The sequence below is a fragment of the Streptomyces sp. NPDC056169 genome (genome assembly GCF_042268445.1).
In the GTDB taxonomy this organism is placed as follows: domain Bacteria; phylum Actinomycetota; class Actinomycetes; order Streptomycetales; family Streptomycetaceae; genus Streptomyces.
The window spans coordinates 113172-170842 of sequence record NZ_JBHJUO010000022.1 but is presented as its reverse complement, the minus strand read 5'-3'; the positions used below and the strand labels follow the sequence as shown (position 1 = coordinate 170842).

General features: G+C 72.3%; 44 protein-coding genes and 1 pseudogene (2 of these 45 cut by a window edge). 24 read left to right on the top strand and 21 right to left on the bottom strand.

The genetic code is table 11. The features are described 5' to 3' along the window. A protein-coding gene (locus ACFC0G_RS32360) for an ABC transporter substrate-binding protein (RefSeq protein ID WP_376410198.1) crosses the window boundary here: on the bottom strand, positions 1–260 show its 5' end (the start). Its footprint begins 1087 nt before the window's first position; 260 of the gene's 1347 nt are visible here — the first part of the coding sequence; the start codon lies at positions 258–260; its stop codon lies beyond the left edge, outside the window. 358 nt (positions 261–618) lie between these two features. Here ACFC0G_RS32360 and ACFC0G_RS32355 point away from each other — a divergent pair, with 358 nt between their 5' ends. Further along, the gene (locus tag ACFC0G_RS32355) at positions 619–1677 is read left to right on the top strand and encodes a LacI family DNA-binding transcriptional regulator (RefSeq protein WP_376410227.1); all 1059 of its coding nucleotides are present in this window, start codon (positions 619–621) and stop codon (positions 1675–1677) included. 135 nt (positions 1678–1812) lie between these two features. Here ACFC0G_RS32355 and ACFC0G_RS32350 read toward each other — a convergent pair whose 3' ends face one another. Together ACFC0G_RS32350 and ACFC0G_RS32345 are read right to left on the bottom strand one after the other, a co-directional pair. Continuing rightward, positions 1813–3591 (bottom strand): glycoside hydrolase family 6 protein, encoded by a 1779-nt coding sequence (locus ACFC0G_RS32350; protein ID WP_376410195.1) that lies wholly within the window; start codon positions 3589–3591, stop codon positions 1813–1815. Between the two features lie 81 nt (positions 3592–3672). Next, positions 3673–5268 carry a cellulase family glycosylhydrolase gene (locus ACFC0G_RS32345; RefSeq protein ID WP_376410191.1) on the bottom strand — a complete coding sequence of 532 codons (1596 nt, stop codon included), beginning with the start codon at positions 5266–5268 and terminating at the stop codon, positions 3673–3675. Between the two features lie 274 nt (positions 5269–5542). On the opposite strand from ACFC0G_RS32345, the gene ACFC0G_RS32340 reads away from it, so the two are divergent. The 8 genes from ACFC0G_RS32340 (at position 5543) to ACFC0G_RS32305 (ending at position 18075) form a co-directional block, all read left to right on the top strand. Next, positions 5543–8470, top strand: coding sequence for a glycoside hydrolase family 48 protein (locus tag ACFC0G_RS32340; protein ID WP_376410188.1), 2928 nt, complete (start codon positions 5543–5545; stop codon positions 8468–8470). Between the two features lie 216 nt (positions 8471–8686). Then, positions 8687–10201, top strand: a complete 1515-nt coding sequence (locus ACFC0G_RS32335) for an alpha-N-arabinofuranosidase (RefSeq protein ID WP_376410185.1) — start codon at positions 8687–8689, stop codon at positions 10199–10201. A 192-nt stretch (positions 10202–10393) separates the two neighbouring features. Further along, positions 10394–11644: an ABC transporter substrate-binding protein gene (locus ACFC0G_RS32330; RefSeq protein ID WP_376410182.1), complete on the top strand. Its 1251-nt coding sequence runs from the start codon at positions 10394–10396 to the stop codon at positions 11642–11644. After that, positions 11644–12678, top strand: a complete 1035-nt coding sequence (locus tag ACFC0G_RS32325) for a carbohydrate ABC transporter permease (RefSeq protein ID WP_376410179.1) — start codon at positions 11644–11646, stop codon at positions 12676–12678. Before ACFC0G_RS32330 ends, ACFC0G_RS32325 begins: the two co-directional genes overlap by 1 nt. Further along, complete coding sequence (locus ACFC0G_RS32320; RefSeq protein WP_376410176.1) at positions 12675–13544, top strand: carbohydrate ABC transporter permease; 870 nt, start codon at positions 12675–12677, stop codon at positions 13542–13544. The genes ACFC0G_RS32325 and ACFC0G_RS32320 overlap by 4 nt, the downstream gene beginning before the upstream one ends. 16 nt (positions 13545–13560) lie before the next feature. Further along, a complete protein-coding gene (locus tag ACFC0G_RS32315) occupies positions 13561–14148 on the top strand; it encodes a hypothetical protein (protein ID WP_376410173.1) in 588 nt (195 codons plus the stop codon). A 124-nt stretch (positions 14149–14272) separates the two neighbouring features. Beyond that, on the top strand, positions 14273–17005 hold the full coding sequence (locus ACFC0G_RS32310) for a Tat pathway signal sequence domain protein (RefSeq protein ID WP_376410170.1): 2733 nt from the start codon (positions 14273–14275) through the stop codon (positions 17003–17005). A gap of 20 nt (positions 17006–17025) precedes the next feature. Then, complete coding sequence (locus tag ACFC0G_RS32305) at positions 17026–18075, top strand: rhamnogalacturonan acetylesterase (RefSeq protein ID WP_376410167.1); 1050 nt, start codon at positions 17026–17028, stop codon at positions 18073–18075. Positions 18076–18171: 96 nt separating this feature from the next. On the opposite strand, the gene ACFC0G_RS32300 is transcribed toward ACFC0G_RS32305, so the two are convergent. After that, positions 18172–21060 carry a glycoside hydrolase family 2 TIM barrel-domain containing protein gene (locus ACFC0G_RS32300; protein ID WP_376410164.1) on the bottom strand — a complete coding sequence of 963 codons (2889 nt, stop codon included), beginning with the start codon at positions 21058–21060 and terminating at the stop codon, positions 18172–18174. Positions 21061–21267: 207 nt separating this feature from the next. On the opposite strand from ACFC0G_RS32300, the gene ACFC0G_RS32295 reads away from it, so the two are divergent. From ACFC0G_RS32295 to ACFC0G_RS32280, 4 genes are all read left to right on the top strand, one after another. Next, positions 21268–22443, top strand: coding sequence for a LacI family DNA-binding transcriptional regulator (locus tag ACFC0G_RS32295; protein ID WP_376410161.1), 1176 nt, complete (start codon positions 21268–21270; stop codon positions 22441–22443). Next, a complete protein-coding gene (locus tag ACFC0G_RS32290) occupies positions 22424–22963 on the top strand; it encodes a SigE family RNA polymerase sigma factor (protein WP_376410158.1) in 540 nt (179 codons plus the stop codon). The genes ACFC0G_RS32295 and ACFC0G_RS32290 overlap by 20 nt, the downstream gene beginning before the upstream one ends. Continuing rightward, positions 22963–23640: a hypothetical protein gene (locus tag ACFC0G_RS32285; protein ID WP_376410155.1), complete on the top strand. Its 678-nt coding sequence runs from the start codon at positions 22963–22965 to the stop codon at positions 23638–23640. Before ACFC0G_RS32290 ends, ACFC0G_RS32285 begins: the two co-directional genes overlap by 1 nt. 225 nt (positions 23641–23865) lie before the next feature. Beyond that, the gene (locus ACFC0G_RS32280; RefSeq protein WP_376410152.1) at positions 23866–24480 is read left to right on the top strand and encodes a hypothetical protein; all 615 of its coding nucleotides are present in this window, start codon (positions 23866–23868) and stop codon (positions 24478–24480) included. A gap of 35 nt (positions 24481–24515) precedes the next feature. Here the strand turns inward: ACFC0G_RS32280 and ACFC0G_RS32275 are convergent, their stop codons facing one another. Beyond that, complete coding sequence (locus ACFC0G_RS32275; RefSeq protein ID WP_376410149.1) at positions 24516–25010, bottom strand: hypothetical protein; 495 nt, start codon at positions 25008–25010, stop codon at positions 24516–24518. Between the two features lie 122 nt (positions 25011–25132). On the opposite strand from ACFC0G_RS32275, the gene ACFC0G_RS32270 reads away from it, so the two are divergent. Both ACFC0G_RS32270 and ACFC0G_RS32265 read left to right on the top strand, forming a co-directional pair. Beyond that, positions 25133–25477: a PadR family transcriptional regulator gene (locus ACFC0G_RS32270; RefSeq protein ID WP_376410146.1), complete on the top strand. Its 345-nt coding sequence runs from the start codon at positions 25133–25135 to the stop codon at positions 25475–25477. Next, positions 25474–26181 (top strand): permease prefix domain 1-containing protein, encoded by a 708-nt coding sequence (locus tag ACFC0G_RS32265; RefSeq protein ID WP_376410143.1) that lies wholly within the window; start codon positions 25474–25476, stop codon positions 26179–26181. Before ACFC0G_RS32270 ends, ACFC0G_RS32265 begins: the two co-directional genes overlap by 4 nt. A gap of 38 nt (positions 26182–26219) precedes the next feature. Here the strand turns inward: ACFC0G_RS32265 and ACFC0G_RS32260 are convergent, their stop codons facing one another. The 12 genes from ACFC0G_RS32260 to ACFC0G_RS32205 form a co-directional block, all read right to left on the bottom strand. After that, positions 26220–27386 carry a pectinesterase family protein gene (locus ACFC0G_RS32260; protein WP_376410140.1) on the bottom strand — a complete coding sequence of 389 codons (1167 nt, stop codon included), beginning with the start codon at positions 27384–27386 and terminating at the stop codon, positions 26220–26222. A gap of 90 nt (positions 27387–27476) precedes the next feature. Beyond that, entirely contained in the window at positions 27477–28772 is a 1296-nt protein-coding gene (locus ACFC0G_RS32255; RefSeq protein WP_376410137.1) for a polysaccharide lyase family 1 protein, read from the bottom strand. Between the two features lie 2 nt (positions 28773–28774). Then, on the bottom strand, positions 28775–29623 hold the full coding sequence (locus ACFC0G_RS32250; RefSeq protein ID WP_376410134.1) for a rhamnogalacturonan acetylesterase: 849 nt from the start codon (positions 29621–29623) through the stop codon (positions 28775–28777). Then, positions 29620–30960: an ABC transporter substrate-binding protein gene (locus tag ACFC0G_RS32245; RefSeq protein WP_376410131.1), complete on the bottom strand. Its 1341-nt coding sequence runs from the start codon at positions 30958–30960 to the stop codon at positions 29620–29622. The genes ACFC0G_RS32250 and ACFC0G_RS32245 overlap by 4 nt, the downstream gene beginning before the upstream one ends. Before the next feature lie 81 nt (positions 30961–31041). Then, positions 31042–32598 (bottom strand): family 43 glycosylhydrolase, encoded by a 1557-nt coding sequence (locus tag ACFC0G_RS32240; RefSeq protein ID WP_376410224.1) that lies wholly within the window; start codon positions 32596–32598, stop codon positions 31042–31044. A 65-nt stretch (positions 32599–32663) separates the two neighbouring features. Continuing rightward, a complete protein-coding gene (locus ACFC0G_RS32235; protein WP_376410129.1) occupies positions 32664–33524 on the bottom strand; it encodes a PmoA family protein in 861 nt (286 codons plus the stop codon). Further along, positions 33521–34690: a Gfo/Idh/MocA family protein gene (locus ACFC0G_RS32230; protein WP_376410126.1), complete on the bottom strand. Its 1170-nt coding sequence runs from the start codon at positions 34688–34690 to the stop codon at positions 33521–33523. Before ACFC0G_RS32230 ends, ACFC0G_RS32235 begins: the two co-directional genes overlap by 4 nt. Before the next feature lie 35 nt (positions 34691–34725). Then, on the bottom strand, positions 34726–35625 hold the full coding sequence (locus ACFC0G_RS32225) for a carbohydrate ABC transporter permease (RefSeq protein WP_376410221.1): 900 nt from the start codon (positions 35623–35625) through the stop codon (positions 34726–34728). Between the two features lie 14 nt (positions 35626–35639). Beyond that, positions 35640–36578 (bottom strand): carbohydrate ABC transporter permease, encoded by a 939-nt coding sequence (locus ACFC0G_RS32220; protein ID WP_376410123.1) that lies wholly within the window; start codon positions 36576–36578, stop codon positions 35640–35642. A gap of 147 nt (positions 36579–36725) precedes the next feature. After that, a complete protein-coding gene (araD, locus tag ACFC0G_RS32215; protein WP_376410120.1) occupies positions 36726–38447 on the bottom strand; it encodes an L-arabinonate dehydratase in 1722 nt (573 codons plus the stop codon). Next, complete coding sequence (locus ACFC0G_RS32210) at positions 38444–39346, bottom strand: dihydrodipicolinate synthase family protein (protein WP_376410218.1); 903 nt, start codon at positions 39344–39346, stop codon at positions 38444–38446. The genes araD and ACFC0G_RS32210 overlap by 4 nt, the downstream gene beginning before the upstream one ends. A gap of 13 nt (positions 39347–39359) precedes the next feature. Then, a complete protein-coding gene (locus ACFC0G_RS32205) occupies positions 39360–40010 on the bottom strand; it encodes a GntR family transcriptional regulator (protein ID WP_376410117.1) in 651 nt (216 codons plus the stop codon). Positions 40011–40248: 238 nt separating this feature from the next. Between ACFC0G_RS32205 and yicI the strand changes: the two genes are divergently transcribed. Together yicI and ACFC0G_RS32195 are read left to right on the top strand one after the other, a co-directional pair. Beyond that, entirely contained in the window at positions 40249–42495 is a 2247-nt protein-coding gene (gene yicI / locus ACFC0G_RS32200) for an alpha-xylosidase (RefSeq protein ID WP_376410114.1), read from the top strand. Between the two features lie 123 nt (positions 42496–42618). Beyond that, positions 42619–43053 (top strand): YdeI/OmpD-associated family protein, encoded by a 435-nt coding sequence (locus ACFC0G_RS32195; protein ID WP_376410111.1) that lies wholly within the window; start codon positions 42619–42621, stop codon positions 43051–43053. 24 nt (positions 43054–43077) lie between these two features. Here ACFC0G_RS32195 and ACFC0G_RS32190 read toward each other — a convergent pair whose 3' ends face one another. Then, positions 43078–43323, bottom strand: coding sequence for a hypothetical protein (locus ACFC0G_RS32190; protein ID WP_376410108.1), 246 nt, complete (start codon positions 43321–43323; stop codon positions 43078–43080). Next, positions 43320–43775 (bottom strand): hypothetical protein, encoded by a 456-nt coding sequence (locus ACFC0G_RS32185; RefSeq protein ID WP_376410105.1) that lies wholly within the window; start codon positions 43773–43775, stop codon positions 43320–43322. The genes ACFC0G_RS32190 and ACFC0G_RS32185 overlap by 4 nt, the downstream gene beginning before the upstream one ends. 101 nt (positions 43776–43876) lie before the next feature. Between ACFC0G_RS32185 and ACFC0G_RS32180 the strand changes: the two genes are divergently transcribed. Beyond that, on the top strand, positions 43877–44716 hold the full coding sequence (locus tag ACFC0G_RS32180) for a Scr1 family TA system antitoxin-like transcriptional regulator (protein ID WP_376410102.1): 840 nt from the start codon (positions 43877–43879) through the stop codon (positions 44714–44716). Positions 44717–44750: 34 nt separating this feature from the next. Further along, positions 44751–44903, top strand: a pseudogene (locus tag ACFC0G_RS32175) (DUF397 domain-containing protein); the annotation flags it as partial. A gap of 568 nt (positions 44904–45471) precedes the next feature. Here the strand turns inward: ACFC0G_RS32175 and ACFC0G_RS32170 are convergent. Then, on the bottom strand, positions 45472–48363 hold the full coding sequence (locus ACFC0G_RS32170) for a glycoside hydrolase family 3 C-terminal domain-containing protein (RefSeq protein ID WP_376410099.1): 2892 nt from the start codon (positions 48361–48363) through the stop codon (positions 45472–45474). 355 nt (positions 48364–48718) lie between these two features. Between ACFC0G_RS32170 and ACFC0G_RS32165 the strand changes: the two genes are divergently transcribed. The 5 genes from ACFC0G_RS32165 (at position 48719) to ACFC0G_RS32145 (ending at position 56775) form a co-directional block, all read left to right on the top strand. Next, positions 48719–50461 carry a Tat pathway signal sequence domain protein gene (locus ACFC0G_RS32165; protein WP_376410096.1) on the top strand — a complete coding sequence of 581 codons (1743 nt, stop codon included), beginning with the start codon at positions 48719–48721 and terminating at the stop codon, positions 50459–50461. Between the two features lie 2 nt (positions 50462–50463). Beyond that, positions 50464–51504 carry an ABC transporter permease gene (locus ACFC0G_RS32160; RefSeq protein WP_376410094.1) on the top strand — a complete coding sequence of 347 codons (1041 nt, stop codon included), beginning with the start codon at positions 50464–50466 and terminating at the stop codon, positions 51502–51504. Next, a complete protein-coding gene (locus ACFC0G_RS32155; RefSeq protein WP_376410091.1) occupies positions 51501–52418 on the top strand; it encodes a carbohydrate ABC transporter permease in 918 nt (305 codons plus the stop codon). The genes ACFC0G_RS32160 and ACFC0G_RS32155 overlap by 4 nt, the downstream gene beginning before the upstream one ends. 131 nt (positions 52419–52549) lie before the next feature. Beyond that, entirely contained in the window at positions 52550–54568 is a 2019-nt protein-coding gene (locus ACFC0G_RS32150; RefSeq protein WP_376410088.1) for a beta-galactosidase, read from the top strand. Further along, on the top strand, positions 54565–56775 hold the full coding sequence (locus tag ACFC0G_RS32145; RefSeq protein WP_376410085.1) for a glycoside hydrolase N-terminal domain-containing protein: 2211 nt from the start codon (positions 54565–54567) through the stop codon (positions 56773–56775). Before ACFC0G_RS32150 ends, ACFC0G_RS32145 begins: the two co-directional genes overlap by 4 nt. On the opposite strand, the gene ACFC0G_RS32140 is transcribed toward ACFC0G_RS32145, so the two are convergent. Then, a protein-coding gene (locus tag ACFC0G_RS32140) for a LacI family DNA-binding transcriptional regulator (RefSeq protein WP_376410082.1) crosses the window boundary here: on the bottom strand, positions 56765–57671 show its 3' portion. Its footprint extends 191 nt past the window's final position; the window shows 907 of its 1098 coding nt (coding positions 192–1098); the start codon falls outside the window, past its right edge; its stop codon occupies positions 56765–56767. The genes ACFC0G_RS32145 and ACFC0G_RS32140 overlap by 11 nt on opposite strands.

The window sequence follows — 57671 nt, the reverse complement described above, 5'->3', positions numbered from 1 at the left end:
GAGACGTTCGTCTCCTCGATCTTGATGTTCGGGTGGGACTTCTCGTACTCGGCGTAGAGCTTGGCGCCGGTCTTGTCGTCGTACCCGAAGGAACCGAAGGTCCCGACCCGCAGGGTGATCGTGCCGCCGCCCTGGGCGTCGCCGCCGCCGTTGTCGTCGCTGTCGCTGCCGCAACCGGTGAGCAGGGTCGTACCGGTCACGACGACGGCGACCGCCGCGATCGCCGCCCGGCGTCCGCGTCTGCTGCTGGAAGTGCGCATTCCACTCTCCTCGTCCAAGGTGGTGCTCGTTGTGCGCCGAGAGGTCCGGCCGGCTGATCGCGGCTCGGCGGCTGCCCGCCAGGACCTGATGCAGGCCGTGTGCGCTCTGATGGGAGCGCTCCCACGTCGTTGCCGGAAGGTTGCTGCCTGGCGGGTGCGGGTGTCAAGAGATGAACGCGGATTCGTTACCGGAAGGTTTTCCGGGGGTTTCGCCGGGGCCTTGCGGGGGTGGGGCCGTCATCTCCTGAACGCACGCTCGTGGCGTGAAGGGATGCGCGTGGACTAGTGTGGGAGCGCTCCCATCCCTGTCGTGGCATGAGTGAGCAGCACGTTGTCCTACGAGGGGAGTTCGGCGGTTGTGAACGGACGGCAGAGCGGCAGACCGACCCTGGAGCAGGTCGCGGCCAGGGCCGGGGTCGGCCGGGGAACGGTCTCCCGGGTGATCAACGGCTCTCCCCGGGTGAGCGAACAGACCAGAACGGCCGTCGCCAGAGCCGTCGCCGAACTCGGCTACGTCCCCAACCAGGCCGCCCGCGCCCTCGCCGGCAGCCGCACCGACGCCATCGCGCTCGTCATCCCCGAAGTCGAGGCCCGGCTCTTCGCGGAGCCGTACTTCCTCGACCTCATCCGCGGCGTCAGCGCCGAACTGGCCGACGCCGACAAACAGTTGCTGCTCACCCTGGTCCGCAGCGAGCAGGAGCGGCAGCGCTTCGAGCAGTACCTCGCCGCCCAGCGCGTCGACGGGGTGCTGCTCGCCTCGGTCCACGGCGACGACCCGCTGCCCGACCGGATCCGCGAGCTGGGCCTCCCGGTCGTCATGAACGGGCGCCGCTCGGAGGCCGAGCCCGTGCCGTACGTCGACTCCGACAACATCGGCGCCGGGCGCGCGGCCGTCGCGCACCTCGTGGGGGGAGGCCGGAACCGTATCGCGACCGTCACCGGGCCGCTCGACATGTACGTGGCCCGCGCCCGGCTCGGCGGCTACCGCGCCGGGCTCGCCGAGGCCGGCCACGCCCCGGACGAGGCCCTCGTCTCCGCGGGCGACTTCACCGAGGAGGGCGGCCGGCGGGCCATGCGGCTGCTGCTCGACCGCAGGCCGGACCTGGACGCCGTCTTCGTCGCCTCCGACGTGATGGCGGCCGGGGCGCGCGGGGTACTGCGGGAGGCGGGCCGCCGGGTCCCGGAGGACGTGGCGCTCGTGGGGGTGGACGACTCGGCGGTGGCCCGGCTGATGGACCCGCCGCTGACGAGCGTGCGGCAGCCGATCGAGGAGATGGGGCGCACGATGGCGCGGATGCTGATCGAGGAGATCCAGGAGATCCATGGGATCCAGGGCATCCAGGGGACGGCGGCGGCGCCGGAGGAGCCGCGGCGGCACGTCCTGCCGACGGAGCTGATCGTGCGCGAGTCCTGCTGATCTCCGGCTGCGGGGAGGGCTCGCGGGTACGGGAAAGGCTCCTGCGGCCGGCCGGGACCCTGGGGGTCCGGGCCGGCCGCAGGCCTCATGCGAGGCGTCTCGCGAGGTCTCTCACGAGGTGTCTCGCGAGGGGTGTTACAGCGCCGGGTAGGCGTTCTTCATGAGCTCCTGGAACTGGGCCGAGAACCACTGGCCCGAGATCGGCGCGTCCGGCAGCGCGCCCGACATGCTGTTCCCGTTCCGGGCGTTGCCCGTGTAGGTCGGGTCGCACATCCGGTCGAAGCCCTTGCCCTCGTTGTTCGGGATCTCCTTGCTGGCGCCGTCGGACTCGCCCGGGGGCTTCATCCAGACGTACGCGTCGATGCCCGCGGCGGGCGCCGCCTGGGGCCGCTCGCCGAGTCCCGCGCCGGCCTGGTTGCACCAGTTGCCGAGGTGGATGCGACGGTCGTAGCGGCCGCCGTTGACGTACGTGTCGACGCTGGTCGTCGCGCCCGGGGCGGTGGGCCGTGCGGTGCCGCCCCAGCCGTTGCGGGAGGTGTCGATCAGCATGCCGAGGTTGCTGTCGAAGCCGATCGAGACCAGCTTGGCGCGCATCGCCTGGGCGTAGGACAGCTCGTCGGTGTAGCGGTTCCAGTCGACCCACTTCGACTGGCGCACGGAGGTGCCGTTGACGCTGTCGTTGATGGTGAAGTGGTCCTCCTTCAGGGCGCTGTAGTTGGCGGTGTTGACGATGAAGCCGTGCACCTTGGAGACCGTGGAGCCCTCGGCCGTGGCGGCCTGCTTGAACAGCTCGGCGGAGGGGCCGAAGTTGTCGTCCCAGCCCAGCCAGCCGTGGTGACCGGCGTCGATGTAGTTGTAGACGTTGCCGATCGAGCCCAGCTTGTTGAGGGCGTAGCCGACACCGGTGATGTAGTTGCCGTTCGCCTTCATGACGTCGCAGTTGGGCGTGGCCGTCGGGCGCCCGGAGACGTTGGTGACCAGGTTGGGCAGCGAGTCGATCTCGACCGTGGTGACGATCCGCAGGCCCGCGTACTTCGCGTCGCCGAGGATCGCGGCGATCGGGTCGATGTACTCGGTCTTGTAGCGGTTGATCTCCGTCGGGCCCAGCTCGCCGTTGGAGGCGAGTGCGGCACAGTCGCGGCCGGGCAGGTTGTAGATGACCAGCTGGACGACGAGCTCGCCGGAGCCCTTCTGCTCCAGGGCCTTGTCGAGGTGGGCGCGCAGGCCCATCGAGGTGGCGGAGCCGTTGATGGCGGCGATGCGGTCCAGCCAGACGCCGGTGGGCTGGTTCGAGATCCTGGTGCCGCCCGGCTCGGCCGCGGCCTTCGCCGCCCACTCGGGGTTCACGTACACCTTGGCACCGGCGTACGGGTTGTCGGCCTTGGTCCCGGCCGGCGGCGTGGTGGGAGGTGTGGTCGGCGGAGTGGTCGGGGGAGTCGTGGGCGGGGTGGTCGGCGGCGTCGTGGGAGGGGTCGTCGGCTCGGTGGCGCCGTTGCAGACGACGCCGTTCAGCTTGAAGGTGGCCGGTACGGCGTTCGTGCCGCTGTACGAGCCGTTGAAGCCGAAGGAGGTCGAACCGCCCGTGGTGAGCGTCCCGTTGTAGGAGACGTTCTTGGCGGTGACGGCGGCACCGGACTGGGTGATGGTGGCGTTCCAGCCCTGTGTGACCTGCTGGTTGCCGGCGTAGGACCATTCGAGGGTCCAGGAGGCCACCGGGTCACCGGTGTTGGTGACCGTCACGTTGGTGCCGAAGCCGGTGCTCCACTGGTTGGTGATCTGGTAGTCGACCTTGCAGCCCGGGGCGGCGGCGCCGGCGGTGGCGGTGCCGAGGACGGTGGCGGTCGCGCCGGTGGCCGTGATGAGGCCGAGGGCCGCCAGGAAGGCGGTACGACTGGTGCTTCTGGTGCGGCTCATGCGGGTGTGGATTCCTTTCGGGGAACTTTCAGGGATCGTTCAGGGATCCTTGAGGGGGCTTTCAAGGGGTTTCAGGGGGTTTCAGGGAGTGAGGGCGCGCAGGTGGTCGCGCAGCCCGATGCCGAATGCGGTGGGGGTGCCGTCGTACGAAGTGATCAGCGCGGGACCGGAGTTGCAGTTCCAGGTGTTCCAGGTCCAGCCCAGGTACGAGAGGCCGCGGTCGTCGAACCACTTCATGACGCGGTCGATGAACGCGTGTCCGCAGGTGTTCTCACCGATCTCGCCCGCGAGGAGGGGAACCTCGGCGGCCACCGGGGCGAGGGTGTTGTTCCAGCACGTCTCGTCGGCGCAGGTGTTGAAGTTGTAGACGTGCCAGGCGGCGGCCAGATTGCCCGCCGGGTCCGTGGGGCGGTACGTGAGCCACTGGCTCAGGTCGTTGGAGTACGCGATGCCCGGGACGAGAACGAGGTTCTTCGCTCCCGTGGCGCGGACCGCGTCCACCAGGTCCTGCATGCCGGCGACCTCGTAGCCGATGCCGGGGCAGGTGCCGCCGTCGCGCCAGCAGGACCAGGCCTGCGTCGCGGTGGAGGTCGCCCGGTCCGGATAGGGCTCGTTGAACAGGTCGAAGACGACCCGCTTGTCGTTCTTGAAGGTGTTCGCCACCGAGGTCCAGAACGCCGGGGTGTACTGGGCGCCGGGCATCGGCTTCTGGCAGGAGGCGTGCACGTCGGAGCAGCCGGCCGAGTTGCCCGTGTACTGGCCGTGCGTCCAGTGCAGTTCGACGACCGGGGTCATGCCGTGGGCGAGGACCTTGGCGACCAGGTCCTTGACCGCGTTCACGTAGTTCGTGCCCCGGTACTCGGGCTTGATGTTGTCCAGGCCGAGCCAGCACTCCTCGTTGAGGGGAATGCGGACCGTGTTGGCCTTCCAGTCGGCGATGGCCTGGACCGAGGCGTCGTCGACGGGACCGTCGAAGAAGCCGTAGCCCTGGACGCACATGAACTCGCCGCCGGAGCGGTTGACGCCGAGGAGACGGCGGACCGCGCCGTTCTGGTCGGTGAACTTGTTTCCGGTGACGCTCAGTTGGGGCGCGCCGGTGACCGGGGTCGGCGGTGGCGAGGTCGGGGAAGTGGTCGGCGGTGTGGTCGGGGGAGTCGTGGGTGGTGTGGTCGGCGGGGTGGTCGGGTCGGTGGGCGTGGGCGTCGGCGTCGTGGTCGTCGGCGTCGGCGTCGGCGTGGGTGTCGGCGTCGGAGGCGCGTCCGTGGTGCAGGGCGTGCCGTTGAGCGTGAAGGCGGTGGGGGCCGTGTTGGCGCCCGTCCAGGAGGCGATGAAGCCGCCCGTCACCTTCGCGCCCGTGCCGAGGGCGGCGTTCCAGCTCTCGTTCACGACCGTGACGGAGGCCCCGGACTGGGACCACTTGCCGCCCCAGCCCTGGCTGACGACCTGGCCGGCCGGGAAGGCGAAGCCGAGGCTCCAACCGTTCAGCGCGGCACTGTTGTTGGTGACGGTGACGGCACCCTGGTAGCCGCCGGCCCACTGGCCGACGACCGAGTACTCCACCGTGCAGACGGGTGCGGCCGCGGCTCCTGAGGCCGCACCCATGAGGGCGAGCGCGGTGCTCGCCATCGTGAGCGCTGCTCCTGCGAGCAGCGCGGACAGACGTGGGGGATGTCGCATGAGCGAGTCCTCGCAGCGAGGGCACACCTCTGGCGGTGTGCCGACCGGACGGATTCGCTCCCACTGGTCGGGCAGACCGTAGCGTCAACAGCCGCCAAGCAAAAGAGGGGTTGAGTAAATTCCCCGGTCATCTGCCTTCGACTCTTCGCAGACCTTGACGCCGATGCGCCCCAACTGCACAGTGGGAGCGCTCCCACTGGTTCAGGGCTTGTCCCCACAGGCTCATCCGCTCTTCGCATCCCCATCCTCCCGAGCCGCGAGGAGAACCACCCGTATGCCGCGACCACGACCACGACCACGACCACGACCACGACCACGCCGGCCGCTGACCGCGCTGGCCGCAGCCCTCTCCCTCCCCCTCGGCCTCACGGCCGTCGGTGCCGTCTCCACCGCCCAGGCCGCGACCGTGCAGTGCAGCGTCGACTACAAGACCAACGACTGGGGTTCGGGCTTCACCGCCGAACTCACGCTCACCAACCGGGCGGCCGAAGCCCTCGACGGCTGGACCCTGACCTACTCCTACGCCGGAGACCAGAAGCTCACCAACGGCTGGAACGGCACCTGGTCCCAGTCCGGCAAGAACGTCACGGTGACCAACGCGTCCTGGAACGGCACGCTCGCCCCGGGCGCCGCCGCCACCACCGGCGGTCAGTTCACCTACAGCGGGACCAACGCCGCCCCGACCGCCTTCGCGGTCAACGGCACCCCCTGCACCGGCGCCCACCAGCCGCCGGTCGCCGTCCTGACCAGCCCGGCCGCGGGCGCCGTCTTCACGGCGGGCGACGCGGTGCCGCTGGCCGCCACGGCCGCCGCGGCCGACGGCGCCACCGTCGGCAAGGTGGAGTTCTACAGCGACACCACCCTCCTCGGTACGGACACCACCGCGCCGTTCGCCGTCAGCGCGGCCGGCCTCGCCGCCGGGTCCCACTCCCTCTACGCCAAGGCCTACGACAGTCTCGGAGCCTCCGCCGAGTCCGCGCCGGTCGGCATCACCGTCGCCGCCGGACCCGCGCTCGTCGCCTCCCCGAGTCAGCTCGGGGTGCGCCAAGGCGCCACCGGCACCTTCGACCTGAAGCTCTCGACCGCCCCCACCGCCAACGTCACGGTGAGCGTCGCCCGCACCTCGGGCAACACCAGCCTCACCGCGACCCCGGCCTCCCTCACCTTCACCCCGGCGAACTGGAACACCGCCCAGAAGGTGACCGTCGCCGCCGCGGCCACCGGCACCGGCTCGGCCGTCTTCACCGCGACCGCCCCCGGCCACGCCAAGGCCGAGGTCACCGTCGCCCAGCTGGCCGCGAACTCCACGTACGACGCCCGCTTCCTCGACCTCCACGGGAAGATCACCAACCCGGCCAACGGCTACTTCTCGCCCGAGGGCATCCCGTACCACTCCGTCGAGACCCTGATCGTCGAGGCCCCCGACCACGGGCACGAGACGACCTCGGAGGCGTACAGCTACCTCATCTGGCTCCAGGCCATGTACGGGAAGATCACCGGGGACTGGACCAAGTTCAACGGAGCCTGGGACACCATGGAGAAATTCATGATCCCCACCCACGCCGACCAGCCCACCGGCTCCTCCTACAACGCCTCGAAGCCGGCGACGTACGCACCCGAGTGGGACCTCCCGTCCCAGTACCCGGCGAAGCTCGACTCCGGCGTCACCTCGGGCTCCGACCCGATCGCCGCCGAGCTCAAGAGCGCCTACGGCACGGACGACGTCTACGGCATGCACTGGATCCAGGACGTCGACAACGTCTACGGCTTCGGCAACGAGCCCGGCAAGTGCTCCGCAGGACCGACGGCGACCGGCCCCTCGTACATCAACACCTTCCAGCGCGGACCGCAGGAGTCCGTCTGGGAGACCGTCACCCACCCCACCTGCGACAACTTCTCCTACGGCGGGAAGAACGGCTACCTCGACCTCTTCACCGGGGACGCCTCCTACGCCAAGCAGTGGAAGTTCACCAACGCCCCCGACGCCGACGCCCGCGCCGTCCAGGCCGCCTACTGGGCCGACCTGTGGGCCAAGCAGCAGGGCAAGGGGAGCCAGGTCACCGCGACCGTCGGCAAGGCCGCCAAGATGGGCGACTACCTGCGGTACGCGATGTTCGACAAGTACTTCAAGAAGGCCGGGAACTGCGTCGGCCCGACCGTCTGCCCGGCCGGCACCGGCAAGGACAGCGCGCACTACCTGATGTCCTGGTACTACGCCTGGGGCGGCGCCACCGACACCTCCGCCGGCTGGTCCTGGCGCATCGGCTCCAGCCACACCCACGGCGGCTACCAGAACCCGCTGGCCGCGTACGCGCTCAGCGAGTACGCGCCGCTCAAGCCCAAGTCGGCGACGGGCGCGGCGGACTGGGCGACCAGCCTCGACCGGCAGCTGGAGTTCTACCGCTGGCTCCAGTCCGACGAGGGCGCCATCGCCGGCGGCGCCACCAACAGCTGGCAGGGCCGCTACGCCACCCCGCCGGCCGGCACGCCCACCTTCCACGGCCTCTTCTACGACGAGAAGCCCGTCTACCACGACCCCGCGTCCAACCAGTGGTTCGGCTTCCAGGCCTGGTCCATGGAGCGGGTCGCCGAGTACTACCAGCAGACCGGTGACGCCGGGGCGAAGACCGTCCTCGACAAGTGGGTCTCCTGGGCGCTGTCCAAGACCACGGTCAACCCGGACGGCACCTACCGCATCCCCTCCACCCTCCAGTGGTCCGGCGCGCCCGACACCTGGAACGCGGCGAACCCCGGCGCCAACGCCGGGCTGCACGTCACCGTCGCCGACTACACGAACGACGTCGGTGTGGCCGCCGCCTACGCCAAGACCCTCACCTACTACGCGGCCAAGTCCGGCCACACCGAGGCCAAGCGCGTCGCGAAGGCCCTGCTCGACGGCATGTGGGACCACCACCAGGACCCGCTGGGCATCGCCGTCGAGGAGACCCGCGCCGACTACAACCGCTTCGACGACCCCGTGTACGTACCGAGCGGCTGGACCGGCACCATGCCGAACGGCGACGCGGTGAACGGCACGTCCACCTTCGCCTCGATCCGCACCTTCTACCAGGACGACCCGGCCTGGCCGAAGATCGAGGCCTACCTGGCGGGCGGCGCGGCCCCCGTCTTCACCTACCACCGGTTCTGGGCCCAGGCGGACATCGCCCTGGCCATGGGCTCGTACGCGGAGCTGCTCGAGTAACAGCCCGCCCCGCATGGAGACGGCTCCGCGTACGACGAGGCCGGGTGGATCCCGAGAGGGACCCACCCGGCCTTCGGCTGTCCCCGGCCTCAGGGCCTGTCCGGCGGATCATGGCCGGGGCCCCGTCGGTGATCCATTGACGCGCGAAGTCCCGGCTCCTACCTTCTCGTTCGGACACACGACCAGTGGTCGATATTTCGAACGAAAGGGATCCGCGTGTCACTCCCCGAGCACACCGCCCGCTTCACCCTCGACCCCGACTTCACCGTCGCCCCCGTCGACCCCCGCCTCTTCGGCGCCTTCGTCGAGCACCTCGGGCGCTGCGTCTACACCGGCATCCACGAGCCCGGCCACCCGGCCGCCGACGAGGACGGCCTGCGCACCGACGTCCTGGAGCTCGTCCGCGAGCTGGGCGTCACCGCGATCCGCTACCCCGGCGGCAACTTCGTCTCCGGCTACCGCTGGGAGGACGGCGTCGGCCCCGTCGACCGCCGGCCGCGCCGGCTCGACGTGGCCTGGCGGTCCACCGAGACCAACCGCTTCGGCCTGAGCGAGTTCATGACCTTCCTGCGGAAGGCGGGTCCGGAGACCGAGCCGATGATGGCGCTCAACCTCGGCACCCGCGGCATCACCGAGGCCATGGACCTGGTCGAGTACGCCAACCACCCCGGCGGCACCGAGCTGTCCGACCGCCGCGCCGCCCACGGCGACAAGGACCCCTTCGGCATCCGCCTGTGGTGCCTGGGCAACGAGATGGACGGCACCTGGCAGACCGGCCAGAAGACCGCCGAGGAGTACGGCAGGCTCGCCGCCCAGACCGCGCGCGCCCTGCGGAGCATCGACCCGGGCCTCGAACTCGTCGCCTGCGGCAGCTCCGCGCGCGGGCTGCCGACCTTCGCCGCCTGGGAGGCGACGGTCCTCGCGGAGACGTACGAGGTCGTCGACCACGTCTCGCTGCACGCCTACTATGAGGAGGTGGACGGCGACCGCGACTCCTTCCTCGCCTCCGCCGTCGAGATGGAGGCCTTCATCGAGGAGGTCGTCGCGACCTGCGACCACGTCGGCGCCCGGCTGAAGTCCGCGAAGAGGCTGACGCTCTCCTTCGACGAGTGGAACGTCTGGTACCAGCGCCGGCCCAATCCGCACGCGGTGGAGGACTGGCAGGAGGCCCCGCGCCTCCTGGAGGACGTCTACACCGTCACCGACGCCGTCGTCCTCGGCACCCTCCTGATCGCCCTGCTCCGCCATGCCGACCGGGTCGCGGTGGCCTGTCTCGCCCAGCTCGTCAACGTGATCGCCCCGATCATGACCGAGCCGGGTGGTCCCGCCTGGCGCCAGACCACCTTCTTCCCCTTCGCCCAGGCCTCCCGGCACGGCCGCGGCACCGTCCTCGACGTCCGCGTGGACGCGCCCGCACACCCCACGGCGCGGTACGGGGAGGTGCCCCTGCTGCACGCCACGGCCGTTCGCGCCGACGACGGCACGGTGACCGTCTTCGCCGTCAACCGCGACCGGCACGCGCCGCTGCCCCTGGAGGTCACCCTGCGCGGCCTCGGTCTCGACCGCGTCGTCGGGCACAGCGCGCTCGCCGACGCCGATCCCGAGGCCCGCAACACGCTCGACGAGCCGGACCGGGTCGTGCCGCACCCGGTGGACGGTTCGACGCTCGACGGCGGGCTGCTGCGGGCGGTCCTGGAGCCGATGTCCTGGAACGTCATCCGGCTGGCCTGACCGGCCCGTTGTTGAATCCTTTCACAAGGTCGCCATCGCGCACGGTTCGAAGCGCTTCGAAAGATCCCGTCCGAAGCGTTGACGTGGCTGGCCGACGACCCTACTTTGGCCCAGCAAGCGCTTTCCTGAAACGTTCCATTAACGCGCGGAGGACGAACTGTGCGTACTCAAAGCACTGTTGACCGTCGGAGCATGCTGAAGGTCGCCGGCGGCTCCCTTGCGGCTCTCGGCCTGACCGCGGCGGGCTGCGGATCCGGCTCGGGCTCCGGAGACGGCACCGTCACCATTCGGTACACGTGGTGGGGCTCCGACGACCGGGCCAAGCGGATCAACCAGTCGATCGCCCTCTTCGAGAAGAAGTTCCCGAAGATCAAGGTCAAGACCGACTTCCAGCCCTACGCCGACTTCTGGAAGAAGTTCAACACCCAGGCGTCGGGCGGCAACGCACCGGACGTCTTCCAGAACGCCATCGGCTTCCTGCGCAAGTACGACGCGAAGAACGTCCTCCTCGACCTGCGCGAGCAGGCCGAGGAGGGACACCTCCGCCTCGACGGCTTCCGGGCCGGCCTGGAGAAGTTCGGCGAGGTCGACGGCAAGCTGCTCGGCGTCCCCGTCGGCAGCAACTCGATGGCCCTCGTCGTCGACCGGACCGTCTTCACCAAGGCCGGCGTCACCCCGAAGCCGGGCTGGACCTGGGACGGGTACCACGCGGCCCTCGCCAGGATCCGGGAGACCCAGGGCCGGGCCGGCGACGCGGGCCCGTACGGGATCATGTACCTGTACGACCTCTACCTCCGCCAGCACGGCAAGGCCTTCTTCACCACCTCCGGACTCGGCTTCACCGAGGCGGACCTGACGGACTGGTGGACCAAGGCGTTCCAGCGGGTGAAGTCCGGTGTCTACGCCGACCCTAAGAAGACCATCCAGGCCAAGCCCAAGTCGGCGGTCACCGCCGAACTCGCCGGATCCGAGTTCACCTGGGACAACTTCGCCGTCCGCTACACCGCCGAGGGCAAGAGCCGGTACGGGCTCGCCCCCATCCCCACCACCGACGGCCGCAAGACCGGCCAGTACCTCGGCTCCCTCATGCTCAGCGCGTCCAAGCGCACCAAGCACCCCAAGGAGGCCGCCCAGTTCATCGACTTCATGGTCCACGACCCCGAGGTCGGGAAGATCATGGGCTACGACCGGGGCGTCCCGGCCACCGAGGCCCAGTACCGGGCGTACGTGCCGACCGACGAGGTCGGGAAGCAGATCGCCGCGTACGAGAAGCAGCTCGTCGAGTCCCGCGTCCTGGAGCCCATCACCCCGCACCCGGCCGGCGCCGATGTGTGCGAGGCCGCCTTCCTGCGGCTCTCCGAGGAGATGTCGCTGGGCGAACGGCCGGTCGCGGACGCGGTGAAGCAGTACTTCACCGAGGCGAAGACGGCGCTCTCCTCCTGATGGACGCCGCCGTGACCTCCGCACCGACTCCCGCACCGCACCCCGTACGGGACGCCCGCCCGGCCGGGGAGGCCGCCCCCGCGGGCTCCCCGGCCGGCGGCGGACGCCCGCCCCGGACGGCGGGCCGCCCCGCCCGCCCCCGCCGAGCCCGCCGCGAGAACCTCGCCGGCTACCTCTTCATGTCCCCGTGGATCGCGGGCTTCCTCCTGCTCACCGCAGGGCCCATGGTGGCCTCGCTCTACTTCGCCTTCACCGACTACAACCTCTTCGACGCCCCGCGGTGGATCGGCTTCGACAACTTCACCGAGATGTTCGGCGACCCCCGCTGGCGCACCTCCGTCGAGATCACCGGCTGGTACGTGGTGATCGGCACCCCGCTGAAACTGGCCGCCGCACTCGGCGTCGCCCTGCTGCTGAACCAGAGCCGGCGCGGACAGGCCTTCTACCGGGCCGCGTTCTACGCGCCCTCGCTCATCGGGGCCAGCGTCTCGATCGCCATCGTCTGGCGCGCGATCTTCTCCGACGGCGCCGCCGTCGACCGCACGCAGCAGCTCTTCGGCATGGCCGCCGGAGGCTGGATCGGCGACCCCGACCGCATCATCTACGCCCTCGTCGCGCTCACGGTCTGGCAGTTCGGCGCCCCGATGGTCATCTTCCTGGCCGGACTCAAGCAGGTGCCACGGGAGTTGTACGAGGCGGCCCAGGTCGACGGAGCGAGCCCGTGGCGGCGCTTCTGGCACATCACGCTGCCGATGATCTCCCCGGTCCTCTTCTTCAACGTGCTCCTGGAGACCATCCACTCCTTCCAGATCTTCGGTTCCGCCTACATCATCGGCAGCCAGGGCAACGCCTGCGGGCCGGCCGACGGCACGCTCGTCTACACCTGCTACCTCTACATCCAGGGCTTCGAGAACAGCCGGATGGGTCTCGCCTCGGCGATGGCCTGGATGCTGCTGCTCGCCGTCGGCCTGGTCACGGCGGTGCTGTTCTGGTCCCAGCGGCGCTGGGTGCACTACGAGGAGGGGGGCCGATGAGCCTCGCACGCACCGGCACCCGGACCGCGAGGCCGCGCACGGCGGGCTCGGTCGCCTGGCACCTCGGGGCGCTGGCCGTCCTCGCGGTGATCCTCTACCCCGTGGTCTGGGTCATCGGCGGCTCCTTCAAGCCGAACGACGAGATCGTCGGCAGCCTGACCCTCTTCCCCGCCGAGCCCATCACCGACAACTACCGGCGGCTCGCCGACGGCATCGCCGACATCCCCATCTCCACCTTCTTCGGCAACTCCCTCTTCCTGGCGGTCGGTTCGGTGGTGGGCGTGCTGATCTCCAGCTCGCTCTCCGCCTACGCCTTCGCCAAGATCGGCTTCGCCGGACGCGGAGTGCTCTTCACCCTGATGATCGGCACGCTGCTCCTGCCGTACCACGTCCTGCTCATCCCGCAGTACGTCCTCTTCCAGAAGCTCGAACTGATCAACACCTACACGCCGTTGCTCCTCGGCAAGTACCTGGCCACGGACGCCTTCTTCGTCTTCCTGATGCTCCAGTTCATGCGCGGGCTGCCGAAGGAGCTCGACGAGGCCGCCCGCCTCGACGGCTGCGGTCACCTGCGGACGTACTGGTCGATCGTGCTGCCGCTGTGCCGCCCCGCCCTCATCACCAGCGCGATCTTCACCTTCATCAACGCGTGGAACGACTTCATGGGTCCGCTGATCTACCTCAACGAACCCGAGAAGTACACGGTCTCGCTCGGCCTGAAGATGTTCGTCGACCAGGACGGCGTCGCCAACTACGGCGGAATGATCGCGATGTCGCTCGTGGCGCTGCTCCCCGTGGTCGCCTTCTTCCTCGCCTTCCAGCGGTACCTCATCGACGGCATGGCCACCTCGGGCCTCAAGGGCTGAGGGGGTGGCCGGCGAGATGAGAACACGCACCCGGGCCCGTTTCCTGGCCCGCTTCGGGGTCTTCGCGGAGTGCCTCCTCGTGGGGGTGTGGATCGCCGTCGCCGGGCTCCCGCTCGTCACCCTGCCGGCGGCGCTCGCGGCGGGCGCGGCCCACCTGCGGCGCTGGACGGACGACGAGGAGGCCGGCCTGCGGTTCTTCGCCGCCGATCTGCGTGCCGCCGTCCGCCGGGGCTGGCTCGTGGGGCTCGCCGTCTGGGCGACCCTCGCCCTGCTGTGGGCCGACCTCGCCGTCGTACGGGCGGGGCTGCTGCCCGGCGCCCGGTTCGTCGGCGCGGTCGGGGTCCTGGTGGCCCTCGGGCTCGCCGTCACCCTGCTGCGGGCCTGCGCGGCCTGGCGCCCGGGCGCCCGCTGGCGGGAGCTTCTCGCCCCGGCGGGCCGCCGGACCCTGCGGGACCCGGCAGGATCCCTGCTCGTCGTCTGCGGTTTCGCCGTGATCGCGGCCTCCGCCTGGTTCTCGGCCCCGCTCGCGATCCCCGCGCTCGGCATCGTGGTCGCCGCGGCGCTGGCGGTCGAGCGCCGGGCCACGGCCCCGGCGACCGCGTAGCCACCGGGGGCGTACCCCGCCCTCTTCCCCCGCCCTCTTCCCCCCTGCCTCTGCCTCCTCTTCCTCCGCTGTCCCCGCACTCCGCCGCGACAGCGCTCTCCGCCATGCGCACGAAGGGATTCCGATGTCCGCGATACCTCGCCGCTCCCTCCTCAAGGCCGCCGCCGTCGCCGGAGCCGCCGCACAGTTCAGCTGGGTCCTCGGCCGCGGGGACGCCCAGGCCGTCGCACCCGCCGAGACCCCGGCGGCCGACCGGCCCTCCGCCGTCACCTGGCTGGAGCCCGGCGGGCTCGGGGCCGCCGCCGGATCCACCTTCGGCGCCGCCTGGCCCCAGGGCGTCCACCCCGCCGACCAGGCCTTCGCCCTCACCACCGCCGACGGCGCGCACGTGCCCGTACAGACCTGGACCACCGCCCGCTGGCCCGACGGCTCCCTCAAGTGGACCGCGCACGCCGTCGGACCCGAAGCCGCCGGGGCCGAGCGCTTCACCCTCGCCCCCGGAACCCCCGCCACCGCCGCCAGTACCGTCTCCGTCACCGAGACCGGCCGCCGGATCACCGTCGACACCGGCACCGTCCGCGCCGTGATCGCGAAGGACGGCGGGAAGCTCGTCGAATCCGTCACCCGCGACGGAGTGAAGGTCGCCACCGACGGCCGGCTCGTCCTGCTCCGGCAGAGCGACCTCGACGACGGCGACCACGGCAACGCCAAGTGGGAGCGGTTCGACGGCGAGATCTCCGCCGCCACCGTCGAACAGCGCGGCCCCGTCCGCGCCGTGGTCCGCATCGACGGCAAGCACCGCAAGGGAAGCCGCAGTTGGCTGCCGTTCTCCGTGCGCCTCTACTTCTACGCGGGCTCCGAGTCCTTCCGCATGGTCCACACCATCACCTACGACGGCGACCAGAACAAGGACTTCATCCGCGGCCTCGGCGTCCGCTTCACCGTCCCGATGCGCGACGCCGCCTACGACCGGCACGTCCGGATCGCCGGCGAGGGCGCCGGCTTCCTCACCGAGGCCGTCCAGGGCATCACCGGCCTGCGCCGCGACCCCGGCGCCGCCGTCCGCACGGCCCAGGTCAAGGGCGAGAAGCTGCCCGACCCCGCCACCTGGGACCAGCGCGTCACCACCCGCCTGCAGTACGTCCCGACCTGGGGCGACTACACCCTCTCCCAGCTCTCTGCCGACGGCTTCGCCCTCCGCAAGCGCACCAAGCCCGGCCACGGCTGGATCCCGGCCGGCGGCGGCCGCCGCGCGAACGGCTTCGGCTACGTCGGCGGCGTCAGCGGCGGACTCTCCTTCGGGCTACGGGACTTCTGGCAGAAGCACCCCGCCCAGCTCGACGTCCGGAACGCCGCCGGCGACGAGGCCGAGGTCACCCTCTGGCTCTGGTCGCCCGAGGCACAGCCCATGGACCTGCGCTTCTACCACGACGGCATGGGCCAGGACACCTTCCCCGAGCAGCTCGAAGGCCTCAACATCACCTACGAGGACCACGAACCCGGCTTCGGCACCCCCTACGGCATCGCCCGCACCAGCGAGCTGATGTTCTGGGCCAACGCCGCCACCCCGGCCGCCGACACCCTCGTCGCCCAGGCCGCCGTCGTCCGCACCCCGCCACAGCTCGCCGTCGGCCCCGAAGACCTCGTCCGCGCCCGGGTGTTCGGCGGACTCTTCTCGCCCGTCGACCGCTCCACCCCCGCCAAGGCGAAGATCGAGGACCACCTCGACTACCTCTTCACCTACTACAAGGACCAGGCGGAGCAGCGCCGTTGGTACGGCTTCTGGGACTACGGCGACATCATGCACACCTACGACGAGGACCGTCACCAGTGGCGGTACGACATCGGCGGCTACGCCTGGGACAACTCCGAGCTCTCGCCCGACCTGTGGCTCTGGTACGCCTACCTGCGCTCCGGCCGCGCCGACGTCTTCCGCTTCGCCGAGGCCATGACCCGCCACACCGGCGAGGTCGACGTCTACCACCTCGGAAAGTGGGCCGGCCTCGGCACCCGCCACGGCGTCCAGCACTTCGCCGACAGCGCGAAGCAGCAGCGGATCTCCACCGCCGTGTACCGGCGTCCCTACTACTTCCTCACCGCCGACGAACGCGTCGGCGACCTCATGCACGACCTCGTCGACTCCGACGAGACCTTCCTCGTCCTCGACCCCATCCGCAAGATCCGCACCGAGCCCTACACCCCCGACCGCCACGCCCTCTCCATCGGCTTCGGCACCGACTGGAGCGGCCTCGCCGCCGCCTGGCTCACCGAGTGGGAGCGCGGCGGCCCCAAGGCCGCCAAGGCCGAGGCCCGGCTGCGCTCCACCATGGAGACCATCGCGGCCCAGCCGAACGGCTTCGTCCAGGGCACCGGCCTCTACGACCTCGACACCGGCCGTTTCGCCGTCGCGGCCGAACCCGTCGTCGGCGTCTCCCACCTCTCCGCCATGTTCGGCCTGGTCGAGATGTGCGCCGAGCTCATCGACCTCGTCGACATGCCGCAGTTCAAGGCGGCCTGGCTCGACTACTGCCGCTACTTCAACGCCTCCAAGACGGAACAGGCCGCCCGCTACGGCAAGAACTTCGGCACCCTCCTCCTCTTCCAGGGCCACTCGCGCCAGGACGCCTACGCGGCCGCCCAGTTGAACGACACCGCGCTCGCCCAGCGCGCCTGGGCCAGGTTCGACAAGAGCGACGGCTACACGGCGGCCATGGTCTGGGACAAGACGCCCGTCCAGGGCGCCGCCGCCCTCGAACCCGGCTACGAGCACCTGTGGATCAGCACCAACACCACCGCCCTGTACGGACTGGCCGCCATCCAGAACCTCGCCCTGGTCGGCGACCACCTCCCCGAGTGAGAACCGAGAGGAACAGGACCATGCGCAGGACCGCACTCCTCGCCGCCGCCGCGACCCTCCTCGGGTCGCTCGCCGCGGCCCCCGCCGCCCACGCCGACGGACCGTACGGCCAGGGCCTCGACCACTGCTCCGCCACCGCCGGCGGCGGGCTCGCCTGCCACTTCGACGTCGCCCCCGGCACGTACGACGTCACCGTCACCCTCGGCGGTGACGAGGCCGGGTCCACCGCCGTCATAGGCGAGACCAGGCGGGCGCTGCTCGCCGAGACCGCCACCGGGGCCGGACAGCGCGTCCGGCGCTCGTTCACCGTGGACGTACGCGACCCGGAGGGCGAACCCACCGGGCCCGCCGGCAGCCCCGGCCTCGACCTGGTCCTCGGCGGGGCGGCCCCGCGCGTCACCGCGCTCCGGGTCACCCCCGCCCCCGCCGCCCGGCGCCTCTTCCTCGTGGGCGACTCCACCGTCTGCGACCAGCCGGGAGACCCGTACACCGGCTGGGGGCAGCGGCTTCCCGTCCACCTCGCGCGCGGGATCGCGGTCGCCAACCACGCCGACTCCGGCGAGAGCACCGTCACCTTCCTGGCGAACCCGGCGCTCTTCGACGCGGTCGAGGCGGCGATCCGCCCCGGCGATCCCGTCCTGGTCCAGCTGGCCCACAACGACAAGCAGACGGACGCGGCCACCTACCGCGCCAACCTGGCGAGCCTGGTCGAGCGCGTACGGGCCCGGGGCGGCGAACCCGTCCTGGTCACCCCGATCGTGCGCCGCTGGTTCAACGCCGACGGCACCCTGGACAACGGCACGGCCCTGCTCGTCAACGGCCTCGGCGTGGACCACCCGGCGGAGATCCGCGCCCTCGCGGTCACCCTCGGGACCCCGCTGATCGACCTCACCGCCCTCACCAAGGCGCGGGTCGAACAGCTGGGGCCCGAGGCCTCCAAGGCGCTCTACCTGACCACCGAGAAGCGGGACAACACCCACACCTCGGTCCGCGGGGCCACGGAGTACGCGGCCCTCGTCGCCCAGGAGCTGCGGGCCCGGGACATCGTCCCGGACCGGCTGCTCCGCTGAGCGAGGCCATGCGAGGCCATGCGAGGCCGGGCGAGGCCGGGCGAGGCCGGGCGAGGCCATGCGAGGCCACATGACGTCGCCTGGCGTCAGCTGACGTCAGGCGACGTCCACCGGGGTGAAGGTGAGGGCGAACGCGGCCGGGGCCGCGTCCAGCCGGTACGCGGGCAGCACACCCGGTCCGCAGGACTGGGAGCCGATGCCGTGCTGGGCGTGGTCCAGGTGCAGCCAGAGCGTGTCCCCCGGCACCAGATCGGTGCGGTGGGCGGCGGCGTCCAGCTGCTCGGTGGTCCACGGGCGGGCCGTGAACGAGAACGCCGGGTCGCCCTCCACCCGTACACCCGGTCCGTCCCCGGCGGAGTCCGTCAGGACCAGCCACCGGGTGTCGATCCGGGCCCCGTTCTCCTGCGGTCGCAGGTACGGGGTCCGGAGCGCGTCCACCGCGGCCTCCCAGCGGCCGAGCCGCGCGGCGGCCCGGGTGTCGGGGTACGCCTCGCCGGGACCGGCGCCGTACCAGGCGGCCCGGTCCAGGGCGGTCGGCAGGCCGAGCCGGACCCCGAGCCGGGGCAGCGGCACCCGCCACTCGCCCTCGGGTTCGACCTCGACGCCGAGTCGCAGCGCGGTGCCGTCCGAGGTCCACCGGTACGTGGCGCGCAGACCGAGGTCCCGGGCGGCGGGCGCCACCCGGGTCCGTACGGTCAAGGAGTCCTCGGTCAGGGCGATGTCGTCGAGGCGGTGGCGCATCCGGTGCAGGCCCAGCTCGCGCCAGAGCGGCCCGTGGCGTTCGTCGGGCTGCCAGGGCGCGCCCTCGTCGTTGTCCGTCGGCGCCCGCCAGACGTCGAGGCGCGGACCGGTGACGGGGAGGGCGCCGATGGCGAGCGGTGCGCCGGTGCGGGAGTCGAAGACCCCGGGGCCGAGGGCGATCCGGTCGGCCGTGCGGACGGGCCGCGCGCCGGTCGCCTTCCGGGGCGCGGGCGCCGGCGCGGAGACCGGGATCTGTCCCCAGGCGATCTCGTGCCCGGCGGGCGCCCAGGCCGTGTCGTCCGCGATCAACGCCCGTACCGTCCACAGGGTTTCGGCCCCCGCCGGATGCGCGGGCGGTGCGGGCAGGGCCACCCGTGCGCTCGCTCCGGCGGCGAGCGGCGGCACGTCGAGCGGACCGGTGGCGAGGGTCTCGCCGTCGGCCAGGAAGGACCAGGTGAAGACGAGATGCGCGAGATCGACGACATCGTGGCCGTTGCCCACCAGGACCGCGCCCGGACCGCCGGGCGCGATCCGGACCGGCTCGATCACCTTCTTGTACTCCAGGAGCCCCGGCGACGGCGTCCGGTCCGGGAAGAGCAGCCCGTCGCAGACGAAGTTGCCGTCGTGCACCTCCTCCCCGAAGTCGCCGCCGTAGCCGTGGCCGTACACCGGGTGGACGAGGCCGTGGTCGATCCACTCCCAGACGAAGCCGCCCTGGCAGCGCTCGTACGTCTCGAAGAGCCGCTGGTACTCGGAGAGGCCGCCCGGCCCGTTGCCCATGGCGTGCCCGTACTCGCAGAGGACGAAGGGGAGCCGGCTCCTCTCCTCGGGTCCGCCGTCGGCCCTGCGGCCGATCGCGTCGACCTCCGCGTGCGGCGGGTACATCCGCGAGTAGACGTCGGTGTCCGCGCAGGACCGGTCGCCCTCGTAGTGGACGAGCCGGGACGGGTCGCGGTCGCGGATCCACCGCGCCATCGCGGTCAGACCGGAGCCGGTGCCGCATTCGTTGCCCAGCGACCAGACGACCACCGAGGGGTGGTTCTTGTCCCGCTCGACGAGCCGGGCCGCCCGGTCGAGCAGGGCCGGGGTCCAGCGCTCGTCGTCGACCGGGTTGCCCCGCCAGTGCAGGTCCTCGAAGCCGTGGGTCTCCAGGTCGCCCTCGTCGACGACCCACAGGCCGTACGTGTCGCACAGGTCGAGGAAGGCGGGGTGCGGCGGGTAGTGGGAGGTGCGGACGGCGTTGATGTTGTGCCGTTTCATCAGCTCCACGTCCTCGCGCATGGTCGCGAGGTCCAGGCTGCGGCCGTGCTCCGGGTGGAACTCGTGGCGGTTCACGCCGCGGAAGAGGATCCGGCGGCCGTTCACCGTCATGACGCCGTTCTCCACGGCGACGGTGCGGAAGCCGATCCGCAGCGGGATCCGCTCGCCGCCGGCCGTGAGCTCGCCCTCGTACAGCCGGGGCGTCTCGGCGCTCCACGGCTCGACCGGCAGCGTCGCCGACGCGCCGGTGGCGAGGTCGAGGCCGAGCTCGGGCACGGTGACCCGGCCGGGCACGTCGCAGTCGACGCGCAGGGTGCCGGTGGCGGTGGTGTGGTCGTACGAGGCGTGCGTGAAGAAGTCGCCGGGGGAGCCCTCCGGCCGGTGCAGCAGGGTCACGTCACGGAAGACGCCCGGCAGCCACCACTGGTCCTGGTCTTCCAGGTAGGAGCCGGAGGACCACTGGTGGACGCGGAGCGCGAGGACGTTGTCCCGTGCCTTCAGGAGGTGCCCGACGGCGAACTCGTGGGCCAGCCGCGAACCCTTGAAGTCGCCGAGCTCCGTGCCGTTGAGCCAGACCCGGGCGCAGGACTCGACCCCGTCGAGGCGGAGGACGGCCCCGCCGTCCGCCGGCCAGTCGGCGGGCAGGTCGAAGCGGCGCAGATGGTCGCCGGTCGGGTTCTCGGTGGGGACGCGGGGCGGGTCGACGGGGAAGGGGTACTGGACGTTGGTGTAGGCGGGACCGCCGTACTCCCGCTCCTTGCCCTGGAGCACCCAGTGGCCCGGGACCGTGAGCGCGCCCCAGGCGCTCGCGTCGAAGTCCGGGGCGGCGAAGGAGTCGCCCTCGGCGTCGGCGGTGGGGGAGAGGCGGAAGCCCCAGGAACCGTTCAGGGAGAGGGCGGCGGCGTCGGAGCCGGCGTACCAGGCGCGGGGCGGCAGCGTGCCGCGGCCGGGGGAGAGGTCTTCGTACCAGGGCAGGGCGGACATGGTCCTCCTGACGGAGTGAGGGAGAGGAAGGGGAGATCCGTGATGCGGAAAGCGCTCTCTGTCCGGAGTTCATCCCATCGCGCGGGAGGTCCGCGCACAACCCCGGGCGGCCATCCGACCCTTGGACTCTTCGAGACGCGTCTGGACAGCCCGTCGAGCGGCCGCTTAGGGTCGGGGTACCTGTCGAGATTGCCGAGGAGCGCGCACGTGGTCACCCTCGCCGACGTCGCCCGCCACGCCGGGGTGTCGGCCAGCACCGTCAGCTACGTGCTCAGCGGCAAGCGCTCCATATCCGCCCCCACGCGCGAGCGGATCCAGCACAGCATCGACGCCCTCGGCTACCGCCCGCACGCCGGCGCCCGCGCGCTCGCCAGCAGCCGGACCGACATCCTCGCCCTGATGATGCCGCTCCGCACCGGGCTCTACATGCCGGTGATGATGGAGATCGCGATGGCCGTCACCACCACCGCCCGCGCCCACGGCTACGACGTGCTGCTGCTCACCGGCGAGGAGGGCCCCGAGGCCGTCCGCCGCGTCGAGGGCAGCGCCATCGCCGACGGCATGATCGTCATGGACGTCGAACTCGACGACCCGCGGCTGCCCTGCCTCCGGGAGGCCGAACGGCCCGCCGTCCTCATCGGACTGCCGACCGAGACGGCCGGGACCACCGGGACCGTCGAGACGGCCGGGATGGCCGGGACGGCCGCGTCTGTCGATACCGCTGCCCCCACCGACATCGCCGCCGACCCGGCCGGGCTCGCAGTCGACCTCGACTGCGTCGATCTCGACTTCGAGGCTGCCGGAGCGCGCTGCGTCGACCACCTCGCGGGCCTCGGCCACACCGGGATCGCCGTCCTCGGCGAGCCGCCCGCCGTCTACGCGCGGGGCACCGGCTTCGCCGCCCGCACGCTCACCGGCCTCCGCGCCGCCGCCGACGCGCACGGCGTCGGCCTGCTCCACCGGCCGGTCGACGGCACCTACGCGGCCGTCGCCGCCGCCGTCACCCGCGTCTTCGAGGAGCGCCCCGGCACCACGGCCCTCGTCGTCCAGAACGAGGCCGCCGTCGAACCGCTGCTCGCGCTCCTGCGCCACCAGGGCCGCGCGGTCCCCGAGGACGTCTCCGTCGTCGCCATCTGCCCCGACCAGGTCGCGGTCCACGCCTCCGTACCGCTCACGGCCGTCTCCGTACCCGCCCAGGACATGGGGCGGCGCGCCGTGGAGCGGCTCGTCGCCCGCCTCGCGGGAGAGGCCGCGCGCGGTACGGAACTCATCGCGCCCCGGCTGACCGAGCGCGCGAGCACGGGACGGGCGGCGGGCGCCGCGGCCCCGGCCCCCTCGCCGATCCCGGCCACCGAGGGCCGCCGTGGTCACGGTGGACGCTGACCCCGACGACAGCGCGACGGAGTTCCGGGCCTTCTTCGCGCGCCACTACGCCGAACTCGCCCGCCTCGCGCACCTGCTGACCGGCGAGACCGACGCCGCCGACGACCTCGCGGCCGATGCCATGCTCGCCCTGTGGCACCGCTGGGACCGGGTCCGCGCCGCCGACCACCCCGCCGCCTACGCCCGGGGCGTCGTCGCCAACCTCGTCCGCACCCGGATCCGGGGCACCGTGCGCGAGCGGCGCCGCATCGCCGCGTTCTGGGACCGGCGCCCGGACCACGTCGAGGACCCCGACGTGCCGGCCGTCCTCGACGTACGGACGGCGCTGCGCGCCCTCCCCTTCCGCAAGCGCGCCTGTGTCGTGCTGCGGCACGCCTTCGACCTCTCCGAACGCGACACCGCGCTCGCCCTGGGGATCTCGGTCGGTACGGTCAAGAGCCAGACCGCCAAGGGGATGGCGGAGCTCCAGCGCCTCCTGGGCGAGCGGGCCGTCACCGAACTCGTCGCGGGGAGGCACTGATGGACGAGGCACAGCTGCGCCGCGAGCTGCGGGAGGCCGGGCTGGCCCACCGGCCCGACCGCGCCCGCATGCTCGCCCGGGTGGAACGCGGCCTCGCCGCCCCGCCGCAGCAGGCGTCCCTGCGCGCCCGCGCGACCGCCCCGTGGACCGGCAGGCGGTGGACTGTGGCCGCGGCCGTGGCGGTGGCCGTCGCCGGGGTGGTCGGCGTCGGCGGGCTCGCCGTGACCACGCTGGACCGGGGGCCGGCCGCGCCCGCGTCGCAGCCGCCCGCGCCGGGGCCGGTCGCCGAGGCGACGGGCACCCTCGATCCCGGCAGCAACCGCTGGTGGGCGCAGGGCGATCTCACGGTCACGACGCGGACGCCGGTGGCGGGCCTGGTCGTCGACGTGCGGGTCGCCCGCACGGCCGGCGTCGTGAGCACGGGCCACTGGCGCACGCGCCCCGCCGAGGACTTCACCGTCACGGTCACCGAGGAACCGGGGGCCCTGCTCTACCGGTGGACCCTCAAGCCGGGCCGTACGGTCCCGCCGGGCCGCCATGTCTTCGCGGTCCAGTACAACCACGCCGAGGGGGTACGGGACGCCTCGGCCGACACGTACACCGTCGTCCTCACGGGCGGCGACGGCGGCCGCTCCACCCTGCGGGGCGGCTTCGGAGCGACGGCCCCCGCGAGGTAGCGGCGACCCCGCGAGGTAGCTGCGACCCTCGCGACGTGACGGCGACCCCCGCGACGTGACGGGCCGGGTGACCGGGGCCGCCGTTGCTGCGCCTCGCGTCGTAGCGCCGTCTCGGCCGTGCGGGGGAGCGGGCTCGGTCCGGAGCGTGATTCCCCGGCCCTCGCCGTCCGCGATCGTCGAGAGCGAGCGGGCCGCACGGCGGCCCACCGGAACCGAGGACCGCGCATGCAGCAGCGCATCCAGCACACCGAAGCCACGCTCGCCGAGGCAACGCCCGCCGACCTCCACGCCCCGCCTCGCCCCGGCCGGGTCCGCGCCGCCTGGCGGGCCGCCCACGTGCCCGTGCCCGGGGTGTCCCGGCGGACCCGACTCCTCGCCTACGCCGTGCCGTTCACCGTCCTGCCCTCCAGCATCTGGCGGCTCCCCGCGGCCTTCGACGCCGGGATCGGGATCGGCGAGAGGCTGTACGTCGTCCTCCTCTCCGTCCTCTCCGAGGCGGTCGCGTTCACCGCGATCGGGCTGATCGCCCGCTGGGGCGAGGTGGTCCCGGGCTGGATCCCGCTCCTGCGGGGCCGCCGCATCCCTCCGGCGGCGGTGCTCGTCCCGGCCGCCCTCGGCGCCACGGCCCTCACGCTCCTGTGGACCGTTCTCAGCTTCGTCACCGAGGTCATGGGCACCACGATCCGCGGCGACGCCCTGTCCGCCGACTTCCCGGGCCAGGCCGGCGGCTGGGAGTCCGCCTTCTACTACGTCTGCTACGCCCCGCTCGTCCTGTGGGGGCCGCTGCTCGCCGTGGTCACCGTCGCGTACGGGAAGCGGCGGCTGCGGGCTCGCGGGTGACGCCCCGGTCCGGGAGCCTGCGCCCTGTCAGGGAGTCACGCGCCCGTCGTGGAACCGGGGCGGACGATCATCAGGACGACGACGACCGCCCAGACGAGGTTGAAGATCCCGGTGAGCATGGCCAGTCGGGTCGCGACGGGGCGCGCCTCCTCCTCCGTGGACGCGCCCTCGGTCAGGGCGAGCAGGCGCCGCTGGCCGGGCAGGACGACGAGCCCGAGGAGGGCCGCGGCGATCACGGTCAGGACGATCGACACGATCAGCCAGGCATCGGTCAGGACGCCGAGCTGGGCGCCGGTCGCCACCCCGAAGACCGGGACGACGACACCGGCGACGGCGTACCCGGTGCAGACGCGGTGGAGGAAGACGGCCGTCCCGGTCCCCTCGGAACTCCCCGCGGACCCCCCTTCCCGTTCCTCGCCGCCGCCGAGGGCCTTCAGCGCGTAGCGCGGGAACGCCGAGGCGGCCACGGTGATCGACCCGACCGTGACGATCGCCACCAGGACGTGGACGGACAACAGGAATTCGGTCACAGCGCATGCCTCCGCACGGGAGCTCGGGAGCTCGACGAACTGGCCGCCGATAGGTTGGCTGCCAATATGTTGGTCACCCATACATACACTGCCTACCGATCCTTTGGGTAGGCTGCCTACCTATGAAGGCGGATGCGGTACGAGGGCACCTGGACGGACTGCTGCTCGCGGTGCTCGAACAGGGCCCGCTGCACGGGTACGCGATCATCGCCGCGGTCCAGCAGCGCAGCGGGGGCGTGCTCGAACTGCGGACGGGCACGATCTATCCGGCGCTCCAGCGCCTGGAGCGGCTCGGCCTCCTGAGCAGCAGCTGGCAGTCCTCCGGCGAACGGCGCCGGCGCTGCTACGAGCTCACCGACGCGGGCCGGCAGACCCTGGCGGGCGAGCGGACGGCGTGGAGCGAGTTCACCGCCGCGATCGGCTCGGTCCTCAACCCGACCACGCCGCCGCCCGGGCTCGCCACGTGACCGCCCCCGACACCGAGCCCGGCACCGCCCCCGGCACCGACCCCCTTGAGGCGTACGCCGCCGAACTGTCCGCCGCTCTGCACGGACCGGCCCGCGCCAAGGCCCGGCTGGTCGAGGAGATCAGCGGCGGGCTCGCCGACACGGCGGACGCCCGGGCCGAGCCGGGCGGCTCGTATCCGGACGCGATCCGCGCGGCGGTGCGGGAGTTCGGGACCGTCGAGGAGCTCGTGCCGAGCTGCCAGCGGGAGCTGACCCTCGCCCAGGCCCGGCACACCGCCCGGGCCGTCGCGCTCACCGCCCCCTTCCTCATCGCCTGCTGGTACCTGGCCGGGACTCCCGACCACGACGAGGCCGCGCTGATCCCCCGTACCGCACAGCTCCTCGCCACCCACCTGGCCGGAGTGGCGATCGCGGCCGCGCTGCTCGCCGCCGCGACCCTCGCCGTCACCGGCACCCTCGCCCGCCGGCTGCCCACCCCGCCCCGGCTGCCGCTCGTCGTCGCCTGGACCGGGACCACCGCCGGCATCGCCCTGGCCGTCACGACCCTCGCGCTCGCCGTCGCCTCGGCCCTCGCCACGAACTGGCCGCTGCTCGCCTTCGCCGGAGCCCTCGCCGCCGCCTCGCACGCCGTCGTGGCCACCTCGGCCCGCGCCTGCCGCCGCTGCGCCCGCCTGCCGGTGTCCCGGACGCCACGGCTCGGCTGACGCTCCCCTCGCCGCCGACCCGGCGCTCGACCCGCTCCTCAGCCCCGCCACCGCGATCGACTGCCTCGACCTGCCGGTCCGACCGGCTCGGGGGTCCAGTCGCCCAGGTACGCCTCCGGCGTCGCGGACGCGGCCCCGGCCGCCGTCAGTTGGGGGCGGTTCTCCGGGACGGTGATCGTGGCGCCCGGACCGGTGTTGCGGTACTCCGCGAAGCGCTGGGCCTGCCACGGGTAGGCGTCGCGCATGTTCGCGTACGGGGCGACGGCGTCGATCCCGGGGCCGAGGACGCTCTCCCGGACCACGAGCGACGGGCGGGCGGTCGGGTCCGAGCTCGGGACCCAGGGCCTGGCCAGCTTGTAGAAGCCGTCGGGTGCCTCGCTGGTGATCCGGCAGCGGGAGGCCAGGAAGCCGTACGGGCCGGCGCCCGCCGTCGACGGGGCGAAGACGAAGCCGTACGGGGCGCCCGGCAGATCGGTGCGGGCCAGCGTGCGGAAGTGGCAGTGCGCGAAGACCGCCGTGGCCCGGCCGAAGACGAAGTCGACGTCACCCTCCACGTAACAGTGCGCGAAGTACTGCCGGGCGAAGGCCGACAGGGACATCGAGTCCGCGTACAGCGTGTCCTGGTGGCCGAGGAATCGGCAGTGGAAGAACGCCGAGCGGTCCCCCTGCACCTTGAGCGCCACGGCCTGCGTGCCGGGGTTCCCCGGGAGGTCGGTACGGAGGAAGTCATTGGCGAAGGTGACCCCCTGCGCGGTGAAGCCGTCCGCCTGCACGGTGGTCGTCGCCGAACCGCTCGTGCCGTAGGTGCCGCCCTCGGGGCGGGGCGTCCCGGCCGCGTTGGCGTACACCACGACGACGTCCCGGGCGTCCCCGCTCGCGCCGATCCACGTCATCTCGGTACGGGCGGAGCTCACCGTGACCGTCTCCCGGTACGTCCCGGCGGCGAGCACCAGCGTCCAGCCGGTGCCGTTCGCGGCGGTGACGGCGGCCTGGACCGTGGTGTGGTCGCCGAGCCCGCCGGGGTGCACGTACAGCGTCCGCTCGGTGAGCCGGGCGGCGGGCGAACCGAAGCGTCCGAAGGGACGGTTCGGCGACGACGCCTTCGCCGTTCCGGCCGGCAGGGCCAGGGCGAGGGCCGCGCCGGCACCGGCGGTGAGGAGGGTACGGCGGCCGATCGCATCGGCTCCGGGGTGGTGCGAGGGCATGCGGGTGCTCCTTCGCTGGTGGGTGGGTGGGAGGGAGGGAGGGAAAGGGGGGCCGGGGGGAGTGCCCCCCCGGCCCCCTGCCGAGAAGGCTCAGCGCAGGCGGCCGGCGCCCGCGTGGTGGTCGACCAGGGCCGGGACGGCCTTCGGGTGGTCGACGCGGGTGCGCAGCACCGGCGTCCAGCCCGCGTCCCCGCGCAGCGCTTCCGCGGGGTACTGCTCGTTGTGGACGGCGAGAAGGTCGACCGGGCGGCCGTTGACGTGGTTGCCCGAGGTCGTGACGGGCGCGTCCTTCCACTTCTTCAGGATCTGCCCGGCGGGGACGTCCGCGGCGAGCGTGAACGCGTTCTTCTCGGCGACGAGCTGGGACTCCTGACCGATGCCCAGGCTGTACACGTACGAAGGACCCGCCACCACGAAGTGGTTGTTGTACGCGTCGACCTGTCCGAAGCGCACCCGGGGCGCCCGCTCCACGACCTTGTCGAAGAGGTTGTGGTGGAGGGTGACGCGCAGCCTGCCCCGGTCGGTGGCGCCCGCGCTGTCGCTGTTGCCGATCATCAGGGTCTTGTCGTGGTCGGTGAAGACGTTCCAGGAGGCCGTGACGAGGTCGGCGCCGCGCACGACGTCCAGCTCGCCGTCGTGCTGCTGGTAGACCTCCCCGTAGTACGAGGGCAGCGAACTGTCCGGGTGGGCCCCGTCGGTGAAGGTGTTGTGGTCGATCCAGACGTGGGTGGAGCCGTACACGACGAGGCTGTCGTACTCGGAGTTCCACGCCCCGGTCGCGCCGTCCGTCGGGTCCCACTGGGGGAAGCAGTCGAGCGGGCTCTCCAGGGTGAGGTTCCGGACGATGACGTTGTCCACGCCCTGCACCTGGAGGCTGCCGCCGGTGATCCCCGCGTGCCGGCCGACGCCGATGATCGTGGTGTCGGCCGGCACCTTCACCTTGATCGCCTCGCCCTGCGCCCTGGCGGAGGCGGCCCGCAGCTCCTCCTGGGGGCCGCTGACCTCGTTCTCGTACCCCCAGACCGCCGGGTCGTAGTCGGCGAGGTAGCGGGCGAAGTCGTAGCCGGGGGCCTCGAAGGCGGCGCAGCCGTCGGCCGTCGCGTCGAGCGTCCCCACCACCTTGACGATGCGGGGCCCGGCGCCGGGCGCTTCGAGCGCGGCCCGGAACTCCGCCCAGGTGGTGACGGTGACGACCCGGGTGGCGTCGGCGGCGGACCCGCCGGTGGTGCCGGTGCCCTCGGCCGCCCAGCCGTCGCCGGCCGGCAGGGTCGCCCTGGCCGGGTCGGCGGCCGGGCGGTGGCCGGTGTGGGCACCGGCGGCGGGCGCGGTGACCGCCAGGGCGAGGGCGGTCGCGGCCACCACTCCCAGCTGCTTGCGTCGGTTCACGGTCAGCTCTCCTCGGAAACGGGCCAGGTGATCCGGTCGGTCGGGATCTCGTCGTCCAGGCGGCGCGTCTCGCGCGGCGCGAGGACGTGCGTGCGGAGCAGTTCGGCGGCGACGAGACGGGCCACCTCGATCGCGCCGGGCGGGTTGAAGTGGGTGTTGTCCTGCTCGGACGCGGTCCAGTTGAAGTACGTCTTCGTGGCCTCGGGGCCGAGCTTCTGCCACAGGGCCAGGGACAGCGCCTCGATGTCGAGGAGCGGGACGTCCGCCTCCAGGGCGGTCTCCCGCATCGCCGCCGGGTAGGCGCCGTGGGTGCGCAGGGCGGTGCCGTCGGCGGCGAACTTCCGCCGCTCGACGGAGGTGGCGAGCACCGGGAGGGCGCCCCGGGACCGCGCGCCCTCGACGAAGACCCGCAGGTTGTCCTGGTAGGTGGTCCACGGTTCGGTGTAGCGGGTGGGATCGGTGGTCTTCTCGTCGTTGTGGCCGAACTGGACGAGGAGCAGGTCGCCGGGGCGGATCGCCGCGAGGATCGCGTCGAGCCTGCCCTCGTCGAGGAAGCTCTTGGTGCTGCGTCCGTTGACCGCGTGGTTGGCGACGGTCAGGCCCTGGTGCAGGAAGAAGGGGAGCGCCATGCCCCAGCCGGTCTCGGGTGCGGCGTCGGCGTACTTCTGGGCGGCCGTGGAGTCGCCCGCGAGGAAGACGGTGCGCATACGGGGGTGTCCTTGGGGAGGGTGTCCTGGGGAAGGAAGTCCTTGGGAACGGGCGGAGGGCGCCCCTGCCAGGGCGGGCGTCCCGGCCAGGGCGAGCGCGAGGCCCGCCCCGGCCGTGACCACCGCGCGGCGGCCGACGCTCACTTGTTCTGCTGCTTCCACTCGGCCTGGGCCGCGTTCAGTTGCTCGGCGAGGGTGTCGAGGAACTCCTTGGCCGTGGCCTTGCCGAGGAGGACCTTCTGGAAGGCGGCCTCGTTGTCGGCCTTGGAGATCGTGTTCCAGTCGGGCAGGTAGTAGGGCAGCTGCACGATCGTGGCCTTGCCGCTGAAGAGGACGTCGGCGGCGAGCTTGGTCGGTTCGGCCTCCTGGATCCACGGGTCCTTCGCGGCCTCCGTGTTGGCGGGGATGGCGCCGGCCGACTTGTTCCACTTGCTGTTGGACGCGTGGGAGGCCGCGAACTCGATGAACTTCCAGGCGGCGGCCTTGTTCTTGCTTGAGGAGAACAGCCCGAGGCCGTCGACCGGGTTGGAGACCTGCACCCGGGTGCCGTCGTCAAGGGTGGGGTTCGGGATGCCCCGGAACTTCTCCGTGCCGAGCGCCTTCACGTGGTCCTGGTACGAGCCCAGGTTGTGGTTCAGCATGCCGATCTCGCCGCTGTCCCACTGGGCGACCATCTTGGTGAAGTCGTTGTTGACGTCGGCGGCCGGGGTGTTCTTCTTGAACAGGCCGGCGTACTTCTCCAGGGCCGCGACGTTCTTCGGGTCGTTGACGGTGGTCTTGTCGCCGTTCCAGAAGTCGGTGATGCCGCTCTGGCCGTACATCGCGTCCAGGGCCTGGGCGATGGAGCCCGCGCCGCCGCGGATCGTGTAGCCGAAACGGTTCTTGTCCTTCGCGGTGAGCTTCTCGGCCGCCGCGTAGAACGCCGACCAGGTGGCGGGCTCGGCGAGGCCGGCCGCCTTGAACAGGTCGGTGCGGTAGTAGAGGACGCCGTTGCTGGCGGAGGTCGGGACCGTGAACAGCTTGTCCTGGCCGCCGGCGGCCTTGACGCTGTCGACCATGCCCGTGTTCAGCTTGCCCTGGAGCGCGCTGTCCTCGACCCGGGCGTCCAGCGGCTCCAGGGCGTTCTGCGCGGCGATCCCGGCGAGCATGGCCGCGCCGACGCCGCCGACGTCCGGCAGGCCGCCGCCCTGGATGGCGGTGTCGTACTTGGACTGCACCTCCTTGGAGGCCACCCCGACGTACTCGACGTCGATGTCCGGGTTCGCCTTCTCGAAGTCCGCGATGATCTCCTTCCAGACATCGGTGCGGACGCCGCCGTTGTTGTCCCAGAAGGTGATCTTGCCCTTGCCCGATCCCTCCGTACCCTTGTCGCCGCCCGCGCCGCTGCCGTCGTCACCGCAGGCGGTGGCGGTCAGGGCGAGGACTCCGGTCAGGGCGAGGGCGAGGGCGGCTCTGCGCCGTCCGCCGGGGAAGATGGTCATCGTCGGCTCTCTTCTCTCGGGGTCTTGCGGGGATGGGGATGTGCTGGGGATGTGGGGGAGGTCAGGGGGAGCGAGGGGTACTCAGGCGGTGACGCGGAAAGCGGAGAACACGGCCGTCCCGGCGTGCCCCTTGCCCTCCGGCGCGCCCGCGAACAGGCCGAGCAGCGCGCCGACCCAGCGCCAGGGGGTGGCGGCGAACTCCGGGCCGAGCGGGACCGGGACTCCGGGGCCGTCGCCGCCTTCGGAGGCGTGCTCGGAGGCGTCTTCGGAGGTGTCTTCGGAGGCGTACGAGAAGCGGCAGCGCGCGTCCGCCGTGATCTCGATCCGCAGCAGGACCCGGTCTCCGGCCACCGGCCGGGAGTGCGCCGCGTCCCGTTCCCGGTCGGCCTGGGCGGGGGCGAAGCGGTGGGTCAGCAGGACCGTGCCGTCCGGGGCCCGTTCCAGGCCGATCCAGGCGTACGCGTCGCCGAGGACCACGACCCCCGCGCGGGCCCCCGCCGCCTCGCCGTCGAGACGCAGCCCGACCTCGACCGTGCACGCCCCGGCCGGCAGCCGCTGGGTGAGGACGTGCGGCACGCTCCGCAGATCGTCGAGCCGGTCCGTACGGACACAGCCGAGGCGCAGACCGTCGCCCGCGTGCTGGGTCGCCCAGCCCTCGTCCGGGTTGGCGGTCCACTGCCACTGGCGGCCGAACCGCCCGCCGGGGAAGGTGTCGTCGACCGCCGGCCGTGAGCGCGGCTGCTCCGGCAGGTCCGGCTTGCGGTGGACGCGGACGGGCGCGCCGCCGTCGCCCAGCACCGGCCAGCCGTCCGGGCCCCAGCGCATCGGCTGGAGGTGGACGAGCCGGCCGTGCGCGCCCGACTGCTGGAAGTGCAGGAACCAGTCCTCGCCGCGCTGGGTGCGCACCCAGCCGCCCTGGTGGGGGCCGTTGACGTCGGTGTCGCCCTGCGCGAGCACGGTCCGCTCCTCGTACGGGCCGTGGAACGACCGTGACCGGAAGGCGCCCTGCCAGCCGGTGGCCACGCCCCCGGCCGGGGCGAGGATCCAGAACCAGCCGTCGTGCCGGTACAGCTTCGGGCCCTCCAGGGTGAACCAGCCCGGGATCAGGTCGGCGTCCACGAGGACCCGGCCCTCGTCGAGGACCTTCGCGCCGTCGGGGCTCATCCGGTGCCCGGTGAGCCGGTTGTTGAACCCGGCGCGGGACCTGGCCCAGCCGTGCACGAGGTACGCCTCCCCGGACTCCTCGTCCCAGAGAGGGCAGGCGTCGATCAGGCCGAGCCCGGACTTCACCAGGTGCGGGACGGTCCACGGTCCGCGCACCGAAGGGGCGTTGACCTGGAAGATCCCGTGATCGGGGTCGCCCCAGAAGATCCAGAACCGTCCGTCGTGGTGGCGCAGCGACGGCGCCCAGACCCCGCGGTCGTGCCGGGGCGCGGTGAACGCGGCGGCCGGTTCGAGCCGCTCCAGGGCGTGGCCCACGATCGTCCAGTTGACGAGGTCCCGGGAGTGGAGCAGCGGAAGCCCGGGGGCGCGGCCGAAGCTGGACGCCGTCAGGTAGTAGTCCTCGCCGACCCGGACGACGTCCGGGTCCGACCAGTCGGCCGCGAGGACCGGATTGCGGTACGTACCGTCGCCCAGGTCGCCGGTGGCGGCCGGCGGGGCTGCCGACGTGGCCGCCGACGGGGCCGCCGTACGGGCTCCGCTCACGACGCCACCGCCTTGCGGACCAGGGCCGCGGCGCCGGCCCGGTCGAGCCGGCCTTCGGCGACGACGGTCACCACCCGCCGTACGCACGTCTCCCCGGCGGGCACCGGCAGCCGGCCGTCGTGGGCGAGGGACGACCCCACGCCCGGGTACTCGGCGGCCCGCACGAACCACGGGTCGCGGCGGGTCGTCTCCGTCGCCCCGGCGAAGACCAGGGTCCAGCCCTCGCCCGCGAGGGCCACCCAGTCCGAGCGGGCGCCGTGCACCGCCAACTCGCCGTCGGCGTCCGGGGCCGCCCCGAAGACCGCGGGCGCGGAGGTCTCCTCGGGCGCGCGGGGCGCGCGCCAGAAGAACCCGCCGTACGCCGCGCCCGGCCGGCCGTTCGTCGCGGGGCTGCCGATCGACAGGTCCCGCCCCGACACGTTGGCGAGGGAGAAGGTGAGGTCGAGGGCCCAGGCGGAGTCCGTGAGGGCGGTGGCCGCCACGGTCCGGTGCTCGCGCAGGAGCCGCTCGCCCCCCGCCCACCAGGACAGCTCCTCGACGAAGCCGTCCGGGTCGCACAGCTTGAACCCGTCGTGCCGCTGCACACCGTGGTTGTCGAGCTCGACCGAACCGCGGTCGCGGACGAAGGTGCGCCCGCCCCAGAAGTTGTGGCCCGCGACGTCGGCGACGGCGACCCCCGCGCCCAGGTGGTGCGGGTGGTCCTCGGGCACGGTCTCGGTCACCACCCGCCCGCCGAGGGTGGTCACGGGGTGCAGATACGGCCGGGGCGCGTGGTCGGCGGCCAGCGCGGGCCGGGTCGTGTAGCGGGCGACGGTGCGGCCCGCGCAGCGCAGGAGGGTGGGCGGCTCGGCGGTCATCGGGCCTCCGCCCGGGTCGACGGCGCCCAGACGGCGCCGAGTTCGGAGAAGAGCCGCAGCTCGTCGGCGCTCGCGTCGACCAGGGCGTCGATCCCGTCGACGACCCGGCGCGGCGCGCTCTCGCCGGGCTCGGTGCGCCAGTGCGCGGCGGGCACCTCCAGCGGATCCGGGGCCGTACGGACCGCCTCGACGACCCGCATGAAGGCGCCGGTCGCCGCCGGGGGCACCCACAGCGGCTCGCCGTCCGTCACATGGGCGACGAGGTTCTCCAGGAGGTCGGTCCGCCCGTACTCGGTCTCGTCGGGTCCGTGCCCGGCCCGCTGCACGAGGACCCGGTCCTGCCGGTACCAGAAGGTGATGCGGCCCTGGCTGCCGTGGACGACGACGTACGGCTCCGAGGACTTCTCGGCGCAGAGCGTCGCCGCCACCGTCACCGGGGTGCCGGCCGCGGTCATGACCCGGACGCAGGACGTGTCGTCGGACTCGATGGCGTGGGCGTGGAGCAGTTCGGTCTCGATGTGCTCGACGTCCTCGGCGCGGGGGGAGCCGGAGAGGGCGAGCGCGGTGGCGACGGCGTGCGCGAGGGGGTTGGTGAGCGCCCCGTCGACGACGTCGACGCCGCCGAGCCGCCGGTGGCCGGCCCAGGGCGCGCGCCGGAAGTAGGCCTCGTCGCGGACCCAGGCTCCGGCGGCGCCGACCCCGAGGAGTTCGCCGATCGCGCCCTCCTCGACCATCCGGCGGATCGCGGGGACGGCGTGCGAGCCGAGCGACTGGAAGCCGATCTGACAGGCCACCCCGGCCTCGGCGACGCCGTCGGCCATCCTGCGGAACTCCGCGAACGACGGTGCGGGTGGCTTCTCCAGGAGGATGTGCGCCCCGTGCCGGGCGGCTGTGAGGGTCATGTCGGTGTGGGTCTGGATGGGGGTGCTGAGGACGGCGATCCGGGCGCCGGTGGCGGCGAGGAGCGCCTCGAAGTCGGCGGACTGCGCCGGGTCTCCGATGCCGTCGAGCTCGGCCGCGTCGAGCGGGCGCAGTTCGCAGACCCCGGCGAGCCGGACGAGTCCGCGCTCTTCGAGGCGGCGGATGTTGAGGAGGTGGCTGCGGCCGTGGCCGCGGGCGCCGGCGAGGACGACCGGCAGCGGGGTGCGGGTGGGTGCGGTGTTCATGACTTCCTTGTGTGCCTTACTCGTCGAGTTGCCGCTCATCCCTTCACCGCCCCGGCGCTGAAGCCGGTGACCAGCCACTTCTGGATGAAGGCGAAGACGATGACGACGGGGACGGCGGCGATGACGCCGCCCGCCGCGAGCGCGCCGAGGTCGACGCTGTCGGCGCCCATGAGGGTGTTGAGGCCGACGGGGATCGTCTGCTTGTCCTGGCTGCTGAGGAACATCAGGGCGAACAGGAAGTGGTTCCAGGCGTGGACGAAGGCGAAGGAGCCGACGGCGACCAGGCCGGGCCGCAGCAGCGGCAGGACGACGATCCGGAAGGCGTGGAAGCGGTTGCAGCCGTCGACCCAGGCGGCCTCCTCCAGGGAGTACGGCACGTTCCTGATGAAGCCGCTGATGAGGATCATCGACAGCGGGAGCTGGAAGACGGTCTCGGCGATGACGACCGAGCCGAGGGAGTTGATCATCCGGAGCTCGGCGAAGATCTGGAAGAGCGGCACGAGCAGCAGGGCGCCGGGCACGAACTGCGAGCAGAGCAGGGCCAGCATGAAGCCCTTCTTGATCCGGAAGTCGAAGCGGGCGAGCGCGTAGCCGCCGGCCAGCGCGACGACGGTGGTCATGACGAGCACCGCGACGCCGATGAGCAGGCTGTTCTGGAAGAAGACGCCGAAGCTGCGGTCCGTCCACACCTTCTCGAAGTGGTCGGTGGTCATCGGCCACGGCAGGAGCGAGGTGGATCCGGCCGGCCGCACCGCGAACAGGAGGATCCAGTAGAACGGGACGAGGGTGAAGACGAGGTAGATCCCGAGGGGCAGATAGATCTGCCAGCGGGGGACCTCGTCCCAGGCCGGCCGGCGCTTGCGGCCGGCGGCCGGCGGGGTCCGGTCGGGGGGCGGTGGTGCCTGCGCGGCCCCCGGGGCGGGGACGGCGGTCAGGGTGGACTCGGCTGTCACTTGCCGTCGCCTCCGAACTTGCTCAGGCGCAGATAGACCATCGAGCAGAAGAGAAGGATCACGAACGCCACCGTGGTGAGGGCGGAGGCGTATCCGAAGTTGTGGGCGTCGACGCTGGTGTGGGCGATGTACAGCGGGAGGGTGGTCGTCTCGCCCGCGGGGCCGCCGCCGGTCAGGGTGTAGAGCAGGTCGACGTTGTTGAACTCCCACACCGCGCGCAGCAGCGTGGACAGCACGATCGCGTCCCGGATGTGGGGCAGCGTGATGTGCAGGAACTGGCGGATCCGGCCCGCCCCGTCGACCTCGGCCGCCTCGTACAGGTCCTTCGGTACGGACTGGAGGTCGGCCAGGATGAGGATGGCGAAGAAGGGCACCCCGCGCCAGAGGTCGGCGACGATCGCCGCGGGGAAGACGGTCGAGGTGTCGGAGAGCAGGGACGTGCCGTACTCGCCGATGCCCAGGTCCGCCAGGTAACGCGTGATGCCGGTCTGGGAGTTGTAGAGCAGCACCCAGATCGCGGAGGTGAGCACGCCCGAGACGGCCCACGGCGAGAAGACGAGGGCCCGGCCCAGGGCGCGGCCCACGAACGTCTGGTTGACGATCAGGGCGAGGGCGAGGCCGAAGAGCAGCTGGAGGGTGACCTCGACCACGACCCACTTCGCGCTGAAGGTCAGCGTCCCCCAGAAGTGCGGGTCGTCGGTGAGGATCCGGGTGAAGTTCTCCAGGCCCGCGAAGCCGTTCCGCCAGGGCTTGGTGGGGTTGTAGTGCTGGAGGCTGTAGTAGAAGACGCTGAGCACCGGGTAGGCGATGAAGCCCAGCATCAGCAGTCCGGCGGGGGCGATCAGGAGATACGGCAGTCGGCGGGGGGCCGATCCCGTGCGGCGGCGCCTCCGTGCCGTGTCGGCCTGGGGCGGTGAGGTCACAGCTGAGGCCATGACGGCGGCTCCGTTCTCGGTGAAGCGCTTCGCGAACGACGTTCGAGATTTCGGACAGGTGGGGCGGGGTCGGTTCTCGGACGGGCTCGGGGCGGGCGCGGGGTCGCGCTCAGGGGCGGGGCTCGGGTGGTGCCTCGGGTGGCGGGGTCAGCCCGCGTACGGATCGGGGGTGGTTCCCGGCCTGGCCAGGAACGCGAAGTCGCAGCCGGTGTCGGCCTGGGAGATCTGCTCCATGTAGAGCGCGCCGTAGCCGCGCTCGTACCGGGCCGGCGGTGGTGTCCACGCGGCCCTGCGGCGGTCCAGCTCCTCGTCCGTGACGTGCAGATGGAGGGAGCGCGCCGCGACGTCGAGGGTGATCGTATCGCCCGTACGGACGAGGGCAAGGGGTCCGCCGACATGGGACTCGGGCGCCACGTGCAGCACGCACGCCCCGTAACTCGTCCCGCTCATCCGGGCGTCGGAGATCCGGACCATGTCCTTCACCCCCTGCTCCAGGAGGTACGCGGGGATCGGCAGCATCCCGTACTCCGGCATGCCCGGCCCGCCCTTGGGGCCCGCTCCGCGCAGCACGAGGACGTGGTCGGCGGTGATGCCGAGCGCCGGGTCGTCGATCGTCCGCTGCATGGTCCGGTAGTCGTCGAAGACGACCGCGGGACCCGTGTGCTTGAGCAGCCGCGGCTCGGCCGCGATGTGCTTGACGACCGCGCCGTCCGGACAGAGGTTGCCGCGCAGCACGGCGACCCCGCCCTCGGCCGCCAGCGGTCTCGCCCGGTCGCGGATGACGTCCTCGTCGTGGACGCGGGCCCCGGCGAGCTGCTCGCGCAGCGTGGCGTGCGAGACCGTCGGCCGGTCCAGGTGCAGCACGTCCGTGAGCCGCGACAGGAACCCGGGCATCCCGCCGGCGAAGTGGAAGTCCTCCATGAGGTACCGGCCGCCGGGCCGCAGGTTCGCGAGGACCGGGACGGTCCGCGCGATACGGTCGAAGTCGTCGAGCGTCAGCTTCACCCCGGAGCGCCCGGCCATCGCGATCAGGTGGATCACCGCGTTGGTCGAGCCGCCGAGCGCCAGGACGGCGGCGACCGCGTCCTCGTACGCCTCCCGGGTCAGCAGCCGCGACAGCCGCAGGTCCTCCCGTACGAGCTCCACGATCCGCAGCCCCGAGGCCGCGGCCATCCGGTCGTGACCCGAGTCCACCGCCGGCACCGAGGAGGCGCCCGGCACGGTCACGCCCAGGGTCTCCGCGGCGGCGGTGAGCGTGGAGGCCGTCCCCATCGTCATGCAGTGCCCGGGGGAGCGGGCCAGACCGCTCTCCAGCTCGGCCATCTCGCAGTCGCCGATCCGCCCGGCGCGCTTCTCGTCCCAGTACTTCCACATGTCCGTGCCGGAGCCGAGGGTCTCCCCGCGCCAGTGGCCGGGCAGCATCGGACCGGCCGGGACGAAGACCGTCGGCAGGTCGACGGAGGCGGCGCCCATGAGCAGCGCCGGGGTCGTCTTGTCGCAGCCGCCCATCAGCACCGCCCCGTCCACCGGGTACGAGCGGAGCAACTCCTCCGTCTCCAGGGCGAGGAGGTTGCGGTAGAGCATCGGGGTCGGCTTCTGGAAGGTCTCCGAGAGGGTGGAGACCGGGAACTCCAGCGGGAAGCCGCCGGCCTGCCACACGCCCCGCTTCACGGCCTGCGCGCGGTCGCGGAGGTGGACGTGGCACGGGTTGATGTCGGACCAGGTGTTGAGGATCGCGATCACCGGCTTGCCGAGGTGCTCCTCCGGCAGGTAGCCGAGCTGGCGGGTCCTGGCCCGGTGGCTGAACGAACGCAGCCCGTCCGTGCCGTACCACTGGTGACTGCGCAGGTCCTCGGGTCTCCTCGTCACATCGGCCACCCGGCGGCTATCGCGGCGACCTCGGCCCGCTCGCTCTCGGGGAGTTCGCGGCTCGGCGGGCGGATGTCGCGGCGGCACAGGCCGAGGGAGGCGAGGGCCTCCTTGACCACGGTCACGTTGTCGGCGCTGCCGTTCGCCGCGCGCAGCTCCTCGAAACGGCGGATCCGCTCCCACACCTTCATCGCGGTCGGATAGTCGCCGGCCCGCAGCGCGTGCAGCATCTCCAGGGAGAGCGCGGGGGAGACGTTGACGAGGCCGGAGGTGAAGCCCGTCGCGCCGCTCGCGAAGTACGAGGGGGCGTACGGCTCGGCGAGCCCCGCCACCCACACGAACCGGTCGAGGCCCGCGTCCCGGGCGAAGCCCGCGAACCGGGACGCGTCCGGGACGGCGTACTTCACCCCGACGACGTTCGGGCAGGCGGCGCCGAGCTCGGCGAGCCGGGCGCCGCTCAGGAGCGGGTTGCGGAGGTACGGGACGACACCGAGCTCCGGCACGGCCTCGGCGATGGCCCGGTGGTAGTCGACCCAGCCGCTCTCGGAGACGTACGGGTGGACGGGCTGGTGGACCATCAGCATGTGGGCCCCGGCGGCGCGGGCGTGCCGGGCGGCCTCGACGGCCGTCGGCACGTCGTGGCCGACGCCGACCAGGATCACGGCGCGGTCCCCGGCCTCCTCGACGGTCGCCTCGGTGAGGGAGCGGCGCTCCTCGGGGGTGAGGGCGTAGAACTCGCCGGTGTTGCCGTTCGGCGTGAGGGTGCGGACGCCGCCGTCGAGGAGGCGGCGCAGCAGCGCGCGGTGCGCCGCGGTGTCGACCGAGCCGTCCTCGGCGAACGGGGTGACGGGGATGGCCACCACGTCGGCGAGGGCGGCCCTCAGGGTCTCGAACTCCATGCTCACGGGGTGCTCACTCGCTGTTCAGGGGGGAGTGGGGAAAGGCGCGCTCGACGAACGACGCGATGTGGTCGTGCACGGCCCGGCCGGCGCCTTCGGCATCGCCCGCGACGGCGAGCCGCAGGATCTCCTCGTGCTCCGCGGCCTCGCGCTCCCAGGAGGGGACGGCGGCCCAGGCGACCGTGGAGACCAGGGCGGCCTGGTCACGGACCTCGTCGAGCATCCGGCCGAGCAGCGGATTCCCGCAGGGCAGGTAGAGCGCGCGGTGGAAGTCCCGGTTGGCCAGGGACCGTTCGGCCGGGTCCTCGGCCCCGGCGGCCCGGCGCAGCGCCTCGTCCGCCGCGTCGAGCGGGGCGGCGGTGGCGACGGCGCGGCGGACCGCCTCGGGCTCCAGGAGCAGGCGCACGTCGTAGACCGCGCGGGCCATGTCCGCGTCGACCATCCGGACCGTGACGCCCTTGTACTGGCTCATCACCACGAGCCCGCTGCCCGCGAGGGTCTTGAGCGCCTCGCGCACCGGGGTCTTCGACACCCCGAAGCGCGCGGCGAGTTCGGTCTCCACGAGCGCCTGGCCGGGTCTGAGCCCTCCGGTGAGGATGTCGTGCTTGATCGCTTCCAGGACGTACTGGGTGCGGGACGGGATGGGGCTGGGGGCGAAGGCCATGGAGCACTCTCAGATCTCGTGTATCGCGTCTCATATATGACGTACGAAGTGCAACGGGCATGAAGTTAGGGGGGCGTTCGTGTTTCGTCAATGCTTCGCGCAAACGCTTTCTACGGGGCTGGTCCACCGTTTTGTTTTCTGGGATAACTATTGGGGGCTCGGTGCAGCCCCTCCTCGCTCGTTGCGGCCCCTCCTCCCTCGGTGCGGCCTCCACCTCACCCCACCTCCAAGGACCCGCATGAAGTTCACCGACGGCTTCTGGCTGATGCGCGAGGGTGTCCACGCCTCGTACGCCACCGAAGTCCGCGACCTGCGCACCGAAGCCGACCGCTTCACCGCCTACGCCTCCGTCAAGCGGGTCGCCACCCGCGGCGACACGCTGAACTCGGCCCTCCTCACCGTGGAGTGCCACGCTCCCGCCGAGGGCGTCATCGGGGTCCGCGTCACCCACCACGCCGGAAAGGCCCACCGGGGACCGGACTTCGCCCTCGCGGAGGGCGGGACCGGAGCCGGGAAGGTCACGGTGGACGGTCCGGTCGTCGAGCTCGCCTCCGGCCCGCTGCGGCTGCGCCTCGACCGCTCCGCGCCCTGGACGCTGCACTTCCACGAGGACGACGGCCGCGCCCTCACCGCGTCCGGCCGCAAGGGCACCGCCTTCGTCACCACCGCCGACGGCTCCCACCACATGGCGGTCCAGCTCGCGCTCGGCGTCGGCGAACAGATCTACGGCCTCGGCGAGCGCTTCACCCCCTTCGTGCGGAACGGGCAGAGCGTCGACATCTGGCAGGCCGACGGCGGCACCAGCAGCGAACAGGCCTACAAGAACATCCCGTTCTACCTCTCCTCCCGCGGCTACGGCGTCTTCGTCGACCACCCCGGCCGGGTCTCCTTCGAGGTCGGATCCGAGGCCGTCGGCCAGGTCCAGTTCAGCGTCGAGGACCAGACCCTGGAGTACCTCGTCGTGGCGGGCCCGACGCCCAAGGACGTCCTCGCCCGCTACACCGCGCTCACCGGCCGCCCGGCGCTGCCCCCGCCGTGGTCCTTCGGCCTCTGGCTCACCACCTCCTTCACCACCCGCTACGACGAGGAGACCGTCACCTCCTTCGTCGACGGCATGGCGGAGCGCGGCATCCCGCTCTCCGTCTTCCACTTCGACTGCTTCTGGATGCGCGAGTACCAGTGGTCGGACTTCGCCTGGGACCCCGAGACCTTCCCCGACCCGGCGGGCATGCTGACCCGCCTGAAGGCGCGCGGCCTGCGCGTCGGCATGTGGATCAACCCGTACATCGCACAGAAGTCCCCCCTCTTCGAGGAAGGCAGAGAGCGGGGCTGTCTACTCAAGCGACCGAACGGCGACATCTGGCAGTGGGACCTCTGGCAACCCGGCATGGCCCTGGTCGACTTCACCAATCCCGAGGCCAGGACCTGGTTCCAGGACAAGCTGCGCCCGCTGCTCGCGCAGGGCGTCGACTGCTTCAAGACCGACTTCGGCGAGCGCGTCCCCACCGACGTCGTCTGGCACGACGGCTCGGACCCCGAGCGGATGCACAACTACTACGCCCAGCTCTACAACCGGACCGTCTTCGAGCTCCTGGAGGAGGAGCGCGGCACCGGCGAGGCCGTCCTCTTCGCCCGCTCGGCGACCGCCGGCGGCCAGCAGTTCCCCGTCCACTGGGGCGGCGACTGCTGGGCCTCCTTCGAGGCCATGGCCGAGTCGCTGCGCGGCGGACTCTCGCTCTCCCTCAGCGGCTTCGGCTTCTGGAGCCACGACATCGGCGGCTTCGAGGGGACGCCGGAACCCGAGGTCTTCACGCGGTGGCTCGCCTTCGGCCTGCTCTCCTCGCACAGCAGGCTGCACGGCAGCGACTCGTACCGGGTGCCGTGGGAGTTCGGCGAGGCGGCCGTCGAGGTCGCGCGCCGCTTCACCCGGCTCAAGCACCGGCTCATGCCGTACCTGTACGGGGCGGCCGCCGAGGCCCACGCCACGGGCGTCCCCGTCATGCGGCCCATGCTCCTGGAGTTCCCCGACGACCCGGCCTGCCGGACCCTGGACCGGCAGTACATGCTCGGCCCCGACCTGCTCGTGGCGCCGGTGATGAGCCCCGGCGGCGAGGTCGAGGTGTACGTCCCCGAGGGGGAGTGGACCCACCTCCTCACCGGCGAGACGGTCACCGGCCCCGGCTGGCGCCACGAGACCCACGGCCTCCACAGCCTCCCGCTGTACGTCCGCCCCGGCGCCGTCCTGCCCCTCGGCGCCGACGACTCCCGCCCGGACGGCGACTGGCTCGACGGCCTGACGCTGCTCGTGACCCCGGGCACCCCCGGCACCGAGACCACCGTCACGATCCCGGACCACCGCGGCGCCCCCGCGGCGGTCTACCGGGTGACCCGCACTCCGGACGGCCCGCGCGTGGAGGCGACCGGTACGGACCTGCCGTACGCGGTGAGGACTCTCGGACCAGGAGGTGTCGAGAACGGGAACTGACCCAATCCGGGTGGGGGATGTGTTCACAGGGGCTGTGCCCGGAGTCTCGGCTACAGTGCCCCGGGAACCGGCCGGAGCTACGCCGAGTAGCCGCGATGCGCCGGCGGACAACAGGAGCAAGCCATGAAGTTCCGGGCCCATGTCGAGCCGCCCGAGCCCATGCGGGGCCTGGAGGTTCCGCCCGAGGTGGTAGCAGCGCTCGGCGGGGGCGCGCGACCGCCGGTGACGATCACGGTCAACGGGCATTCCTGGAAGAGCCGGGTCGCCATCCTGCGCGGCCGCCACCTGCTCGGCCTCAGCAACGCCAACCGGCAGGCCGCGGGTGTCTCGATCGGCGACGAGGTCGAGGTCGTACTGGAGCTCGACACCGAGCCGCGCGTCGTCGTCGAGCCTGCGGACTTCACTCAGGCTCTGGACGACGACCCGGTCGCCCGCGCCGCCTACGACAACCTCTCGTACAGCCACAAGCGCGAGCACGTGCGAGCCATCGAGAGCGCGAAGAAGCCCGAGACGCGCCTTCGGCGCATCGAGAAGGCCATCGCCACACTGCGGGGCTGACCCCCGAAAGCAGGACTCCGTCGGCTACGGGATCGCCGCCTCCGTCGTCACCAGGGCGACGTACTCCAGGCAGACGGCGAACGTGGTGTGTCCCGTGGCCGCGGTGTGCGCCGCACACCCGACCGCACCGGTCCCGGGCCCCGGTGTCGGCTCCGACTCCCACGCGCACCCGCCGTCCAGACACCTCGCGGTCATGGTGAGCTCGGACTCCGGTCCGGCGTGCTGGACCATGCGGTAGACCGGCGCGACGGTCACCGCCGGCGTGGTCACGGCCGCTCCCGGAACGTCGACTCCGGCGTCCCGTGCGGGTGGTTGCGGATCTCGACGCGAAAGTCCGCAGCCGCCGAATGGTCGTGCTTCCGGCGGCAGTACCGCTCCCGCTCGGACGCGGCCGCGCACGTGGCACAGCCCGGCGCCGGCACGGCGGGCGGCACGGGGTCCACCGAGAGGACCACCGGAGGCTCCGGGCAGGTCTGTTGCACACGAGTCGACGCCGTGACCGGAGTGGTGAGCACGCGGATCAGTGCGCGCTCGTCCTCGGTCGGACGACGCGGCGCGGACGGTGCAGCCCTCCACGCGCTTCCCCCGCCGAGCCGTTGCAGGTGGACGAACTCGCCGTCCCAGGCGGTCACCTTCCCGAGGCGGGGCTTTCCCTCGGGTGTGTCTGCCGCCATGAACGTCCCGAGGTCGAGGACCGGGGCTGGGCGGTCGCTTTCGCGCATGAGTGCTCCTCTCCGTAGCGAATCCACTACCAGGGGCCACCAGCGTGACGTATATTCGGCAGGTCTTCAAATCTTCAACGTCTTTCTCCAAAAGGAGAGTTGTGGTCAATCGGAAGGAGCTGGACCCGGACGGCGGGCTCGCGGCGGCGTACGGCGCACGTTTGCGCAGGTTGCGAGAGGAGCGAGGCTGGAAGCAGGAGGATCTGGCGGCGCGGACCTCGTACTCGGGCAAGCATGTTTCTGCTGTCGAAACCGCCCGCAGGTCTCCAACTCTCAAATTGTCGCGAGAGATCGACTCCGCCTTTGGTCTGACGGGAACGGCCCAGTCTTTCGAGCGCGAATGGCAGAGGATGCGGGACGGGGTGCTTCTGGAGGGCTTCCCCGAGTACGTCCACTACGAGCGCCAGGCCGTCGAGATTCGCATGTTCGACATTGGGATCATTCCGGGGCTTTTCCAGACCGCCGAGTATGCAGAGGTGCTGGCGGCGTTCAACGTCGAGCGGGGGTCCGTCACGGCCGACCAGGCCGCGCAGAGGGTGGACATTCTGCGTGAGCGTCAGGAGATTCTGGAGCGGCGGCGACCGCCCATGCACTTCGCCGTGCTGGACGAGAGCTGCCTCCGCCAGATGGTCGGTGGCCCCGACGTCATGGCCGCGCAGCTCGACCGGCTCGTCGAATTGGCAGCGCGACCGTTCACGTTCGTCCAGGTGGCACCGTTCAGCATGGGGGAGAGACGTCCGTCCCACATGCCTTTGACCCTCCTGACCCTTGCCGACCGGTCCATGCTCGCCTACACCGAGGCGCAGGCCCGAGGGCGTCTGGTGCGGGAGCGCGTCACCTTGACCTACCTGAACGCGACCTATCATCGGCTTGCGGCGGAGGCACTCTCCCCTGCGGACTCACTGGCCATGATCAAGGCCCTGCGAGAGAGCATTCTGTGAGGGTCGGGTCCCCCGCCGGCTCAAGTCCTCCTACTGTGACGACGGTGGCAATTGCGTGGAGGTCGCCCACAACCTTGTTCCCACGCTCGGAGTCGTCCCCGTCCGCGACTCCAAGGTTCCGGCCGGTTCGACCTTCGCCGTCTCCGCCGCCGCCTTCGTCGACTCGGTGCGCCGTGGTCAGCGGTAGTCGTCCGGGTGGCCCTGCATCCACGTGTTGATGAAGTCGCGGGTGCCGACGAGCAGCTTCTCGTGCTTCTTCAGGTTCTCGGAGGAACTGTCGTCGGCCAGCGTCTTGTTGAGCTCGGCGATCTTCTGGATCGGTTCGGGGAAGTGTCCGGGCCCCTTGGGGGTCGGCCTTCATCGCCCCGTCCAGCTCCTGGAGTTCCTTGTGGACGCGGCCGAGGAAGTCGGCGCAGTCCTTCGCGCAGGATTCGTCACGCGTGGCCTGGAGGGTGGCGAAGGCGCCACGGACATCCTCGCCGGAGGACGGCGCGAGCGAGCCGGTCGTGGCCGATGCCGCCGCGCCAAGGCCCGCCGCCGAACGGTCGGGCTCCGGTGTCGTGCCGCAGGAGACGGCGAGCGCGGCGAGCGCCGTCGCGACCAGGGCGACGCGACGTAAGGATGACGTGCGGGTCATGGTGGGCCCCAGGTAGACGATCACGGGTGCCTACCTACCTCCCGCACGCTGAGAAGAGGCGTCCCGCCGGGCCACGAGGCCCTGGCGGGACGCCCCATGCGCCGCGCTTCCTGGTCCTTCAGCCGGTGAAGGCGACGTGCGCGAGGCGCAGCGGCCCGCGCAGTTCGACGCGGAGGTCCGTCACGTCCCGGACGTGACAGGGCGCCCCCACGGTGGTGTGGTCGTACGGGCCGTCCGTGGGCCCCACCGTCACGCGGGCCAGCGCGGCCGTCCCCGTACCGGCGTAGAACGTCACCTCGCCCGCCCCCGCGGCCGTCACGGTCAGTTCCGTGACGCCGTCGCCGAAGTCGCAGGCACGGAAGAGGAGCGTGCCGGGCACGTCCGGATCGGCCGGGGTCACCGCGTCGCCGGAGACCCGGGAGCGGTCGACGATCACGGTCGCGGTCTGCTCGTCGTAGTCGACGGCCGCCAGGCCCGTCTCCCGTACCGGACGCGGCCCGGGCGCCGTACCCGGCACCTCGACGCGGACCGTGCGGCGCACGTCGGCGCTGGAGGTTCCCGCGAGGATCTCGTATTGCCCCGGGTCCACCGCCCACCGGCTGTGGGCCACGTCCCAGAAGCCGAGCGCCGCCACCGGCACGGTGAAGGAGAGCGCGGTGGGCGCGCCGGGCGTGAGGTGGACCCGTTCGTGGGCGAGGAGTTCACGGTGCGGCCGTGGCACGGAGGGCGCCACGGCCCGCCCGTACACCTGGACGACCTCGTCCGATGCGACGGCGCCGGTGTTGGTGACGGTGCAGGAGATCCGCATCTCCTCGCCGTCGACAGCGGCCGTCAGCCCCTCGTACCGGACGGTGGTGTACGTCAGGCCGTGCCCGAACGGAAACAGCGGGACGCCGTCGAAATACAGGTACGTCTGGCGGCCGCCGATCACGTCGTAGTCGAGCATCCCCGGCAGGTCGGCGTCCGCCGCGTACCAGGTCTGCGGGAGTCGGCCCGCCGGGGAGACGTCCCCGGCCAGCGTCCGGGCGAGGGCCGTGCCCGCCGCCTGGCCGCCGTGCGCCGTCCAGAGGAGCGCCGGGAGGGTCGCGGCCGCCTCCGGGACCGCGTACGGGTAGGAGGAGACGAGGACGAGCGCCGTCCGGGGGTTCGTGGCGTGCGCGGCCCGCCACAGCCGGTCCTGCTGGGCGGGGAGCGCGAGCGTCGTACGGTCCTCGGTCTCCCGCCCGTTGACGTGCGGGTCGTTCCCCGCGACGACGATCACCACGTCCGCGCCGGCCGCGGCCCGGGCGACCGCCTCCTCGCCCCGCTCGACCGTCTCGACCGAGAACACCTCGGCGGATTCGCGGTCGGCGGCAACCTTCACGCCGTCGGCGGCGACAGAGACGTAGCCACCCGTCCCCAGGTGCAGAAGGAGGTGTCTGTCAGCGTGTGCGTCGCCGAGTCCGTCGCCCTGGGCTTCAAGACGGAACGTCTCCTGGACGACCCAGCCGCCGGGTTCGTCGGCCGAGGCGCGGACGAACCCGTCCTCGGCGACCGAGAGGTACCGGCCGTCGGGGGCGCGCAGGGTCAGCACCCCGTCGCCCCAGTCGATCAGGGCCAGTTCGGAGCCCTCCGCGTCGGCGGTCAGCGGCGGCAGGTCGGTGCGGCCGGCGAGCAGCGCCGGGTCGAGAGCCCCCTCCGTGACTCGTGCCTCGGCCTCCGCCCCGCTCTCCGGCACCCGCAGCCACGTGCCCGACGCGGTACGCAGCCGGATCCGGTCCACCCCCTCGGCGAAGCTCACCCGCTCCGGCCCGAACCGCTCCCGCAGCCCGGCGAGCGGGGTGGAGCGGTGCAGCAGCGAACCGCTGTACCAGTCCAGCTTGCAGGCGTCGGCGAGGAGACCGACGACGGCGATCCGGACCCCCTCCGTCGCCGCGATCGGCAGGAGCGGGCGCTCCTCGCCGACCGGCGGCTCGTTCCTGAGGAGCACGATCGCCGCCTCGGCCGCCTCGCGGGCCAGCTCCCGGTGCTCGGGGGTGTCGAACCGGCTCTCCTCCGCGTACGGATCGAGGTCCGGGTCGAACTCGCCGAGGAGGTACCGCACGGTCAACTGCCGCCGCACCGCCCGGTCGACGTCCGCCCGGTCGATCAGGCCGCGCTCCAGGGCCCCCCGCAGTCGGCCCAGGATCACCGAGGCGTCCGTCCCGTGGTCGGTGAACGAGTCGACCCCGGCGCGCAGCGCCGCCGCCACGGCCTCCTCGTGCGTGGCGAAGTACGCCTGCGAGTCGGCGAGGTTCGACGGGGCTCCCGCGTCGGAGCAGACGAGCAGCTCCTGGTCCGTCCAGCGCCGCAACTCCTCCTCCAGGTACGGGGAGAGGTGGTTCGGGCGCCCGTTGACCAGGTTGTACGCGGGCATCACCCCGGCCACCGCACCCGCCTCGACGGCGCCCCGGAACGCCCGCAGGTCGTACTCGTGCAGGACCCGGGGGCGTACGGACGCGGAGGAAGTGTCGCGCTCCGCCTCGTTGTTGTGGGCCAGCCAGTGCTTGAGGACCGGGGCGGTACGCCAGTACACCGGGTGGTCGCCGCGCAGCCCGCGGGTGAACGCGGTGGCGATCGCGGAGGTCAGCGTCGGGTCCTCCGCGTACCCCTCCTCGCCGCGGCCCCACAGGGGGTTGCGCAGCAGATTCACCGTCGGCGCCCAGACGTTGAGGCCGACCCGGCCGTCCTTGGCGCGCATCGCCCGCGCCTCGCGGGACACCGCCTCGCCGACCCGGCGCACCAGCTCCGGGTGCCAGCTCGCCCCGAGCCCCACGGCCTGCGGGAACACGGTCGCGGGACCCATCCAGGCGACACCGTGCAGGGTTTCCTGTCCGGTGCGGAAGGCGGCGAGCCCCAGACGCTCGACGCCGGGCGTGAACTGGTGCAGCAGGGCCAGGCGTTCGTCGGCGGTGAGCCGGTCGAGCAGATCGTCGACGCGCCGGGCGACGGGAAGGGCCGGGTCACGGAAGGGCGGCCGGTGTGCGGTCACGTGCGAGTCCCTTGGCAGAGGAGTGAGGGAAAGCTTTCGAAGCGCTTCGATGCTCCGTGGGCGGGAAGCGGGTGTCAAGGAGTCGCAGCCGCCCATTTCCCGTGCTCCCAGCAGCTCTTGGTTCCGTTCGGAACCCCTCGACGCCCCGGAGGGAAGGCTGAGAATCTCGGAACCGACTCTTGCCGCGCCTGTGACGGTCACTTAACCTCGCAGCAACATCGAAGCGCTTCGACTCGACGGTCGACAGTGCCCGGGGCTCCGCCCCGCCCGCTCCATCTCCACCTCCACCACCGCAGCCGGCCGGCGCCCTCGCGGTCGCCGTATGCCCTGGCGCGTGCCATGAAGGGTTGACGCAATGACGCCGAACGCCGTCTCCACGGGCTCCCGGAGATCCACCCCGAGCCGGAGCGACACCGGGGAGAGCCGGAGCGACACCGGGCAGAGCCGGAGGGGCTTCCTCGCCTCCACCGCCGTGGCCGCAGCCGCGGTGGCCGGCGGCGCGCCGCTGCTCGCGGCCTGCGGCGGCGGCTCGGACACCGGGAAGAAGGACGGCACCACGACCGGCAAGGACGCGGCGAAGCTCCTCCCCGCCTTCGTGGCCGGCACCGTCGTCGTCCCCGACATCGCGCCGAAGAACGGCTCCGCCGCCGGCTTCACCCGCGCCATCCCGAGCACCGAGCTCAAGGCCTCGGTCGCCGCCAAGAAGGGCAAGGGCAGCGCACTCACGATCATGGCGCCGTTCTGGGGGCCGCCGCCCGCCTCGGACAACCCGTACTACACGGCCATGAACGAGGCCATCGGCGTCCGGGCCACCTGGCAGAACCAGGACGGCAACGTCTACGACCAGAAGCTCGGCGCCGTCCTCGCCTCCAGCGAGATACCCGACGTGGTCGTCGTCCCCGGCTGGAACCTCGGCGGCAAGATCCCCAGCGCGATCAACGCCAAGTTCGAGGACCTCGGCCCGTACCTCTCCGGCGACAAGGTGAAGGCGTACCCGAACCTCGCGGCCATCCCCACCGACGCCTGGCAGCGCTCCCTCTTCGGCGGCAAGCTGCGCGGCCTGCCCATGCCCGCCTCGTACGTCACGAACATCGCGCCCTTCTACCGCAAGGACCTCTTCGACGCCAAGGGCTGGCAACTCCCCAAGAGCGCCGACGAGTTCCTCGCCCTCGCCAAGGAGATCACCAGCGCCAAGGCGAAGGTGTGGGCCTGCGGCGACATGACCTGGACCGCCTACAACATGTTCGGCGTGCTCTCCGGCAGCGACAAGGCGCTCGGCTGGCACCTCGTCGACGGCAGGCTCGTCAACCGCGTCGAGACCCCCGAGTACCTCGAAGCCCTGGAGTGGACCCGCAAGGTCTACGACGCCGGAGTCGTCCACCCCGACGAGAAGACCCAGAACCAGGGTGACACCAGCCTCCGCTTCACCGCGGGTCAGTGCCTCATCTACAACAACGACCTCTCCCACTGGTACGCCAAGACGTCCGAACAGGCCGCGCAGAACCCTGCGTTCGCCATGGCCGCCATGGACATCCCCGGCCACGCCGGCGGCGCCCCGAAGCTGTGGGCCACCAACCCCGCCAACATCTGGGCCTTCGTGAAGAAGGGCAGCTCCCAGGCCGTCGTCGAAGACGCCCTCGCCATCGCCGACTTCACCGCCGCGCCCTACGGCACCAAGGAGCGGATGCTCACCGACTACGGCGTCGAGGGCGTCCACCACACCGTCAAGGACGGCCTGCCCGTCAAGACCGACAAGGGCAACCAGGAGGTCAGCAGCTCCTGGCTGTTCGTCGCCAGCCCCGCCCCCTATGTGGCGCACCCCGACACCCCCGAGGTCACCCGGTCCATGGTCGAGTGGCAGCAGCGCATGGGCGCCCACACCTCCAAGTCCTCCTTCTACGGGATGACGATCACCGAGCCGGCGCGGTGGACCGGCCTCATGAACGACTTCGAGCAGCTGGAGAAGGACATCGTCCGGGGCCGCAAGAAGGTCTCCGACATGCAGCAGGCCGTCTCCGAGTGGAAGACCAAGGGCGGGGACGAGCTGCGCGACTGGTACCGGAAGCTCCTCGACACCAACGGCTCCGCGGCGAGCTGACCGTGAGCACGCTCGACACGAAAGCGGCGGACGCGGCCGTACGGGCTCCGGACGGCCCGACCTCGCGTGCCCGAAACGGCGGGGGCCGGGGCCGGGGCCGACGCCGTGCGGACGGGCGCGTCCCGCTCGGCCGGCGGTTCCGGCGCGACCTGACCCTCCTCCTCATGACCGTCCCGGCGCTCGCGCTCGTCCTGCTCTTCAACTACGTCCCCATCCTGGGGAACGTCGTCGCCTTCCAGGACTACGACCCGTACGTCTCCACCAATGGCGTCACCGCCATGCTCGAAAGCCCGTGGGTCGGCCTCGCCCAGTTCGAACGGGTCTTCTCCGACCCGTCGTTCCGGCACGCCGTCGAGAACACCTTCGTCCTCTTCCTCCTCCAGCTGGTGCTCTTCTTCCCGGTGCCCATCGCGCTCGCCCTGCTCGTCAACAGCGTGCTGCGGCCCCGGGTCCGGGCGCTCGTCCAGGCCGTCCTGTACCTGCCGCACTTCTTCTCCTGGGTGCTCGTCATCACGGTCTTCCAGCAGATCCTCGGCGGCGCCGGGATCATCGCGCAGACCCTCCGGCGCCACGGCCACGAGGGCTTCGACCTCATGACCGACCCGGCGGTCTTCAAGTTCCTCGTCACCGCCGAAGGCATCTGGAAGGACGCCGGCTGGGGCGTCATCGTCTTCCTCGCCGCGCTCGCCGCCGTCAACCAGGACCTGTACGAGGCCGCCGCCATGGACGGGGCCGGGCGGTGGCGCCGCATGTGGCACGTCACCCTGCCCGCGCTCCGGCCCGTGATCGCACTGCTCCTCGTCCTGCGGGTCGGCGACGCCCTCACCGTCGGCTTCGAGCAACTCCTGCTCCAGCGCGACGCCGTCGGACCCGGGGCCGCCGAGGTCCTCGACACCTTCGTGTGGTGGACCGGCCTGCGCAGCCAGGACTTCAGCTACGCGGCCGCCGCCGGACTGGTCAAGGGAGTCGTCGGCCTCGTGCTCGTCCTCTCCGCGAACAAGGTCGCCCATCTCATGGGCGAGCAGGGGGTGTACCGGAAATGACCCAGCGCCTCGCCCCCTGGCGGGCGGCGCCCGCCCGGCCCGTCTGGGAGGAACCGCCCGGCCGGGCCGGGCTCGCCGCCAAGGGCCTGCTCCTCGCCGCCTCCTGCCTCGCGGTCCTCGTGCCGCTGTGGATCGTCGTCGTCACCAGCCTCTCGTCGAAGAAGACGATCACGGAGGTGGGCGGCCTGGTGGTCGTGCCGAGGGACGTCACCTTCATCGCGTACCAGGAGCTCCTGAGCGGCGGCCAGGTCACGCGCGCGGCGGTCGTCAGCGTGCTCGTCACCCTCGCCGGCACCGTGTTCTCGATGACGGTGTCGATCCTCTGCGCGTACGGGCTGTCCCGGCCCGGCTCGCTCGGGCACCGCTTCATCCTGCTCGCCCTGATGGCCACCATGTTCTTCGGCGCCGGACTCATCCCCACGTACCTGCTGGTGCAGACCCTCGGACTCACCGACACCTACCTGGCCCTGATCCTGCCGAGCGCCGTCAGCGTCTTCAACATCCTCGTCCTGCGCGGCTTCTTCATGGGCATCTCGCCCGAACTCGTCGACAGCGCACGGATCGACGGCGCCGGGGACCTGCGGATCCTCTGGCAGATCGTGATGCCGCTGTCGCGGGCGGTGATCGCCGTCATCACCCTGTTCTACGCGGTCGGTTACTGGAGCGCCTGGTTCAACGCCTCCCTCTACCTCAGCGACCAGAACATGATGCCGCTGCAGAACGTCCTCATCCAGCTCGTCCAGAAACAGGAGATCCCGGTCGGCCTCGGCCAGGCGGTCAGGGCCGGCGACCTCTCCGGACTCGCCGTCCAGATGGCCGTCATGGTCCTCGCCCTCCTGCCCGTCGCCGTCCTCTCGCCCTTCGTCCAGAAACACTTCAGGAAGGGCATGCTGACCGGCGCCGTCAAGGGCTGACCTCGGCCTCGGCCTGTCCCCTCAAGGGCCGACCTCGGCCTTGCCCTGTGCCGTCGAGGGCTGACCTCGGCCTCGGCCTGTGCCGTCAAGGGCCGGCCTGCCCCCACCCCACCTCCCACGGAGACCGCCCGATGCCCCCCAGCCTCGACGACCTGACCCGCCCGCCCGGACGGCCGCCCCGGCTGCTCTACGGCGGCGACTACAACCCCGAGCAGTGGCCCGAGGAGACCTGGGCCGAGGACGCCCGGCTCATGCGCGAGGGCGGAGTCACCTCCGTCACCCTCGGCGTCTTCTCCTGGTCCCGCATCGAACCCACCCCGGGAGCGCGGGAGTTCGGCTGGCTCGACCGGGTCATGGACCTCATGCACGCGCACGGCATCGGCGTCGTCCTCGCCACCCCCACCTCCTCGCCCCCGCCGTGGCTGGGGCACCGCCACCCCGAGACGCTGCCCCGCGACGAGGACGGCAGGACCGAGTGGTGGGGCTCCCGCCAGCACTTCTCCCACTCCAGCGAGGTCTACCGGCGCCACGCGGCCGCCATCACCGAGGACCTCGCCGCCCGGTACTCCCGCCACCCCGCCCTGACCATGTGGCACATCGGCAACGAGTACTGCACCCACGACTGGGGCGACGAGGCCGCCCGCACCTTCCGCCGCTGGCTCCAGGACCGGTACGGCACCCTCGACGCCCTCAACACCGCCTGGGGCAGCGACTTCTGGGGCCAGCGGTACGGGGAGTGGGACGAGGTCCTGCCGCCCCGCCGCGCCCATTACCTGAAGAACCCGACCCACGTCCTCGACTTCCGGCGCTACACCTCCGACCTGCTCCTGGAGTGCTACCGCGCCGAACGCGACATCGTCCGCCGCCACACCCCGCACCTCCCCGTGACCACCAACTTCATGCCCTTCTGGTCCGGCCAGGACGGCTGGGCGTGGTCGGCGGAGGAGGACGTCGTCTCCGTCGACGTCTACCCCGACCCCCGCGACCCGCTCGGCGGCCAGTACAACGCGATGATCGGCGACCTGACCCGCTCCGAGGCCGGCGGCCGACCGTGGATGGTCATGGAGCAGGCCGCCGGAGCGGTCAACTGGCGAGGCGTCAACCACCCCAAGCCGTACGGCCTCAACCGCCTCTGGGCGCTCCAGTCCGTCGCCCGCGGCGCCGACGCCGTCTGCTACTTCCAGTGGCGCCCGTCCCGCCAGGGAGCAGAGACGTTCCACTCCGGGATGCTCGGCCACGCCGGCGAACGCGGCCGGGTCTTCCGCGAGACCGTCCGCATCGGCGAGGACCTCGCCGCCCTCGGCCCCCGGGTCGCGGGCACCCGCGTGACCACCGAGATCGCCCTCCTCCACGACTGGCACTCCTGGTGGGCCGAGACCCCGGACGGGGCGCTCTCCACCCGCGTCGACCACGCCGAGCTCGTCCGCGCCTGGCACCGGGCCCTCTGGGACGCCCAGCTCCCGGTCTCCTTCGCCCACCCCCACCACGACCTGAGCCGCCACCGGCTCGTCCTCGTCCCGCACCTCCACCTCCTCGACGACGCGGCGATCGAGAACCTCACCGCGTACGTGCGCGACGGCGGCACCCTCGTCTGCGGCTTCCTCACCGGCATCGCCGACCAGGACGACCGGGTCCGCCCCGGCGGCATGGACGCCCGGCTCCGCGACCTCCTCGGCATCGACCTGCTCCAGGAGTGGTGGCCGCTCGACGAGGGCGAGCACGTCGACTGCGGCACCTTCCACGGGACCCTCTGGTCCGAGGAGCTCACCCCGGCGCCGGGCGCCGAGACCGTCGCCGCCTACCGGGGCGGAGCACTCGACGGACTCCCCGCGATCCTCCGCAACGGCCGTGCCTGGTACGTCTCCACCCTCCCCGAACCCGCCGCCCTGAGCGTGCTGCTCGCCTCCGTCGCGCGCGAGGCCGGGGTGCGCCCCGTCCTCGACGACCTGCCCGAGGGCGTCGAGGCCGTCCGCCGCGGCGACCTGCTCTTCCTCCTCCACCACGGCCGCGACCCCGTCACGGTGCCGCTTCCCGGCCGCCACCGCGACCTGCTCACCGGAGCCGTGACGGAGGGAGCCGTGAAGCTGGACCGGTTCGGCGTCGCCGTCCTGGAGGAACACGAACCCGCGCCCGGGGAGGACCGCCCGTGATCCACGGCACCTGGGAGCCCGCGCCCGCCGCCCGCTGGGAGGACGCCTTCCTCACCGGAAACGGCCGGCACGGCGCCCTCGTCTTCGGCGACCCCCAGGACGACCGGGTGATCGTCACCCACCACACCCTCGTACGGCCGAACAACGACCCCGCCGACACCGCGCCGCCCCGCCTCGCCGCAGCCCTGCCCGCCCTCCAGGACGCCCTGCTCGCCGGGGACGCGAACGCCGCCGAACACTTCACGGACGACCGGCCGCTGCGCTGGGTCCGCCCCTTCCACCCCGCGTTCCGGACCCGGATCCGGCGCGGGCCCTTCGGCAACGGCGTGGCAACGCGCCGGTCCGTCGACTTCACCACCGGGGTGGTCACCGGCGTGTCCGGGGAGCGGCGCAGCGAAGTCTTCGTCTCCCGCGCCGACGACGTCCTCGTCCAGTACGTCGCCCAGTCCGGTCCGGTCGTCGAGGTCGACCTCGACCACCGGCTGCCCGGCGTCCCCGCCGCGCTCGACGTGGGGCGCGGCATCGCCTCCGCCCGCCGCGAGACCGTCCTCACCCTGCGGGCCCGCTACCCGGAGAGCTCCCTCGGCTACACGGGCCTCACCCTCGTCCTCGGCGACGCCGGGCGCACCACGGTCACCGCCTCGGGCGTACGGATCGAGGGCGCCCGGCGGCTCCTGCTCCTCACCCGGGTACGGCGGCACGAACGGGCCACGGAGACGGACACGGCCCGTGAGACGGAGGCCCTGCGTGCCCTGGCCGCCCTGGCCGGTGCCACCGACGACCTCCCCGGCATGTACGCGCGGCTCCTCGCCCGGCACACCGCGCTGCACGGCCCCGCCTACGGGCGCGTCGCCCTCGACCTCGGCGCGGACGCGGCAGAGCGGGCCCTCCCCGGCTCCGCGCTGCTCGGCCGCCCCGACAGTCCCGCCCTCCTGGAACGCCTCTTCGCCGCCGGCCGCTACCACCTGCTCTCCTCCTCGGGCCTCCTGCCGCCCCGGCTCCCAGGGCTGTGGACCGGCGACTGGAACACCGCCTGGTCGGGGGCGTTCACCACCAACGCCAACCTCAACCTCCAGACCGCCTCCGCCGTCGCCGCCGATCTCCCCGAGGTGACGGAGGCTCACCGAGCTTTCATCGAGGGCCAGTCGACGGACTGGCGGGACAACGCCCGGGACATCTTCGGCGCCCGCGGCATCGTCGCCCCCACCCACACGGACGGCGCCTCGGGCCACACGTACCACTTCAGCCGCGAGTACCCCCTCCACCTGTGGACGGCCGGAGCCGACTGGCTGCTCGTCCCGCTCCTCGCCCACGAGGAGGCGACCGGTCGGCGCGACCCGCGCGTCACCTCCCTCCTCGGCGAACTCGCCGCCTTCTACGAGGACTTCCTCACCCGCACCGGACCCGACGGCCGGATCGTGATCGTCCCCTCCTACTCCCCGGAGAACCGCCCCCGCGGCGGAAGCTGGGGCGCGGTCGACGCCACCATGGACATCGCCGCCGCCCGGCACGCCCTGCGCGCCGCCGCCGACCGCGCCCCGGACCCGGACGCCACCCGGCTCCGGGCGCTCGCCGACCGGCTCCCGCCGTACCGGGTCAACGACGACGGCTCGCTCGCCGAATGGGCCCGGCCCGGTCTCGGCGACCGCTACGACCACCGGCACCTCAGCCACCTCTACCCGGTGTGGCCGCTGGACGACATCAACCCGTACGACACCCCCGACCTCGCCGCGGCCGCCCGCCGTGCCCTCGAACTCCGGGGCAGCGAGAACGACTCGGCCCACGGCACCCTCCACCACGGCCTGGTCGCCGCCCGGTTGCGGGACGCCGCCCGCACCGAGGACGCGCTCGCCCGGGTGCTCACCGGCGACTACTTCCACGCCTCCCTCATGAGCGCGCACTATCCCGGCCGCGACGTCTACAACGCCGACGCCGCACACGCCCTGCCCGCGCTCCTCATCGAGGCCCTCGTGCAGTCGACGCCCGAGCGGCTCGTGCTCCTGCCCGCGCAGCCCGCCCGCTGCCCGCGCGGCCGGCTCACGGGCGTACGGACCCGGTTCGGCGCGCGCGTCGACCTGGCGTGGTCACCGGGGGAGTACCGGGCGGTCCTCAGACCGGACCGGGACGCGGAGGTCGAGCTCAGGAGCCCGGCGGGGGCGTCCTGGCTCGTCCTGCGCGCGGGCGAGGAGCGGACCGTCAGTTCCTGACCGCACGCGCCGGCGGGGGCCCGGAGCTGTCCCGGACCGTCAGGACCGGGGTGAGGAGCTCGACGCCCGCGGCCCCGTCGTGCGCCGACCCGTCGCGGGCGGCGCGCGCCGCTCCCTCGCCGTCGGAGTGCACCGGATCCTCGTCGGCGGGGTGCGCCGAGAGTCCCGCGATCAGTCGCTCCACGGCCCGGCGGCCCAGCTCCTGCGCGGGGATCGCCACCGAGGTGAGCGCCACCGAGGCCTGCGCGGCGATCGGCTCCGGGCAGACGGCGACCACCGACACGTCCTCGGGAACGGCCCGCCCCGTCCTCCGCAGAAGCGCGAGCAGCGGCTCGACGGCCGTCTCGTTCTGCACGACGAAGGCGCTGACCCCGGGCCGCTCGTCGAAGATCCGGGCCAGCACCCCCGCGACGGCGTCGTGTCCGCCCTCGCAGGGCCGGTGCAGCAGACCGACGCCGAGCCCGGCCGCCCGGTCGCGCAGGCCGCGCAGGGTCCGCTCGGCGAAGCCGGTGTGCCGGGCGTAGACGCCGGGGGCCTCGCCGATCACGGCGATCTCCCGGTGCCCGAGCCCGGCCAGGTGCTCCACACAGAGCGCCCCGGCGGCCGTGAAGTCCAGGTCTACACAGTTCAGTCCCGCGGGATCGGCGGGCAGCCCGACGAGGACGGCGGGCGGGCCGGCCGCACGCAGCACCGGAAGTCGCTCGTCGTCGAGCTGGACGTCCATCAGGATCACCGCCTCGGCCAGGCCGCTGCCGGTGACCCGGCGCAGCGCCGAGGGGCCCTCCTCGCCGGTGAGCAGCAGCACGTCGTAGCCGTGGGCCCGGGCGGTCGTGGCGACGCTGACCGCGATCTCCAGCATCACCGGCACGTACATGTCGGTCCGCAGGGGCACCATG

Excerpts from the sequence above, each read along its gene's own strand:
- ACFC0G_RS32325 (WP_376410179.1), top strand. The coding sequence starts at position 11,644 with ATGGACGCCGCCGTGACCTCCGCACCGACTCCCGCACCGCACCCCGTA.
- ACFC0G_RS32330 (WP_376410182.1), top strand. The coding sequence starts at position 10,394 with ATGCTGAAGGTCGCCGGCGGCTCCCTTGCGGCTCTCGGCCTGACCGCG.
- ACFC0G_RS32155 (WP_376410091.1), top strand. The coding sequence starts at position 51,501 with ATGACCCAGCGCCTCGCCCCCTGGCGGGCGGCGCCCGCCCGGCCCGTC.
- ACFC0G_RS32205 (WP_376410117.1), bottom strand. The coding sequence starts at position 40,010 with ATGGCCTTCGCCCCCAGCCCCATCCCGTCCCGCACCCAGTACGTCCTG.
- ACFC0G_RS32300 (WP_376410164.1), bottom strand. The coding sequence starts at position 21,060 with ATGTCCGCCCTGCCCTGGTACGAAGACCTCTCCCCCGGCCGCGGCACG.
- ACFC0G_RS32165 (WP_376410096.1), top strand. The coding sequence starts at position 48,719 with ATGACGCCGAACGCCGTCTCCACGGGCTCCCGGAGATCCACCCCGAGC.
- ACFC0G_RS32340 (WP_376410188.1), top strand. The coding sequence starts at position 5,543 with ATGCCGCGACCACGACCACGACCACGACCACGACCACGACCACGCCGG.
- ACFC0G_RS32350 (WP_376410195.1), bottom strand. The coding sequence starts at position 3,591 with ATGAGCCGCACCAGAAGCACCAGTCGTACCGCCTTCCTGGCGGCCCTC.
- ACFC0G_RS32195 (WP_376410111.1), top strand. The coding sequence starts at position 42,619 with ATGAAGTTCCGGGCCCATGTCGAGCCGCCCGAGCCCATGCGGGGCCTG.
- ACFC0G_RS32285 (WP_376410155.1), top strand. The coding sequence starts at position 22,963 with ATGGACGAGGCACAGCTGCGCCGCGAGCTGCGGGAGGCCGGGCTGGCC.
- ACFC0G_RS32210 (WP_376410218.1), bottom strand. The coding sequence starts at position 39,346 with ATGGAGTTCGAGACCCTGAGGGCCGCCCTCGCCGACGTGGTGGCCATC.
- ACFC0G_RS32260 (WP_376410140.1), bottom strand. The coding sequence starts at position 27,386 with ATGCCCTCGCACCACCCCGGAGCCGATGCGATCGGCCGCCGTACCCTC.
- ACFC0G_RS32230 (WP_376410126.1), bottom strand. The coding sequence starts at position 34,690 with ATGAACACCGCACCCACCCGCACCCCGCTGCCGGTCGTCCTCGCCGGC.
- ACFC0G_RS32345 (WP_376410191.1), bottom strand. The coding sequence starts at position 5,268 with ATGCGACATCCCCCACGTCTGTCCGCGCTGCTCGCAGGAGCAGCGCTC.
- ACFC0G_RS32220 (WP_376410123.1), bottom strand. The coding sequence starts at position 36,578 with ATGGCCTCAGCTGTGACCTCACCGCCCCAGGCCGACACGGCACGGAGG.
- ACFC0G_RS32150 (WP_376410088.1), top strand. The coding sequence starts at position 52,550 with ATGCCCCCCAGCCTCGACGACCTGACCCGCCCGCCCGGACGGCCGCCC.
- yicI (WP_376410114.1), top strand. The coding sequence starts at position 40,249 with ATGAAGTTCACCGACGGCTTCTGGCTGATGCGCGAGGGTGTCCACGCC.
- ACFC0G_RS32310 (WP_376410170.1), top strand. The coding sequence starts at position 14,273 with ATGTCCGCGATACCTCGCCGCTCCCTCCTCAAGGCCGCCGCCGTCGCC.
- ACFC0G_RS32270 (WP_376410146.1), top strand. The coding sequence starts at position 25,133 with ATGAAGGCGGATGCGGTACGAGGGCACCTGGACGGACTGCTGCTCGCG.
- ACFC0G_RS32185 (WP_376410105.1), bottom strand. The coding sequence starts at position 43,775 with ATGCGCGAAAGCGACCGCCCAGCCCCGGTCCTCGACCTCGGGACGTTC.
- ACFC0G_RS32315 (WP_376410173.1), top strand. The coding sequence starts at position 13,561 with ATGAGAACACGCACCCGGGCCCGTTTCCTGGCCCGCTTCGGGGTCTTC.
- ACFC0G_RS32280 (WP_376410152.1), top strand. The coding sequence starts at position 23,866 with ATGCAGCAGCGCATCCAGCACACCGAAGCCACGCTCGCCGAGGCAACG.
- ACFC0G_RS32320 (WP_376410176.1), top strand. The coding sequence starts at position 12,675 with ATGAGCCTCGCACGCACCGGCACCCGGACCGCGAGGCCGCGCACGGCG.
- ACFC0G_RS32235 (WP_376410129.1), bottom strand. The coding sequence starts at position 33,524 with ATGACCGCCGAGCCGCCCACCCTCCTGCGCTGCGCGGGCCGCACCGTC.
- ACFC0G_RS32305 (WP_376410167.1), top strand. The coding sequence starts at position 17,026 with ATGCGCAGGACCGCACTCCTCGCCGCCGCCGCGACCCTCCTCGGGTCG.
- ACFC0G_RS32245 (WP_376410131.1), bottom strand. The coding sequence starts at position 30,960 with ATGACCATCTTCCCCGGCGGACGGCGCAGAGCCGCCCTCGCCCTCGCC.